50 protein-coding genes and 2 pseudogenes (1 of these 52 only partly in view) are annotated in these 56,523 nt (G+C 63.8%); 25 read left to right on the top strand and 27 right to left on the bottom strand.

The genetic code is table 11. From position 1 onward, the window contains the following. Together PMM47T1_RS19865 and PMM47T1_RS19860 are read right to left on the bottom strand one after the other, a co-directional pair. Positions 1–894, bottom strand: partial view of an MFS transporter gene (locus PMM47T1_RS19865; RefSeq protein ID WP_008372251.1) — the 5' portion only. 474 nt of this gene lie to the left of the window's left edge; the window shows 894 of its 1,368 coding nt (coding positions 1–894); its start codon is at positions 892–894; its stop codon lies beyond the left edge, outside the window. 381 nt (positions 895–1,275) lie between these two features. After that, positions 1,276–1,788 carry a GAF domain-containing protein gene (locus PMM47T1_RS19860; protein ID WP_008372250.1) on the bottom strand — a complete coding sequence of 171 codons (513 nt, stop codon included), beginning with the start codon at positions 1,786–1,788 and terminating at the stop codon, positions 1,276–1,278. A gap of 406 nt (positions 1,789–2,194) precedes the next feature. Between PMM47T1_RS19860 and PMM47T1_RS19855 the strand changes: the two genes are divergently transcribed. Continuing rightward, on the top strand, positions 2,195–4,603 hold the full coding sequence (locus PMM47T1_RS19855; RefSeq protein ID WP_008372247.1) for a glucose/quinate/shikimate family membrane-bound PQQ-dependent dehydrogenase: 2,409 nt from the start codon (positions 2,195–2,197) through the stop codon (positions 4,601–4,603). Between the two features lie 158 nt (positions 4,604–4,761). On the opposite strand, the gene PMM47T1_RS19850 is transcribed toward PMM47T1_RS19855, so the two are convergent. Next, positions 4,762–5,394 carry a TetR/AcrR family transcriptional regulator gene (locus PMM47T1_RS19850; protein ID WP_008372244.1) on the bottom strand — a complete coding sequence of 211 codons (633 nt, stop codon included), beginning with the start codon at positions 5,392–5,394 and terminating at the stop codon, positions 4,762–4,764. Positions 5,395–5,507: 113 nt separating this feature from the next. On the opposite strand from PMM47T1_RS19850, the gene PMM47T1_RS19845 reads away from it, so the two are divergent. Then, positions 5,508–6,731 (top strand): MFS transporter, encoded by a 1,224-nt coding sequence (locus PMM47T1_RS19845; protein WP_008372242.1) that lies wholly within the window; start codon positions 5,508–5,510, stop codon positions 6,729–6,731. Between the two features lie 126 nt (positions 6,732–6,857). Here the strand turns inward: PMM47T1_RS19845 and PMM47T1_RS19840 are convergent, their stop codons facing one another. Together PMM47T1_RS19840 and PMM47T1_RS19835 are read right to left on the bottom strand one after the other, a co-directional pair. Continuing rightward, positions 6,858–7,526, bottom strand: coding sequence for a YitT family protein (locus PMM47T1_RS19840; protein ID WP_157213054.1), 669 nt, complete (start codon positions 7,524–7,526; stop codon positions 6,858–6,860). 277 nt (positions 7,527–7,803) lie between these two features. Beyond that, a complete protein-coding gene (locus tag PMM47T1_RS19835; protein WP_008372237.1) occupies positions 7,804–8,277 on the bottom strand; it encodes a MarR family winged helix-turn-helix transcriptional regulator in 474 nt (157 codons plus the stop codon). 283 nt (positions 8,278–8,560) lie between these two features. Here PMM47T1_RS19835 and PMM47T1_RS19830 point away from each other — a divergent pair, with 283 nt between their 5' ends. After that, on the top strand, positions 8,561–9,514 hold the full coding sequence (locus tag PMM47T1_RS19830; protein WP_008372234.1) for a PDR/VanB family oxidoreductase: 954 nt from the start codon (positions 8,561–8,563) through the stop codon (positions 9,512–9,514). Positions 9,515–9,552: 38 nt separating this feature from the next. Beyond that, positions 9,553–10,632 carry an aromatic ring-hydroxylating dioxygenase subunit alpha gene (locus PMM47T1_RS19825; protein ID WP_008372232.1) on the top strand — a complete coding sequence of 360 codons (1,080 nt, stop codon included), beginning with the start codon at positions 9,553–9,555 and terminating at the stop codon, positions 10,630–10,632. A 677-nt stretch (positions 10,633–11,309) separates the two neighbouring features. Here PMM47T1_RS19825 and PMM47T1_RS19820 read toward each other — a convergent pair. The 4 genes from PMM47T1_RS19820 to PMM47T1_RS19805 all read right to left on the bottom strand — a co-directional run bounded on the left by PMM47T1_RS19820 (position 11,310) and on the right by PMM47T1_RS19805 (position 15,729). Further along, the gene (locus PMM47T1_RS19820) at positions 11,310–12,263 is read right to left on the bottom strand and encodes a LysR family transcriptional regulator (RefSeq protein ID WP_008372229.1); all 954 of its coding nucleotides are present in this window, start codon (positions 12,261–12,263) and stop codon (positions 11,310–11,312) included. Positions 12,264–12,414: 151 nt separating this feature from the next. Then, entirely contained in the window at positions 12,415–14,769 is a 2,355-nt protein-coding gene (locus PMM47T1_RS19815) for an FdhF/YdeP family oxidoreductase (protein ID WP_043301280.1), read from the bottom strand. A gap of 108 nt (positions 14,770–14,877) precedes the next feature. Continuing rightward, positions 14,878–15,309: a hypothetical protein gene (locus tag PMM47T1_RS19810; protein WP_008372225.1), complete on the bottom strand. Its 432-nt coding sequence runs from the start codon at positions 15,307–15,309 to the stop codon at positions 14,878–14,880. A gap of 165 nt (positions 15,310–15,474) precedes the next feature. Beyond that, entirely contained in the window at positions 15,475–15,729 is a 255-nt protein-coding gene (locus PMM47T1_RS19805) for a hypothetical protein (RefSeq protein WP_008372223.1), read from the bottom strand. A 189-nt stretch (positions 15,730–15,918) separates the two neighbouring features. On the opposite strand from PMM47T1_RS19805, the gene PMM47T1_RS19800 reads away from it, so the two are divergent. The 12 genes from PMM47T1_RS19800 to PMM47T1_RS19745 are packed head-to-tail and all read left to right on the top strand — an operon-like array spanning position 15,919 to position 27,284. Next, positions 15,919–16,575, top strand: coding sequence for a cytochrome c3 family protein (locus tag PMM47T1_RS19800; protein ID WP_043301298.1), 657 nt, complete (start codon positions 15,919–15,921; stop codon positions 16,573–16,575). Then, a complete protein-coding gene (locus PMM47T1_RS19795; RefSeq protein ID WP_008372220.1) occupies positions 16,572–19,424 on the top strand; it encodes a TAT-variant-translocated molybdopterin oxidoreductase in 2,853 nt (950 codons plus the stop codon). Before PMM47T1_RS19800 ends, PMM47T1_RS19795 begins: the two co-directional genes overlap by 4 nt. Next, a complete protein-coding gene (nrfD, locus tag PMM47T1_RS19790; RefSeq protein ID WP_008372218.1) occupies positions 19,421–20,764 on the top strand; it encodes an NrfD/PsrC family molybdoenzyme membrane anchor subunit in 1,344 nt (447 codons plus the stop codon). Before PMM47T1_RS19795 ends, nrfD begins: the two co-directional genes overlap by 4 nt. Then, positions 20,757–21,269 carry a DUF3341 domain-containing protein gene (locus PMM47T1_RS19785; protein ID WP_008372216.1) on the top strand — a complete coding sequence of 171 codons (513 nt, stop codon included), beginning with the start codon at positions 20,757–20,759 and terminating at the stop codon, positions 21,267–21,269. Before nrfD ends, PMM47T1_RS19785 begins: the two co-directional genes overlap by 8 nt. Then, on the top strand, positions 21,266–21,793 hold the full coding sequence (locus PMM47T1_RS19780; RefSeq protein WP_008372214.1) for a c-type cytochrome: 528 nt from the start codon (positions 21,266–21,268) through the stop codon (positions 21,791–21,793). The genes PMM47T1_RS19785 and PMM47T1_RS19780 overlap by 4 nt, the downstream gene beginning before the upstream one ends. Further along, on the top strand, positions 21,790–22,749 hold the full coding sequence (locus tag PMM47T1_RS19775) for a hypothetical protein (RefSeq protein WP_008372213.1): 960 nt from the start codon (positions 21,790–21,792) through the stop codon (positions 22,747–22,749). The genes PMM47T1_RS19780 and PMM47T1_RS19775 overlap by 4 nt, the downstream gene beginning before the upstream one ends. Beyond that, entirely contained in the window at positions 22,742–23,098 is a 357-nt protein-coding gene (locus PMM47T1_RS19770) for a hypothetical protein (protein WP_008372211.1), read from the top strand. Before PMM47T1_RS19775 ends, PMM47T1_RS19770 begins: the two co-directional genes overlap by 8 nt. Then, positions 23,088–23,876, top strand: a complete 789-nt coding sequence (locus tag PMM47T1_RS19765; RefSeq protein WP_008372208.1) for an SCO family protein — start codon at positions 23,088–23,090, stop codon at positions 23,874–23,876. Before PMM47T1_RS19770 ends, PMM47T1_RS19765 begins: the two co-directional genes overlap by 11 nt. After that, the gene (coxB, locus tag PMM47T1_RS19760; protein ID WP_008372206.1) at positions 23,873–24,817 is read left to right on the top strand and encodes a cytochrome c oxidase subunit II; all 945 of its coding nucleotides are present in this window, start codon (positions 23,873–23,875) and stop codon (positions 24,815–24,817) included. The genes PMM47T1_RS19765 and coxB overlap by 4 nt, the downstream gene beginning before the upstream one ends. After that, complete coding sequence (locus PMM47T1_RS19755) at positions 24,814–26,409, top strand: cytochrome c oxidase subunit I (protein ID WP_008372204.1); 1,596 nt, start codon at positions 24,814–24,816, stop codon at positions 26,407–26,409. The genes coxB and PMM47T1_RS19755 overlap by 4 nt, the downstream gene beginning before the upstream one ends. After that, positions 26,396–27,037, top strand: coding sequence for a cytochrome c oxidase subunit 3 (locus tag PMM47T1_RS19750; protein WP_157213053.1), 642 nt, complete (start codon positions 26,396–26,398; stop codon positions 27,035–27,037). The genes PMM47T1_RS19755 and PMM47T1_RS19750 overlap by 14 nt, the downstream gene beginning before the upstream one ends. Position 27,038: 1 nt before the next feature. After that, on the top strand, positions 27,039–27,284 hold the full coding sequence (locus PMM47T1_RS19745) for a hypothetical protein (protein ID WP_043301279.1): 246 nt from the start codon (positions 27,039–27,041) through the stop codon (positions 27,282–27,284). Positions 27,285–27,335: 51 nt separating this feature from the next. On the opposite strand, the gene PMM47T1_RS19740 is transcribed toward PMM47T1_RS19745, so the two are convergent. The 3 genes from PMM47T1_RS19740 to PMM47T1_RS19730 form a co-directional block, all read right to left on the bottom strand. Further along, positions 27,336–27,569, bottom strand: coding sequence for a hypothetical protein (locus PMM47T1_RS19740; protein WP_043301295.1), 234 nt, complete (start codon positions 27,567–27,569; stop codon positions 27,336–27,338). A gap of 23 nt (positions 27,570–27,592) precedes the next feature. Further along, positions 27,593–28,450: an SDR family oxidoreductase gene (locus PMM47T1_RS19735; protein ID WP_008372195.1), complete on the bottom strand. Its 858-nt coding sequence runs from the start codon at positions 28,448–28,450 to the stop codon at positions 27,593–27,595. Positions 28,451–28,811: 361 nt separating this feature from the next. Further along, positions 28,812–30,035, bottom strand: coding sequence for a zinc-dependent alcohol dehydrogenase (locus tag PMM47T1_RS19730; RefSeq protein ID WP_008372193.1), 1,224 nt, complete (start codon positions 30,033–30,035; stop codon positions 28,812–28,814). A 179-nt stretch (positions 30,036–30,214) separates the two neighbouring features. On the opposite strand from PMM47T1_RS19730, the pseudogene PMM47T1_RS30405 reads away from it, so the two are divergent. Next, positions 30,215–30,366, top strand: a pseudogene (locus tag PMM47T1_RS30405) (IS5/IS1182 family transposase); the annotation flags it as partial. A gap of 39 nt (positions 30,367–30,405) precedes the next feature. Here PMM47T1_RS30405 and PMM47T1_RS19725 read toward each other — a convergent pair. Beyond that, positions 30,406–31,359: a YncE family protein gene (locus tag PMM47T1_RS19725; protein ID WP_008372190.1), complete on the bottom strand. Its 954-nt coding sequence runs from the start codon at positions 31,357–31,359 to the stop codon at positions 30,406–30,408. A 220-nt stretch (positions 31,360–31,579) separates the two neighbouring features. Here PMM47T1_RS19725 and PMM47T1_RS19720 point away from each other — a divergent pair, with 220 nt between their 5' ends. Both PMM47T1_RS19720 and PMM47T1_RS19715 read left to right on the top strand, forming a co-directional pair. Next, complete coding sequence (locus tag PMM47T1_RS19720) at positions 31,580–32,251, top strand: hypothetical protein (protein WP_008372188.1); 672 nt, start codon at positions 31,580–31,582, stop codon at positions 32,249–32,251. Continuing rightward, positions 32,244–32,951: an RES family NAD+ phosphorylase gene (locus tag PMM47T1_RS19715; RefSeq protein ID WP_008372186.1), complete on the top strand. Its 708-nt coding sequence runs from the start codon at positions 32,244–32,246 to the stop codon at positions 32,949–32,951. The genes PMM47T1_RS19720 and PMM47T1_RS19715 overlap by 8 nt, the downstream gene beginning before the upstream one ends. Positions 32,952–33,413: 462 nt before the next feature. Here the strand turns inward: PMM47T1_RS19715 and PMM47T1_RS28730 are convergent, their stop codons facing one another. The 13 genes and pseudogenes from PMM47T1_RS28730 to paaF all read right to left on the bottom strand — a co-directional run bounded on the left by PMM47T1_RS28730 (position 33,414) and on the right by paaF (position 46,877). Further along, on the bottom strand, positions 33,414–34,316 hold the full coding sequence (locus PMM47T1_RS28730; protein WP_008372181.1) for a helix-turn-helix domain-containing protein: 903 nt from the start codon (positions 34,314–34,316) through the stop codon (positions 33,414–33,416). A gap of 206 nt (positions 34,317–34,522) precedes the next feature. After that, entirely contained in the window at positions 34,523–36,571 is a 2,049-nt protein-coding gene (gene paaZ / locus PMM47T1_RS19700; protein ID WP_008372178.1) for a phenylacetic acid degradation bifunctional protein PaaZ, read from the bottom strand. A gap of 134 nt (positions 36,572–36,705) precedes the next feature. Further along, positions 36,706–37,782, bottom strand: a complete 1,077-nt coding sequence (gene paaE / locus PMM47T1_RS19695; protein ID WP_008372177.1) for a 1,2-phenylacetyl-CoA epoxidase subunit PaaE — start codon at positions 37,780–37,782, stop codon at positions 36,706–36,708. Between the two features lie 19 nt (positions 37,783–37,801). Continuing rightward, entirely contained in the window at positions 37,802–38,335 is a 534-nt protein-coding gene (paaD, locus tag PMM47T1_RS19690; protein ID WP_008372176.1) for a 1,2-phenylacetyl-CoA epoxidase subunit PaaD, read from the bottom strand. Beyond that, a complete protein-coding gene (gene paaC / locus PMM47T1_RS19685; protein WP_008372175.1) occupies positions 38,322–39,083 on the bottom strand; it encodes a 1,2-phenylacetyl-CoA epoxidase subunit PaaC in 762 nt (253 codons plus the stop codon). The genes paaD and paaC overlap by 14 nt, the downstream gene beginning before the upstream one ends. Before the next feature lie 8 nt (positions 39,084–39,091). Next, complete coding sequence (paaB, locus tag PMM47T1_RS19680) at positions 39,092–39,373, bottom strand: 1,2-phenylacetyl-CoA epoxidase subunit PaaB (protein ID WP_008372174.1); 282 nt, start codon at positions 39,371–39,373, stop codon at positions 39,092–39,094. 14 nt (positions 39,374–39,387) lie between these two features. After that, on the bottom strand, positions 39,388–40,377 hold the full coding sequence (paaA, locus tag PMM47T1_RS19675; RefSeq protein WP_008372173.1) for a 1,2-phenylacetyl-CoA epoxidase subunit PaaA: 990 nt from the start codon (positions 40,375–40,377) through the stop codon (positions 39,388–39,390). Between the two features lie 370 nt (positions 40,378–40,747). Further along, on the bottom strand, positions 40,748–42,058 hold the full coding sequence (gene paaK / locus PMM47T1_RS19670) for a phenylacetate--CoA ligase PaaK (protein WP_008372172.1): 1,311 nt from the start codon (positions 42,056–42,058) through the stop codon (positions 40,748–40,750). Positions 42,059–42,120: 62 nt separating this feature from the next. Then, a pseudogene (pcaF, locus tag PMM47T1_RS19665) lies at positions 42,121–43,325 on the bottom strand (3-oxoadipyl-CoA thiolase). Beyond that, positions 43,318–43,767 carry a hydroxyphenylacetyl-CoA thioesterase PaaI gene (gene paaI, locus PMM47T1_RS19660; protein ID WP_008372171.1) on the bottom strand — a complete coding sequence of 150 codons (450 nt, stop codon included), beginning with the start codon at positions 43,765–43,767 and terminating at the stop codon, positions 43,318–43,320. Before paaI ends, pcaF begins: the two are co-directional and overlap by 8 nt. Then, on the bottom strand, positions 43,760–45,277 hold the full coding sequence (paaH, locus tag PMM47T1_RS19655) for a 3-hydroxyacyl-CoA dehydrogenase PaaH (RefSeq protein ID WP_008372170.1): 1,518 nt from the start codon (positions 45,275–45,277) through the stop codon (positions 43,760–43,762). The genes paaI and paaH overlap by 8 nt, the downstream gene beginning before the upstream one ends. A gap of 3 nt (positions 45,278–45,280) precedes the next feature. Then, entirely contained in the window at positions 45,281–46,072 is a 792-nt protein-coding gene (paaG, locus tag PMM47T1_RS19650) for a 2-(1,2-epoxy-1,2-dihydrophenyl)acetyl-CoA isomerase PaaG (protein ID WP_008372169.1), read from the bottom strand. 34 nt (positions 46,073–46,106) lie between these two features. Beyond that, positions 46,107–46,877, bottom strand: coding sequence for a 2,3-dehydroadipyl-CoA hydratase PaaF (paaF, locus tag PMM47T1_RS19645; protein ID WP_008372168.1), 771 nt, complete (start codon positions 46,875–46,877; stop codon positions 46,107–46,109). A gap of 388 nt (positions 46,878–47,265) precedes the next feature. On the opposite strand from paaF, the gene PMM47T1_RS19635 reads away from it, so the two are divergent. From PMM47T1_RS19635 to PMM47T1_RS19625, 3 genes are read left to right on the top strand one after another with little or no spacing between them, the layout of a single operon-like run. Then, positions 47,266–48,765: an aldehyde dehydrogenase family protein gene (locus PMM47T1_RS19635; RefSeq protein ID WP_008372166.1), complete on the top strand. Its 1,500-nt coding sequence runs from the start codon at positions 47,266–47,268 to the stop codon at positions 48,763–48,765. A gap of 57 nt (positions 48,766–48,822) precedes the next feature. Beyond that, positions 48,823–50,991, top strand: coding sequence for a PQQ-dependent dehydrogenase, methanol/ethanol family (locus PMM47T1_RS19630; RefSeq protein ID WP_008372165.1), 2,169 nt, complete (start codon positions 48,823–48,825; stop codon positions 50,989–50,991). 11 nt (positions 50,992–51,002) lie between these two features. Continuing rightward, complete coding sequence (locus PMM47T1_RS19625) at positions 51,003–52,349, top strand: cytochrome c (protein WP_008372164.1); 1,347 nt, start codon at positions 51,003–51,005, stop codon at positions 52,347–52,349. 92 nt (positions 52,350–52,441) lie between these two features. Here the strand turns inward: PMM47T1_RS19625 and feaR are convergent, their stop codons facing one another. Next, positions 52,442–53,347, bottom strand: coding sequence for a transcriptional regulator FeaR (gene feaR / locus PMM47T1_RS19620; protein ID WP_043301290.1), 906 nt, complete (start codon positions 53,345–53,347; stop codon positions 52,442–52,444). Positions 53,348–53,575: 228 nt separating this feature from the next. Here feaR and PMM47T1_RS19615 point away from each other — a divergent pair, with 228 nt between their 5' ends. The 3 genes from PMM47T1_RS19615 to paaX all read left to right on the top strand — a co-directional run bounded on the left by PMM47T1_RS19615 (position 53,576) and on the right by paaX (position 56,095). Further along, the gene (locus PMM47T1_RS19615) at positions 53,576–54,427 is read left to right on the top strand and encodes a transporter (protein WP_008372162.1); all 852 of its coding nucleotides are present in this window, start codon (positions 53,576–53,578) and stop codon (positions 54,425–54,427) included. Between the two features lie 81 nt (positions 54,428–54,508). Beyond that, positions 54,509–55,099 carry a phenylacetic acid degradation protein PaaY gene (paaY, locus tag PMM47T1_RS19610; protein WP_008372160.1) on the top strand — a complete coding sequence of 197 codons (591 nt, stop codon included), beginning with the start codon at positions 54,509–54,511 and terminating at the stop codon, positions 55,097–55,099. A gap of 72 nt (positions 55,100–55,171) precedes the next feature. Then, on the top strand, positions 55,172–56,095 hold the full coding sequence (gene paaX, locus PMM47T1_RS19605; RefSeq protein WP_008372157.1) for a phenylacetic acid degradation operon negative regulatory protein PaaX: 924 nt from the start codon (positions 55,172–55,174) through the stop codon (positions 56,093–56,095). Positions 56,096–56,523: the final 428 nt, after the last annotated feature.

Genomic DNA, 56,523 nt, shown 5'->3' with positions numbered 1-56,523 from the left:
GGGGATGGAGTTGAAGAAGCCCACCTGGATGTCGCTCAGGTCGCCCATTTTCTTGATGATGCTGGGCAGCCAGAACGTAGCGGCGTAGATGGTTAGCTGTATGCAGAAGTACAGGACGCAGAACATCAGGATCTGACCGTCCTTGAGCAGCTTGCCCAAGGTGGGCTTGATGGTTTGCAGCGCATCGCGGTCCCGCTGCTCCTGATCGATGGCGCCCACCAGTGCATCCTGTTCTTCTCGGCTAAGCCAGCGGGCGTCGTGGGGGTTGGAGTCCAGCCAGAACCACACCACCAAGCCCAGCACCACCGACACCAGCCCTTCGATGGCGAACATCCACTGCCAGCCATGCAAGCCAAACCCTTCGATTTGCAGCAGCACGCCCGACAATGGGCCCGAGATCAGCGAGGCGACGGCCGAACCACTGAGGAAAATGGCAATGGCCTTGCCACGCTCGGCGCCGGGCAGCCAACGGGTGAAGTAATAGATCACGCCCGGAAAGAAGCCCGCCTCGGCCACGCCCAGCAACACGCGCAGGATGTAAAACTGGGTTTCATTCTGGATGAACGCCATTAGCGTGGCCACCAGGCCCCACGTCAGCATGATGCGGGTCAGCCAGATTCGGGCGCCCATTTTCTGCAGCAGCATGTTGGACGGTACTTCAAACAGCGCATAGCCGATGAAGAACAGCCCGGCGCCCAGCCCGTAGGCGGCGGCACCAATGCCCAGGTCATGTTCCAGGTGCGTGCGCACGAAACCAATGTTGACGCGGTCGATGTAGTTGACGATGAACATGATGACGAACAGTGGGAGCACGTGGCTCTTCACTTTGGCCACGGCGCGAGCCAGGGTTGGCTCACCGCCGGCGGCAGCAGACGCGTTGCTTGAATTGTTCACAATTCAAATCTCCCACGGATTGTTTTTATGCGGGTCAGATATTGATGCCGGCGGGGGTGCCGCCGGCCCTGCGTGTTGGATGCTGATTGAGCTGAAGGGAGTATCGCCTTGTTAACAGACATCATACAAGCTGTATTGGGTTGCAGGCAATACGTGTTGAAGGAAGGGGGGGTATGCGTTTTCGGACTAAATCCGATTTATGCTGGCAAAAAATCGCAGTCTCAGAAGGTTTTGTTGTTTTAAGGTGTTTTTCCGTTTGGCTTGGCAGGCGGAGCAGTGCGTTGATGCGTGCGAAGACATAAGCCTGTCATACAAGCTGGACGGGCGTTCCATCCGTCAACGAGCCGGAGAATGAGGGCCGCCGCCCAGCGAGTCCTGTGACTAGCAGGCGGCCTGATGCGGGTCCGGATTGGCGAAGAAGATGCAGCCTATCAGCCGCGCAAACAGCATCAATGTTTCTTCCAAATCCGGGTCTTCAAACAGCACGGCCCGCGAGTCCAGCGCACACAGCGCGCCGAACAGGGTGCCGTCGGGCAGGAAGATCGGTGCGCCGGCATAACTCTCGATGGCGTGTCGTTTCACGATCGGGCGGTCGCAGAAGCGCTGGTTGTCGCTGATGCGCGACAGGAACAGTGCCTGCGGGTCGCGTCTGAATTCGCTGCACAGGGTGGTTTCGATGTCGACGGTGTCGCCCACCTCGATGCCAAACTGGGTGGGGTCGTAGACTGAACAGACAATCCATTCACTGTCGGTAAACTTAGCAATGCCGGCAAAACGCAGGCTGGTCAGCCGGGTGACCAGGCTGAGGATGCTGGTGGTGGCTTCGATCTCCGCGATCGCCGCGCGTTCTGCGGTGGTGAGCAGGCCGCTCGCCGCCAAGGTCGATTCATTCATCACGGATTCCTGTCCCTGGTAGTTTCAGTGCGCCCATGGCCTGCCGGGCAGGCGGGCGATTACTGTTGCACAGCTTGCACTGAACCGCCATCGACCGGTGCGTTTCTGCCATTGGCGCAGCAGGCGCGCTCAGGCGGCGTCCAGACCACGTCGCCCGCACACAAGGGTGATTACGTGATTGCGTACTCGCTTGCTCAATGATAAGGCAGCGTTGGAGGCGCCGCGCACTCTCCGGCACGTCGCTTGCGCTGAACGCTTGCCGGGTGCGACCACCTTGGCCACCAAGTCGGTTTGATGACATCTCAGGTCCTTGCTGGACAGAAGGGTCTGTTCGACTACGATCACATAGTTATAACCGGTGATCACGTCTGCGACCCTTGGCAGCCGACATAAAGAGAACACAACCATGAACACGCCCGCTACACCATCAGGTCTGAGAACGTTTACCGTCATTGTCGCCGCCCTGATCGGGTTGATCCTGCTGGTCGGCGGGGTATGGCTGACAGTGCTGGGTGGCTCCTTCTACTATGTGATCGCGGGGTTGGCGCTGCTGGTGTTCGCGCGGCTGCTGTCTCGGGGCTCCGACGCCGCGCTGTGGCTGTACGGCGCGCTGATGCTGGTGACCACGCTGTGGGGGCTCTGGGAAGCCGGGTCGGACTTCTGGGCACTGGTACCGCGCCTGGATATCCTCGGTGTGCTGGGTATCTGGCTGCTGGTGCCTGCCGTTACCCGGGGGTTCGTTGTCGACCTGAAGGCCAGCCGATCATTCCTCGTGGTAACACTGGCCTTTGCCATTGCCGTACTCATCTATTCAATCTTTAACGACCCGCAGGAAATCAACGGCACCCTCGCCGCAGCCCAGCCGGCCGAGGCCCAGGCCATCGACGGTGTGGCGCCAGGCGACTGGCCGGCGTACGGCCGGACCCAGGCCGGCACCCGGTATTCTCCGCTGAGCCAGATCAATGACAAGAACGTGGCGGATCTGCAAGTGGCGTGGACATTCCGCAGCGGCGAAAGCAAGACCGCGAATGACTCTGGCGAGACCACCAACGAACTCACGCCGATCAAGATCGGCGACAACATGTTCATCTGCACCACCCACCAGATCCTGGTCGCGCTGGACCCTGCGACAGGCAAGGAGAAGTGGCGGTTCGATCCCAAGCTCAAGGCTGACCCTTCGTTCCAGCACCTGACCTGCCGCGGGGTGGCGTATTACGACAGTGCCAACACCGCCGAATTCGCGACCAGCCTTGCCAGCGCTGCGCCGGCGCAAAGTGCCTGCCCGCGCAAAGTGTTCCTGCCCGTGAACGATGGCCGTCTGTTCGCCATCAACGCCGACAATGGCCAGGCTTGCAGCGACTTCGCGAACAAGGGCGAACTGGACCTCAAGCAAATGCAACCCTACGCCTACCCGGGCGGACTCGAACCTACCTCGCCGCCAGTGGTCACGGGAACCACGGTGGTGATCGGCGGCTCCGTGACGGACAACCTGTCGATTCATGAGCCTTCGGGTGCCTTGCGCGGCTACGACGTCAATACGGGGGCGCTGCGCTGGATTTTCGATACGGGCGCGGAAAACCCCAATGCCGTGCCGGGCGACGGCCACACCCTGGTCAATAACTCACCCAACGCCTGGGCGCCTCTGGCCTACGACGCCAAGACCGACGTGGTCTACATCCCCACGGGTAACCCGACGCCGGACATCTGGGGGGGCAACCGCACCCCGGTCATGGAACGCTACTCCAGTTCCATCCTTGCCTTGAACGCCACGACGGGCAAGCTCGTGTGGAGCTACCAGACGACCCACCATGACCTCTGGGACATGGACGTGCCCTCCCAGCCAACCTTGGCCGACGTGAAGGTCGCCTCAGGCGAAGCCGTACCGGCCGTTTACGTGCCGACCAAGGCCGGCAACCTGTTCGTGCTCGACCGTCGCGATGGCAAGCCCATCGTGCCTGTCTCCGAAGTGCCGGTGCCATCGACCGAGGCGGCGCCTGGTGATCGTGCCAGCCCCACCCAGCCACGCTCGGCGCTGAACCTGACGTCGGTGCAGACCCTGACGGACAAGAACATGTGGGGCGCCACCATGTTCGACCAATTGATGTGCCGGGTGATCTTCAAGCGCCTGTCCTACGCGGGCCAGTACACGCCGCCGTCGGAGCAGGGCACCTTGGTGTTCCCGGGCAACCTGGGCGTGTTCGAATGGGGCGGCATTTCGGTCAACCCCGACCGTCAGGTGGCGCTGATGAACCCCATGGCCTTGCCGTTCGTGTCCAAGCTGATTCCGCGCGGGCCCAACAACCCGCTGTGGCCAAAAGAGGGCGCCGGTGGCAGTTCGGGCACCGAGATGGGCATCCAGCCGCAATATGGCGTGCCCTACGGCGTGGAAATCAACGCGTTCCTGTCACCCCTGGGCTTGCCTTGCAAGGCTCCCGCCTGGGGCTATGTCGCCGGCGTGGACATGAAAACCCACCAAGTGGCCTGGCGCAAACGGATCGGCACGGTGCGCGACAGCTTGCCAGGGATTCAATTGCCGCCGTTCAAGATCGGCGTGCCGATGCTGGGCGGCCCTATCTCGACTGCGGGTAATCTGATGTTCATCGCCGGCACCCAGGATAACTACCTGCGCGCCTACAACGTCACCAATGGCGACCTGGTCTGGCAAGCGCGCTTGCCTGCCGGCGGCCAGGCCACACCGATGACGTATGAAGCCAATGGCAAGCAGTATGTGGTGATCATGGCAGGTGGGCACGGGTCGTTTGGGACCAAGATGGGCGATTACCTGATTGCCTACGCGTTGCCTTCCGGTCATTAGGGGGAGAGGCGGGCGGCCTTCGCCGCCCGCCCGTGCTGCCAAGGCCCCGCTGCCGCGGGCTGGGTCACGACCAACGCGGTGTCACTGATGCCGCGCGGCGTGTGTGACGTGGCCTGGCTTGCCATGAAGGGAATGGCACTGGCCGGCGGTCCGGATACTCAGCCCGCGTGTTCAACCCTGCTGTTACGCGACGCATCCCATAACGCCATGACTTGCGTCACCGCCGCGTCGATTGTCTTGAAGGGTATGCCGTCGCGAGCCAACACTGAAATCCCCAGCAGGAAACTGTCAAACGCCGTGGCCAGTGCCTCGGGCACCACCGTTGCGCTCAGCTCCCCCGATGCAATGGCGCGCTCGACACAGGCCAGGATGCCGGCGCGGTTGGACGTTCGCGCCCGAGCCAGCGGCCCACTGATGGCTTTGCTTTCTTCCGAGCAGGCACTTAGCAAACCCAGTGAGACTAGGCAACCCTTGGGATGACCGGGCTCGCACTGCATTTTCGCCGATTGCCGCAAGGTTGTTTCGATCGCTTCCCTGGGCGGCAGGGCCGTGTCGAACAGGTGATCGGTGACTTTGCCATGGGTGGTCAGATAACGCTCCATGACCTCTTCGAACAGCGCCTGCTTAGAGCCGAACGCCGCGTAGAAGCTGGGCGCGGTAATACCGCCACCGATGGTGGCCTTGAGCTGGCTGAGCGATGTGGCGTCAAAGCCGTGCTCCCAGAACAGGTGCAAGGCCTGAGTGATTGCCACGTCACGGTCAAAGGTGCGTGGGCGTCCCATCTGTGCCATGTAAACCCCCTTATGGAATGAGATAAATACTAATCGATACATAAATCGTTGACCAGTGCTTCGCCTGTCCCTATATTTGTACCGATCGATCTATTAGTAGGGAGAGGGAAAAAATGGTTGAAGAACAGCAAGAGGGCGGGGGGCTTCCTCTGGGGGCGTTGCTTGCGCTGGCCATGGCTGGCTTCATTTGCATCGTGACCGAGACGTTACCGGCGGGGTTGTTGCCTGAAATTGCCCATGGCTTGGGGATCTCCGCGTCGCTGGCGGGGCAACTGGTCACCGCGTATGCGGTGGGGTCGTTGCTGGCAGCCATACCCTTGACCATTGCCACGCGAAGCTGGCGGCGCAGGACGGTGTTGCTGATGACGGTTATCGGCTTCCTGGTGTTCAATACCATCACGGCACTGTCCTCCGATTACTGGGTGACGCTGATGGCACGGTTCTTCGCCGGGGTATCGGCGGGCTTGGCCTGGAGCCTGATCGCGGGGTATGCGCGGCGCATGGTTGCCCCCGTGCTGCAGGGGCGTGCATTGGCCGTAGCCATGGTAGGCACACCCGTCGCGCTGTCCCTGGGCGTGCCGCTGGGCACCTGGCTGGGCGGCTGGCTAGGTTGGCGCCTGGCATTCACCGTGATGTCCGGTTTAACCCTGATATTGATCGCCTGGGTACTGATCAAAGTGCCTGACTACCCCGGCCAATCATCCTCACAGCGCATGGCGTTGCGTCAGGTAGTGTCCACGCCAGGTGTGCGCTCGGTATTGGGCGTGGTCTTCACCTGGATGTTGGCCCACAACATTCTTTATACCTACGTGGCGCCCTTTGTTTCCAGCGCCGGGCTCGGCAGCCAGGTTGATGTGGTGCTGCTCGTGTTTGGTATCGCGGCGCTGGTGGGAATCGCGCTCACGGGCCGGCTGATCGATCGTCATATGCGAACCGCAGTGTTGGCCAGCCTTGCGATGTTCGCCGCGGTATCGCTTGTCTTTGGGTTGTTTTCAGGCTCGGCCGAGGTGATGTTTGCCGGTGTCTTCATCTGGGGGCTGACCTTTGGCGGTGCAGCAACCTTGCTGCAAACAGCACTGGCCGACGCTGCAGGGGAGGGCGTCGACGTAGCCCTCTCCATGAACGTTGTGGTCTGGAACAGCGCGATCGCTGTCGGTGGGCTGCTGGGGGGTGTGATATTAGGCCGATGGGGAGTGAGTACGTTTCCAGGGGTAGTGCTGGTGTTGCTGTTGATCAGCCTGGCCATCGCGTTTCGGGCGCGGGTACATGGATTCCCCCAAGGCCACCGGCAGGTTGCGCAGGCACTGTGTCCATTTCGGGTGGAAGGTGAAGCGTGAGAGGCATTGCTGGTGGGCATGGCTCTTAGGGTGGGACGGCATCATTCAACTGGTGCCGGGCCGGCTTGGTCGCAGACCCTTCGATGAGGTGCCCACGTGACGTAAGCTGGCCTGAAGCCAGCCCTCCTAACCTCGGTACCGCCCCGGTTTGTGCCAACTGATCAGAATGAAATTCATCGCCAATGTGCCCACGAACGACCAGGCCAGCTTCTCGAGCGGTAGATAAATGGCTGCCACCAGAAACAGCGCACAGTCGCATGCCAACTGCGAGACGCCGGCGTTGATGGAGAAGCGCCGTTGAACCCACAGCACGACGGCGCCAGTGCCCCCCACCGATGCGTTATGGCGAGCCAGGCAAAGGATGCCCATGCCCAGGAAGGTGCCCCCTAGTATGGAACCTATACCAGCGTGTATGCCGGAGAGGTTGAGCACTGGACTGACCAGGCTGATGCCTAATCCCAAGGCAAGGCTGACGATAACGCTCTTCAGGGTGAATGAGCGGCCCATGCTGACCAGGGCAAACAGCAGAAAGGGAATGTTGATGACGGGCACCAGCACCGAGGGCGTGTACTGGGTGATGAAAGAAACGAGCAGGGCCATCCCCGCGATGCCGCCCGTGATCAGCCCGCTTTTACCCAGAATGGCGATGCCGGTTGCGGCCAGGGCAATCCCGATGAACATGCCGTATGCATCATCCAGTGCACTATGTTGGGGATAGGGTTTCACGGCCTCGGTCAGATCTTCTGAAAAGGGTGGTGGGGCTCTCTCATCTTTTCGCTGTTCGACGTGATGCATTGCTTTTCCTTGTGGGAGGGCCGCCCGTTTGGCGCAGCGCCGGTGGATCGCACCAGCGGCTACGTTGCCACCCGATGGGGAAGCAAAGGCAAGCCTGAGTGTTGAGCGGTTAGCCGCACAAATAAGTTGCTGTATTGTGCGGCAGGCGTTTGGACCAAGCAAAATCCATTCCCGATATTATGCAGCCCGCGTGCATCGGATTTCGCGGGTGGTCGGTATGGAGCGGTTGGGGTTTGTGCCTCAGCCAGTGCCTGGGCATCGGCGACGATTGGGTGAATCAACAGTCTGCGGGCGGGTCATAGTCGTTAACATAGGACACCTTTGTTTGCAGGCGTCCCAGCAGGTCGACCAAGGTATCGACCTCTGCTGGCGATAGATCACTGAGCAGGCGCCGCTCTCGCTCCAGCGCAACCTCAAGCACTCGGTCATGCAGCGCTTTGCCCTCGGCCGTGAGGCTGACGGCGTAGCGGCGTGCATCCTTGCTGTCAACCTGGCCCGAAATTCGCCCCGCCGCCTCCAGGACCTGCAGCGATCGGCTGACCGCGCTTTTATCCAGACCAATGACCTGACAGATGCGATTGGCGGTGATCTTGTCTTCCACCGCCAGTAGGGCAATCAAGCGCCATTCGACGACGCCAATACCGAAATGCTTGCGGTAACTGAGGGAAGCGCCCGTGGCCAGCTTGTTTGCCAAGAAGGTGAGCATGGCTGGAACGTAACGATTGAGATCCAGCGTGTTGGTTTCCACCATGGGGAGATGCCTTGAAGGATGATGAATGGCCTGAAAAACTAGTTGACACCGCAACCAGATAATTGGATTCTACTTCCAGCCACGCACAGTGCGTGGGCTGCTCGCATCATAAGCGACAGCCGCCTCTACAAAAATAACTATCAGGTAGTCCTCAATGAGCCGTATTGCCAATTCCCAGGTTCTGCGCCGTCTTCCAGCAGCCGCCAGCCCGCCATAACGCCAACGCGCTAGCTCAATCTTCGTTCGCTTCTTGCAGCCACTGTTGAGTGTGGAGGGCTGTCTCATGCTTCAGGTTTTAGTCAATCGTAAATCCACCGTCGCGGACGGGATCTGCAGTTTCGAACTGTGCCTTGCCAATGGTGAGCTGTTGCCTGCTTTCACTGCGGGCGCCCATGTCGATGTGCATTTGCCCAGCGGTGTCGTTCGCCAGTATTCGCTATGCAATGCACCGCAGGAGCGTCACCGCTATCTGATCGGTGTGCTCAAGGATCCTTCGTCGCGCGGCGGTTCGCAAGCGATGCATGAGTGGGTGCAGCAGGGCCATACCTTGCACATCAGCGAGCCGCGCAACCTCTTCCCACTGGTGGGCGATGGGGCCAGGCATCTGCTGATTGCCGGCGGAATCGGTATCACGCCCCTGCTGGCCATGGCCCATGAGCTAGCGCGCCAGGGTGCGGATTTCGAGCTGCATTACTGCTTCCGTTCCCCGGATCACGCGGCGTTTCTCGATGAGCTCGCCCGCGCGGCGTTTGCCGGCCGGGTCGTGCTGCACGACGACAGCAGCACGGAGCCATCGACACTGGATGCTCGCGCGTTACTGCAAACCCCCGATCCGGGGGGGCACATTTATGTGTGCGGTCCGGGTGGCTTCATGGATTACATCCTCGGTTGCGCCGCAGCAGCGGGTTGGCCGCAGGCCCAGGTGCATCGTGAGTTCTTTACTGCGGCGCCGGTTGACCCTGGCGCCGATCAAGCCTTCGATGTCCAGCTCGCGCGGTCAGGCAAGGTCTTCCGGATTCCGGCTGATCGCTCGGTGTTCGAGGTGCTGGACGAAGCCGGCATCCACATCGAGACCTCCTGTGAGCAAGGCGTGTGCGGCGCCTGTATCACCCGGGTGTTGCAGGGCACCCCCGATCATCGCGATCAGTTCATGACCGACGCCGAGCATGCCAGCAACGATCAATTCACACCGTGCTGTTCGCGGGCCAAGACGCCTTGCCTGGTGCTGGACCTTTGAACTGAACCCTGACACCTATTAATTCACGGGAGAACACCATGAACGCCCCTGGCAGCCAAGCCCTTGGTGACGAAGTACCGGCGATACCGTCTTTGCCCAGCTTTCCCCTCGATCAGTGGTACGTGGCCGCATTGGGCTGGCAGCTCACCGACAAACCCGTCGCGCGCACCTTGTTGAACACGCCCGTGGTGCTGTTTCGCACGTCAGATGGCCAGGCGGCCGCGCTCGAAGACCGTTGCTGTCACCGTGCATTGCCGTTGTCCAATGGCACCCTGGAAGCGCGGGGCCTTCGCTGCGGTTATCACGGATTGCTCTTCAATGGCGAAGGCAAGTGCATCGAAATTCCCGGGCAGGACAAGATTCCCGGCAAGGCCCAGGTCCCAGCCTTTCATGTGCAGGAGCGTGATCAGATCGTGTGGATATGGTTCGGTAGCAGCCAACACCCCGAACCGACCTGCGAGCCACCCGCTTACGACGTGCACAGCAGTGGCCAATACCTGTACGACGGTGACGTGTACCACTACGATGCGCCGTACCAGCTTATCCATGACAACCTGATGGACCTCAGCCATCTGGGCTACGTGCATCTACGCACCATCGGCGGTAACGCAAGCGTCCACATGAACGCCAAAATGAAGGTCGAAAGTGACGACATGTCGGTGACGGTCACCCGGCATATGCCGGACTCGGTTCCGCCCCCCACCTACGTCGCCGCCTACCCCTTCAAGGATCGCGTCGACCGCTGGCAGCAGATCGAGTTTCACGTCAGTCACCTGCGCATTTGGACGGGCGCGGTAGACGCCAACACTGACGATCTGGATGATCCGCAACGGGGCGGCTTCCACATGCGCGGCTTTCATGGCGTCACTCCGGAAACCGATACCACCAGCCACTACTTCTGGACCATGGCCACCAATCCAAAAACCGACCACGAAGCCATCAAGGCCAAGGTCATTGAGCAGACCGCGCTCACCTTTGACGAAGACAAGGTGGTGATCGAGGCCCAATACCAGAACATGTGCCGCTTCGGCACGCGCCCGATGATCGATATTCATGTGGATGTAGGCGCCAATCGAGCGCGCAAGATGATCGAGCGGTTGCGTCACGCCAGCCGTTGAGTGCATAGCGAGGGGGCCAGGGCTGCCATTGGCTGTGTTGTCTGGTCAATAGACTGGACGGCCTCACAGTAGGGGGCATGGCCTTCACTGCGGCTTTGCGACCCGGCTCGATTTTGTGAGCGCTGATTATCGGTGGTCGCCCACCTGGACGCTGCGCTATTTTTACGCCGAGTTAAGCAATAGGTACACGCATGACTTTGGCGGGTTGCTTCCTACGCCTGCCCCGGGGGCGGGGACGCCAAGCCTGGCATCCGCCTTATCAATGGCCGCGATGGCGGCGAGTCAGGCGCACGTCCAAGGTACGCCAGCCGGAGCTGTTGCCAGAGCCGTTCTCATTTCCCCCTCGCTTTCAAATCAGTTCGCCTTGAGAAAATCGCTAGATGATCTGTTTCTTTGCTATTTTATAAGGTATCAGCGCCACCCTTGCTTAAAAACTTCAGGAACACACCGTCAATGGTCGATAATGCCCTTATTCCTTCAGACAACGGGGTACTGGTGGATGTGTTGGCGGATAGCGGTAAAGTCGGCGAGGGATGCTTCAATTTCGGGAATCAGGTTGAAAGCTTGCACGATCATGGGGTTTGCTCCTTGGACGAGTTCTGGCGCTGTCCAAAGCATGCCAAAGCACATCGCAAACCCGTAATCGAGTGTTCGTATACCCATTCATTTTTTGAAGGCTACTCAGTACCCTGGTGACAATGCATCGGCCGCGTGGAAGTGCTGGTCGATACACTGGGCAGGGATGTTCTTGTTGCCGAAAAACTCATAGACGATTTCTTCAGACAGCGCAGCCGCTTCCGGGTCAGGTAATCGGCACTGCGGCTGATCATTACCATATTGAAGCCAGGAATGGTTTCGTGGATGTGCAACACCTTCAGGCTGCTGCGTAGGCTGCCTAGCGCCAAGTGGCGCAAGGACCAGTAGCTGACTGCGTCATTTGAGGTGGCAAGCTCTAGGTACATGACAAGCGAGTTGCACGCTGACAGGTTCCTGGGGGGCGCCAGGCCGTTGTCCCTGAAGAAGTTGACCAACGGCGATTCGGCAAGTGGGTCCGGCATGATCCAGGGCAGTTCGCGCAATTGGGGCAATGAACTGCATTCGCGCAAGGGGTGATCATGCCTTACCGCCAGCGCACCGGGCTGGTAATACAGATCCACGCAGTTGAAACCGTCCAGGTTGCGGTTTCCGTGGGACGTCAGCACGAGGTCTAATCGGCCCTCGCGTAACGCCTCGATCAGCTTGTTCGGCCGCATTTCCTCGATTTCGAGGCTGACGTTGGGGTAACGCCGGCGAAAGCGTGTCAGGCAATCGACAAATCGGGCGCTGGGCGTCACCGGTGACACACCGATGGCCACGCGCCCGTCCATGCTGCCCTTGAGCGTTTCGATTTCGTCCTTGGCTCGCCGTACCTCCTCCACGATCAGCCTTGCCCTGGACACCAAGTGCTCACCGTACTCGGTCAACGTGATACCGCGGTTAGAGCGCACCAGCAGGTGTACGCCAAGCTCGGTTTCGAGCTCCTTGATACCGCGCGACAGCGACGGCTGGGAAATATGCAGGACGCGGGATGCCTCCTGGATACTGCCGTTCTCGAAAATGGCCAGCAATGAACGAAGCTGGTGGATCTTCATTGTGCTGCAACCTCTTTTTCACGATTATTGTGCCACCGACCCTACCACTTTTAACAAGCGGTCGCTGAAGGCAGCCAGCACGATGTGAAAGCTGATGGTGGTGGCGAACTGAACACGGACGGCCAATAGCGCCGTGGCCCCATTGGCCAGGTCAAACAACCTGGTCACTCCGGGCAAGTTCGTGGGCCCGGTCGGCAGCCGAAGGCAGGGCGGCGTGCAGGGTGATGGGCACTGACTTGGCCGCCGGCACTTTGCTGCGTTCGGCGTGATGCCACAGCGGCACCAATGCATTGCATTCCGGGTAGTAGGCGGCCGCGCAGCCCGCTGGGATGTCGTACGCGATGATCTGGAACGGGCCTACCTGGCGCCTGACCTCAGGCTCGATGGCCGTGCGCAGCGTTACCCAGTCACCGGGCGCCAGGCCCAGGCGGATGACGTCACTGTGGTTGAGGAAGATCACGCTGCGGGTGCCTTTCACCCCACGAAAGCGATCGTCGTAGCCGTACACCGTGGTGTTGAACTGGTCGTTGCTGCGAATCGTCATCAGTTGCAGCACGTCGCGCCGGGTAGGGTCTATCTCAACGTCACTGTCCTCGTTCAGGCTGCGCGGGGCAATGAACTGCGCCTTGCCCGAGTCGGTCTTCCACTGGCGCTGGCTGGCGGGCAGTGGGCGGTGGAAACCACCCGGTTCCCACATGCGGCTTTCCATGTCGTGGAAAATCTGCGGGTAGACCTCGCCGATTGCCGCGCGAATCAAGGCATAGTCCCGGCGCCACGCGGCCCATGGGATGCGCACGCGGTCGCCAAGGGTGGCTTCGGCCAGCCCGGCGATAATCGCTACCTCGGATCGCAGGTGCTCGCCAGCCGGTTCGCTGGTGCCTTTCCAGCCGTGGACGCAGCCGGTGCTGTCTTCGGTGCTGTAAACCTGTTCGACCTCGTCCTGACGGTCCATTTCGATGCGCCCCAGGCAGGGCAGCAGCCATGCCCGCTTGCCGGGTACCAGGTGGGTGCGGTTGAGTTTGGTGGCCACCTCTACGTGCAGCTCAAGGTTGGACCATGCCGGCTCCATACGATGAGTGTCGGGCACCGCGCGCAGAAAGTTACCGCCGAGGCCAATAAACCCCTTGATGCTACCCTCGATCACCCCCGCGCAGGCATCGACGGTGCTGGTGCCCTTGAGTGGCGGCACCTTGAAACCGAACAGCTGCTCAATCTTGTCGCCTGGCACTTTGGCCGGGTCTTCGGTGATGCCCACGGTGCGCTGGCCTTGCACGTTGGAGTGGCCCCGCACCGGGCAGATGCCGGCGCCTGGTTTGCCGATGTTGCCGCGCATCAGGAGCAGGTTGACCAGCATCTGCACGTTCTCCACGCCATGCCGATGCTGGGTCATGCCCATGCCGTAGACCACCATCACTCGCTGGCTGCGTGCGTACACCGTGGCTGCCGCTTCCAGCGCGCTGCGGCTCAAGCCAGAGCACCGTTCAAGTTCGGCCCAGGGGTGGCGTTGCACCTCGGCGACAAACGCTTCGAAGCCCTGGGTGTGTTCGGCGATGAAGTCGTGGTCGAGCACCGCAGGCTGTCCGTCGGCACGCGCCAGCTGGTCCATCGCCAGCAGGTGCTTGGCCATGCCGATGACTGCAGCGGTGTCACCGCCGATCGCCACTTGATGGTATTGCGTGCTGATCACCGTGGACTGCGGGCCGAGCATTTCGCCAGGTGATTGCGGGTTGACGAAGCGCTCCAGGCCACGTTCGCGAATCGGATTGAAGGTGATGACCGGTACCCCGCGCTTGCGTGCCGCTTGCAGCGGATGGAGCATTCTGGGGCTGTTGCTGCCCACGTTCTGGCCGAAGAAGAACAGGCAGTCGGTAAGCTCGAAATCGGCCAGCGTGACCGTCCCCACGGGTACGCCAATGCTCTCCTGCAGGCCAACCGAAGTACTTTCGTGGCACATGTTGGAACTGTCCGGCAGGTTGTTGGTGCCGTAGGCACGCGCCAGTAGTTGGTACATGAACGAGGCTTCCAGTGAGGCGCGGCCGGAGGCGTAGAACACCACCTCGTTGGGGCTCAGCTGGCGTAGTTGCGCACCGATGTCGTGATAGGCCTGTGCCCAACGGGTGGGTAGGTAGCGGTCGGACGCGGGGTCGTATCGCAGGGGATGGGTGAGGCGCCCATGCTGTTCCAGAGCGTAGTCGCTCCAGTCGCGCAGCTCGGTCAAGGTGTGCTGTTCGAAGAAATCGGGCCCGGTCCGGTAGGTGGTTAACTCCCAGGCGGTGGCCTTCGCGCCGTTTTCGCAGAACTCCAGAGCATGTGGGTTGCCCGGTTTGGCCCAGGCACAGCTCACGCAGGCAAAGCCGTTGGGCTTGTTTTGCCGCAGCAGTGCCAGTGGGGCACGCTGCAGCGCCTGCTCGCGCCACAGGATGGTCATCACTGACTGCGCCGAGCCCCATCCGCCCGACGCATGGGTATAGGGCCGGTAACGGGCTTGCGGGTGAAGAAGGTGCATGGTGGGCCTCGGCGCGGTGACCAATAGACAGGGTGTCTATACCGTACGAAGGCCAGCCGGCGATAAAGGTTCAAACCGGGTGTCGATCGGGCAGGGCTTCGATGACGCTCAGGCGCGATGGATACTTGCCCGGCGATACAGCACACAACATAAAAGGCCCAGGGTCACGCCGCCAACGATGATCAACAAGGCGGGCGCTTTGCGCGGCGCTTGCTGCACGTCGTCCTCAACCTCGTTTGCCTGTTGTTCTCCCAGGGGCTGGTTTTCCAGCGCCTCTATTGGCAACTGCGCACCGTCCGCCAACGTCAGGGTAAGGTTTTCAATAGTGCCGGCGATTCGATCGGCAAACAGCGGGGCGCCCGTGCCATCGAGGTGATCGTAGAGAAACGTCTGCCCTTCCAGCCAACCCACTGCGGTCAGCAATTCGGGAGCCAGGAAGTATTTGCCGTCGAGGAAAAAGCCTGGGAATCGAGGGGGCTGCTGTCCGCTGTTAATGCCGTAACGTTCGCCCGGTTTCATTCCTGTTGCCGAATTAATCATTTCGGTCGCCTCCGTGTACGTGGAAACAGTAGAGGCATGAGGAAGAAATAACGTTCAGTCGAGGTGATCAGGGGGTCTACACGCGTAAGACTTCTGCGTAGGGAGCGGTTCAAAGGTTCGCCCAATTCCCGCGGCGTGACCAATGGCAATCTACCGCACACAGGATCATCGACCACGATCAATTTCAATCCGCTGGCCGATGGCTTCCGCTAGCGCCGCAAGGGTCTGTTCCATCGCGCTCAGTTGCGCCGTGAGCTGGGCGTGGGATTGCAGCAGCGATTCATGCGAATCCGGGGTCTGATGGCCGCGCAAAGCCGGTGAATGGCCCTCCAGGTAACGTTCGAAGGTTTCAACCCGCTGGCGCAGTAAGTGCAGTGCGACAAAAAGATCTGCAATCAGGGTATCTTCAACGCTGTCCATCACCCCTCCAGCTTTTTCAACGCAGGTTCACTCATGACAGGCCATTTGCAACATCGTTGCATCGGCCTGACCCGAACGAGGCGGGCATTCCAAGGTTGTCATCAGGAAAAGGACAGCTTTTAGTATTTGGCCACTGAACTCTTTGGCACCTCCACAGGCCGAATAATCAACAACAAACGGACCCTGGCCATGGCGCAGATCTTCAGCCGCTCAGCTGATACCTGGTTGCGGTTGACGCTGGCTGGCGTCTTCCTGGCCTTGTCCGGTAGCCTGATGGTGGTGTTGATGTTCGACCGTTCCGATTATCGGACCCAGCGTGGCTGGGTGGTGGATCAGCCTGTGCCCTTTAGCCATGCCCACCATGCGGGCGACCTGGGCATCGACTGCCGTTATTGCCATGCCAGCGTGGAGACCTCCTCCGAGGCCGGGCTGCCGCCTACCCATACCTGCATGAGCTGCCATTCGCAGCTGTTCACCGATGCCGACGTGCTGGCGCCCTTGCGCCGCAGCCTGGCCAATAACACCCCGCTGCACTGGCAACGGGTGGTGAAACTACCCGATTATGTGTATTTCCACCATGCCGTGCACGTACAGGCCGGGGTGGCCTGTGTCAGCTGCCATGGGAGGGTGGACCGCATGCCACTGATTGCCAAGGCCGAACCCTTGAACATGGGCCAGTGCCTGGACTGTCATCGTGACCCGGCACCCAACCTGCGGCCCCGCGACCAAGTCACCAGCATGAGCTGGACCCCACCCGCTGACCGGCGCCAGCTGGGCGAACAGTTGATGCAGGCCTACCATATTGATACCCGCGGCCTTACCGACTGCGCGGTATGCCACCGATGAACCGCGAACCGGACTTGGGCGCGCTGCGCCAGCAGCTTGCCGACGCGCGCCTGAGTGGCGAGCACTGGTGGCGCGGCCTTGAGGCATTGGCCGACAGCGCGCAGGCCCAGGCCTGGGTGGCGGCGGAGTTTCCCGGCCTGGCGCCCACCCTGGACCGACGCCGCTTTCTGCAACTGATGGCCGCTTCCCTAGCCCTGGCTGGGCTGGCGGCCTGCGGCCAGACGCCGGACGAATCCGTGCCCAGGGTGGTGCAAGCCGAGAGCCAGGTGCCCGGCAAAACCCTGGTGTACGCCACGGCGGTGCCCTTTGCCGGGGTAGCGCAACCGGTGCTCGGCGTCACCACGGCGGGGCGGCCGATCAAGCTGGAGGGCAACCCTGACCATCCGGCCTCGGGTGGCACCTGCGACGCGTTCACCCAAGCGGCGATTTTGCAGCTGTACGACCCAGACCGTTCCCAGTCGCCGCGCTACAAGGGCCGCGAAACCGCTTGGGGGCAAGTACAAGGGGCCTTGCTGGCCTGCGCCGGGCAGCTAGACCGCACGGCGGGCGATGGCCTGCACGTGGTGTTGGGTGCCAACGGCTCACCCACGCTGCAACGCCAATTGCAGCAACTGATGCAGCGTTGGCCCAAGGCCCGGCTCTATCTGGCCGAACCCTTCGCAGCCACAGCAGTGCAGGACGCCTGCCGCCAGGTGTTTGGCCAGCCCTTGCAGCCGCGCTGGCAGCGCGCCAATGCCGAGGCCGTGGTCAGTTTCGATGATGACTGGCTGGGCGCCGGGCCTTGGCAAACCGTCAACCAGCGCGGCTGGGCGGCGCGGCGCCGGGCCGCAGGGCAGGGCCAAGGGCGCGCTCAGGTGCTGGTGGCCGACAGCGTGCCGACCCTGACTTCGGCCGCTGCCAGCGAACGCCTGCGCCTGGCGCCGTCGCGTCGGCCAATGTTGCTGCGCGCCCTGGCCGCCGAGTTAGGCGCGGGTGAGCCAGGGCTGGCTGCCCTGAGCGACACCGAGCAGGCCTGGGTCAGGCACGCCGGCAACGCCCTCAAGGCGCGGGCGCCGCGTTGCCTGGTCAGCCTCGACAGCCAGGCACCGGTGGACCAGCAGGCGCTGGTGTTGCGCCTTAATGAGCATCTGTGCAACCAAGGCGTGACGGTGGACTACATAGCGCCGCAGTACCAGGGTGCGGCATTGCACGACCTGCTTGAACCCTTGGCGGCCAATCAGGTACAGGTGCTGGTGATGCTCGACTGCAACCCCGTGAACACCGCTCCCGCCCACTGGCATCTGAGTGACGCGGTGCAGCATGTGCCCCTGCGTATCCACGCCGGGCTGTATCACGACGAAAGCGCCCGTGACTGCCATTGGCACCTGCCCCTCAGCCACGCCCTGGACGGCTGGGCCGATGCCCGCGCCGCCGATGGCAGCAGCGTGATCGTGCAGCCCTTGATGGCCCCGCTGTACCCCACGCGCACCCTGGCCCAGGTGGTGGAGTTGCTGCAAGGGCGGGATGCGGACGCCCACGCCATCGTCCGGCAAACCTGGGCGGCGCTGGACGACAACGCCTGGCAGCAGGCCTTGTCCCGAGGCTGGGCCGACCCAGCACCGGTTGCGGTGAGCGTCACGGCCAACAGTGCACCACTTCTGACCGAAAGCGCTCCGGTCAACGGCCTGGAAGTCCGGGTGCTGCCCGACCCGTGTGTGTGGGATGGCCGTCTGGCCAACCTCGGCTGGCTGCAGGAGCTGCCCAAACCCATCAGCAAATTGACCTGGGGCAACGTCATCGGCGTGTCACCGGCCTTGGCCGAGCGCCTGGGCCTGGCCAACGGCGATCGTGTACGGGTGCCGCTACCGGGCCAAATCATCGAAGGCCCGGCGTGGGTCGAGCCGGGGCAGGCCGACTCCGTGGTGGCGTTGTATGCCGGCTACGGCCGGCAGCGCGCCGGACGGGTGGGGAATGGCCTCGGTTACCCGGCGCAAGCGCTGGGCGCAGTGAACCAGGTAGCGACGCTGGAGCGTCTGGATGGATCGTTGGCACTGGCCAGCACCCAGTTGCATCACCAACTGCCCCCTGGCCATGAATCGCCGATTCGCAGCGTAGCGCCGGGCCAATCCTTGGGGGCGCCCGAGTTGCTGTTCCACGACGCCACGGCCGTGGGTCCCCAGTGGGGCATGGTGATTGACCTGGACCTGTGCACCGGCTGCAATGCCTGCGTGGTGGCCTGCCAGGCCGAGAACAACATTGCCGTGGTCGGCCCCGAACAGGTGGCCCAGGGCCGGGCCATGCACTGGCTGCGCATCGACCATTACTACCAGGGCTCGCTGGACGCCCCGCGCTCGCATTTCCAGCCCTTGCCCTGCATGCACTGCGAGCAGGCGCCCTGCGAAGTGGGCTGCCCGGTGAATGCCACGCAGCACGGTCAGGACGGTGTAAACCAGATGGTCTATAACCGCTGCATCGGCACTCGTACCTGCGCCTCGTACTGCCCCTACAAGGTGCGCCGCTTCAACTGGCTGGACTACAGTGCCGACGCCGCCCCCACGATCCAGGCCCAGCGCAACCCCCAGGTCACGGTGCGCAGCCGTGGCGTGATGGAGAAATGCACCTACTGCGTGCAACGCATCAGCGCCGCGCGCATCGACAGCAAGATCGCCGGCACTGATGCTATCGAGGTGACCACCGCCTGCCAGCAGAGCTGCCCCTGCCAGGCCATCAGTTTTGGTGACATCCGCCGTGCCGACAGTGAAGTGGCGCGCGCTCGCCAATCGGGCCGTCATTACCGCTTGCTGGAGGAGCTGGATACCCGCCCGCGTACCACTTACCTGGCGCGCATCGACGAGGAACGCCAGCCATGACCGGGCATTTTCTGCCCCAGGACTTGAGCGACCAGGAGGTGTCGCGGCGCGTGTTCGGGCCGCTGCAGCACTTTGTGCGCCTGAATGCCTGGCGCGGCCTGTTCGGCATTGGCCTGGTATTGCTGGCGCTGTACCTGACGACGGTGGCGGCGTTGTTCAGCCAGGGCGTGGGCATCTGGGGCAACAACCAGCCGGTGCACTGGGGCCTGGGTATTCTCAACTACATCTGGTGGCTGGGGATCGGCCATGCCGGCACCTTCATTTCGGCGTTGCTGCTGTTGATCGAACGGCCCTGGCGCCACACCCTCAACCGGCTGGCCGAGCTGATGACGCTGATGGCGGTGGTGTGCGCCGGCCTGTACCCCATCCTGCACCTTGGCCGCCCCTGGCTGTTCTACTGGACCTTGCCATACCCGAATGAAATGGGGCTGTGGCCACAGTTCAAAAGCCCCACGGCCTGGGACCTGTTCGCCATTCTCACCTATCTATTGGTATCGGTGCTGTTCCTGTTCATCGGTGCGGTGCCTGATTTCGCCACTGCCCGAGACCGCGCCCACTCACGCATGGGCCAGGTTGCCTACGGCCTGCTGGCCCTGGGCTGGCGCGGCTCCCAGGGGCACTGGGCGTTGTGGCGGCGGGCCACGCGCACCCTGGCGATTCTGGCGGTGCCGCTGGTGTTCGCGGTGTCCAGTGGTTATTCGTTCCTGCTGACCATGGGCAGCCAGGCCGGCTGGCACTCCACGGTGTTCCCGCCGTATTTCGTGGCTGGCGCGGTGTTCTCGGGGTTCGCCATGGTGACGCTGATCGCCATCGGCCTGCGCTGGCTGCTGTGCATCGAGGTGCTGATCACGCCCCGGCACCTGGACATGCTCGGACGCCTGGTGCTGGCCACCGGTTGGCTGACCGCCTACGGCTACCTCACCGACCTGTTCATGCCGTTCTACTCGGGCCAGCCCCATGAGGTGGAAGTGCTGATGGCACGCCTGGCTGGGCCGGCGGCCTGGAGCTATTGGCTGGCGATCGTCTGCAACGTGGTGGTGTTGCAGGCGCTGTGGGTGCGGCGGGTGCGGCAAAGCCCCTGGGGCCTGGGCAGCGTCGCCTTGCTGGTGCTGATCGGCATGTGGGCCGAGCGCTACATGCTGCTGATACCGCCCCAGACGCGCGACGGGTTGGTGTCGGCCTGGGGCGGTTACGCGCCAACCCGTTGGGACTGGATGCTGTTCGTCGGCAGTTTTGGTGTGTTTCTGGTGCCGTTCAGCCTGTTCCTGCGCACCGTGCCCATGGTCTCGGCGTTCGAGGTCAAGCAGGCCTTGCATCAGGAGCGCGACGGCTATGTCTGAACCTTGGGGCCTGCTGGCTGAATTTGACCAGCCGGGCCAGCTGGTGGTGGCGGTGAGTGAGGCCCGGGCGCTGGGTTACCGACGCTTTGAAGCCTTTGCGCCCTTTGCCGTGGAGGCCTTGGCGCCGCCGGCTCCGCGAGTCGGTTGGCTGGGCGCCGGCGGGGCACTGGCAGGTGCGGCCACCGGGGTAGTGCTGCAAGTGGCTACGGCCCTGGCCTGGCCTACCAATGTAGGCGGGCGGCCGCTGGTGCACTGGCCGTCGCTGCTGATTGTGACCTTTTTGCTCAGCGTGCTGGGCGCGGCGGTCGCCAGCGTGATTGGCCTGCTGTGGCAGGCGCGTTTGCCGCGCCTGCATCATCCGCTGTTCGAGGCGCCTGTGTTTGTGCGCGCCAGTGATGATCGCTTCCTGCTGTGTATCCTGGCCGACGACCCGCTGTTCCAGCGCCAGCGCACGGGCGACTGGCTGGCTATCCGCGCGCTGTCGGTGACCGAGGTGCTGTCATGAAGTCTTGGCCGCTGCTGGTGCTGATGGCACTGTTGGTCAGCGCCTGTGATGACATGTCGCGGCAGGCCAAGACCCGCGAATACCGTCCCGGGCCGCTGATTGGCAACGTGCAGCGCGACCCGCCGGTGGGCAGCGTGGACCGCGGCCAACTTGCGCAGCAGGCACGATTGGCGCAGCGTCCGCCACTGGACGCCGCCTTGCTGGAACGCGGCCAGCAGCGCTTCGAGATCTACTGTGCCCCGTGTCATGGCCTGAGCGGGCAGGGTGATGGCATCGTGGTAAGCCGTGGCTTTCCGACGCCGCCAGCGTTCACCCAGGCGCGCTTGATCGCAGCCCCCGATGCTTACTTGTTGCAGGTGATCGCCCAGGGCCACGGACAGATGTTCGGCTATGCCGCCCGGGTCGCCCCCGCTGATCGTTGGGCCATTGTCGCTCACATCCGCGCGCTGCAACTGGGCCAGCACCTGTCGCTGTCGAGCCTGCCTGCTCGCGAGCGGCAGGCCGTGCAGGGGCAGTTGCGATGAAGCGCTGGCGCGCAGTGAGCGGAATGCTGGCGGCGCTGTTGTTGCTGGTGGCGGGGCTGTGGCACCCCCAGGCGGCGTTGGGCGCAACCTTGGCCGGCGCCCTGGTGTGGGTCAATCTGGCACTGGGTTGCTTGCTGCTGGCTTACGTCTGCCCGCTGATCAGCGGCGCCTGGCAGCCCATGCTGGCGCCAGGCATCGCAATGGGCAGCGGTTGGGTGCCGTGGATCGTGCCTTTGTTGTTGCCTATGGTGCTCGGCGTGCACTGGCTGTACCCCTGGGCGCAGATGCCGGGCAGCGGTTTTCGCGGCCTGTGGCTGTCGCCCTGGTTTTTCGTGTTGCGCACGTTGCTGTACGGGGTGGCGTGGTGGGGGCTGCTGCGGCTGGCCCGGCGTCCCGCGCCGGGCGTGATCGCGCTGGTGTTGCTGGCCAGTCTGGCAGCGATTGATTGGTTGATGTCCCTGCAAACCGGCCTGGACTCGAGCATTTTCGGTCTGCTGGTGGTGGGCCGTCAGTTGCTCGGCGCCCTGGCCCTGGCCGGTCTGGTGCGCGCGCCCGGAACGCCTGCGGCGGTGCTGCGTGGCCTGCTGGTGGCGGCGCTGGCATTGTGGCTGTACCTGCATTTCATGCAGTACCTGATCACCGACTGGACTCGCCTGCCCGCCGAAACCCTGTGGTACCGCCTGCGCGGCACGGGCGTTTGGGCACCGGTCACAGCGCTGCTGTTTGGCCTGCACTTGGCTTGCCTGGTAGTCCTGGCCTCGCCCTTGGGCTTGCGCCCGCCCGTGCTCAACGGCGCTTGTTGGTTGATTCTGTTGCTGGGCGCCGTGGAGGCGCTGTGGTTGGTGCTGCCCGGCCTCGGCGGCCTGGATGCCTTGGGCCTCGGGTTATTGGGCGTCTGGGCGTATGCGGCCGTGGCCGGCACCTGGCTGGTGCGCAGGAGGGCTGACCATGAGTAAGCGCTACCAAGCCAACCCGGTCCGGGAAGCACGGGTATGGCTGGCCGCGCTGGTATTGTTGCTGGCCGTGCTGCTCTGCGGTGGCGCCGTTGCCCTGCTGCTCGGCTATCTGCGCGATGAGGCGGCCCGCCAGCAACCCGTGCTCGGTAGCCTGGAACGTGAACGCCTGTTGCCCCCAGAGCCGCGCTTGCAGGCCACGCCCTTTGCTGACGGCGAAGCCTTCCGCGCCAGGGCCCTGCAGCAACGGGACAGCTACGGGTGGGTCGACCGCGACCAGGGTATCGTACGCGTGCCCCTGGCCGAGGCCCAGCGGCTGTTGATTGAGCGGGGGTGGCCCGATGCGCATTAAGGGGGGGCTGCTGGTGATCTGCATGGCCGTGCTGCCCTGGGCTCGCGCCGATGCGCCGTTTGACCCCTTTGCCGCCGCCGGCATCGATACGTCACGCATCGGTCAGGCGCTGCCTGCCGACCTGACGTTCACCGACCAGCGTGGCCAGACGGTGCGCCTGGGCGATGTGCTCGGCCAGCGCCCCACGTTGCTGATCCCGTTGTACTTTCGCTGCCCCAACGTGTGCGGCGCGGCGCTGTCGACCCTGTTCAGCCAGTTGCAACCCCTGCGCTACCAGTTGGGCCGTGACTACCGGCTGATTGCGGTCAGCTTTGACCCGCGCGAACACCTTCAAGCCGCCCGCGAGGAACAGGCCAAGCTGCAACCGCGCTGGCCGGCCATGGCCAACAGCCCAGAGTTGTACTTGCTGACCGGCAGCGCGGCCAACAGCACAGCGTTGATGCAGGCGCTGGGCTTTGGCTACCGGTACGACCCGGCGATCGGGCAGTACGCCCACAGTTCGGCCGTGGCCGTGGTCACCCCGCACGGTCGCCTGTCGCGTTGGCTGTACGGCCTGGGGTACCAGGCCGATGACCTGCGCCTGGCCCTGACCGAAGCCGGGCAGGGCAGGCTCGGCAGCCTGGGCGATCAGTTGCTGTTGCTGTGCTACCACTACGATCCGCACACGGGCCTGTACAGCAGCCGCATCATTGTGGCTCTGCAAGTGGCGGGCTGCCTCACCGTGCTGATCCTCGCCGGTTTTATCGGCGGCCGTCTGCGCCAGGAGCGGCGGTCATGAGCTTTATGCGCCTGTGGCCGGCCCAGGCGTCTGACTACGCGGTGCGGGTGGACCATCTGGTGATCGGCTTCACGGCCATGATGGCGCTGTTCGTGCTGCCCGTGCTGGTGGCCCTGGCGGTGTTTATCTGGCGCTATCGGCGCGGCCGGCCGGCGGACCGTGACCACCGGCCCAGCAGTGACCTGCGCATCGAACTGACCTGGATCGTGCTGCCGTTCCTGGCTTCGCTGGTGATCTTCGGGCTGTCGGCGCGGCTGTTCTTCCAGGCCCGCACGCCACCCGATGATGCCCTGGAAATACAGGTCACGGCCCGCCAGTGGATGTGGAAGTTCCAGCACGACGGCGGGCAGCGCGAGATCAATACCCTGCACGTGCCGGCGCACAGGCCGGTGAAGCTGACGATGATTTCCGAGGATGTCATCCACGGCCTGTTTTTCCCCGCCTTGCGCATCAAGCAGGACGTGCTGCCGGGGCGCTACACCATGCTCTGGTTCGAGGCCGCGCACAGCGGCACCTATGAGGTGTATTGTTCGCAGTTCTGCGGCACTGATCACGCCGCCATGCTGGCGCGCCTGGTGGTGCTGGACCCCGGCGACTACCAGGCCTGGCTACAGAACGCCGGTGGCCTGGACGACCTGGCCGCCCAGGGCAAGGTGCTGTTCCGTCAATATGGCTGCAGCGGTTGTCATGACGGCGACAGCGGCCTGGCACCGCCGCTGACCGGGCTGTACGGCCGGCGGGTAGCCTTGAACGACGGCAGTCAGGTGTTGGCCGACGCCGCGTACCTGCGCGACAGCATGCTATTGCCGCAAAAACAGATCGTGGCCGGCTACGGCCCGATCATGCCTACCTACACCGGGCTGCTCGACGAAGAAACCATCCAGCGCCTGCTGGCCTATATCCGCTCCCTCACCCCCACGTCTGCTCCGGAGGCCCGATGATCAATTACCTCAATGAGCGGCAGGGGCTGTGGAGCTGGCTGTCCACCCGTGACCACAAGCGCATCGCCGTGTTGTACATGATTGCCGTGACCTTCTTTTTCTTCGTTGGCGGCCTTGCGGCGAGCCTGATCCGCATCGAGCTGATTACCCCCAATGGCGAGCTGCTGACCGCCGACGGTTATAACCGCGCCTTCACCCTGCACGGGGTGATCATGGTGTGGTTCTTCCTGATTCCGTCGATCCCCAGCGTGTTCGGCAATTTCCTGGTGCCGATCATGATTGGCGCCCGCGACATGGCCTTCCCGCGCCTGAACCTGTTCAGTTGGTACCTGCTGGTGGGCGGCGGCCTGTTCACCCTGCTGGCGTTGTTGCTGGGCGGGGTGGACACCGGCTGGACCTTCTACACGCCGCTGTCGACGATGTTCAGCAACGGCCACGTGGTGGCGGTGATCTGCGGGGTGTTCATCACTGGCTTCTCGTCGATTTTCACCGGCATCAATATCATCGCCACCGTGCACACCCTGCGGGCGCCGGGCATGACCTGGATGCGCCTGCCGCTGTTCATCTGGGCCATGTACGCCACCTCCATCATCCTGGTGCTGGCCACGCCGGTGCTGGCGGTGACCCTGCTGCTGGTGGCGGCCGAGCACCTGTTTCATATCGGCGTGTTCGACCCGGCCCTGGGCGGTGATCCGCTGCTGTTCCAGCACCTGTTCTGGTTTTACAGCCACCCTGCGGTGTACATCATGATCCTGCCGGCCATGGGGGTGATGAGCGAGCTGGTCACGGCGGCGGCACACAAACGTATCTTCGGCTATACCTTCGTGGCTTGGTCCAGCGTGGCCATCGCCCTGATCGGCTTCCTGGTGTGGGGGCACCACATGTTCGTGGCGGGGCAGTCCATGTACGCCAGCCTGTTCTTCTCGCTGCTCAGCTTCCTGGTGTCGATACCGTCGGCGATCAAGGCCTATAACTGGACTGCCACCCTGTACAAAAGCGATCTGGTGATCAACGCGCCATTCTTGTTTGCCCTGACCTTCATCGGGCTGTTCCTGGTCGGGGGTACCACGGGGCTGTTTCTGGCGTTGCTGGCCGCCGATCTGCACGCCCACGATACCTACTTCGTGGTGGCACACTTCCACTACATCATGGTCGGTGCGGCGGTGGCGGGCTACTTCGGCGCGTTGCATTTCTGGTGGCCGAAAATGACCGGCCGGCTCTACTCCGCGCTGTGGGGCAAGATCACCGCGGTGCTGGTGTTCTGCGGCTTCAACCTGACGTTCTTTCCGCAGTTCCTGCTGGGCTACCTGGGCATGCCCCGGCGCTCCCATCTCTATTCGCCGGACTTCCAGTTCCTCAACGTGCTGTCCTCGGCCGGTGCCTCGATACTGGCCTTGGCCTACCTGTTGCCGTTTTTCTACCTGCTGGGCTCGCTGCGCTACGGTGCTCGCGCCCCCATGAACCCCTGGGAAGCGGCGGGGCTTGAGTGGCGCATTCCTTCGCCGCCGCCCGAGCACAACTTCGCCGGCCCCGTGACCGTGGACTTCGAGGCCTACGACTATGCACCGGGAGCCGACCGTGGACCGCTGTGAGGCCCGCCCCAGCGGCGCCTTCGTGGCCATGGCCCAGCAGCGCGAGGCCGTGCGGCTGGGCATGTGGCTGTTCCTGGCCAGCGAAGCCATGATGTTCGGCAGTCTGATGCTGATCGCCTGGTATTACCGTCTTCAGCACCCGGCAGGTGTGGGTGAGGCGGTGGCCGGCCTGCATCGTTGGCTGGCGGCGTGGAACACCCTGGTGCTGATCACCAGCGGCCTGTGCATGACCCTGGCGCTGGAGGCCTGCCGCGCCGGACGCATGCAGCCCTTGCTGCGCGGGTTGAACATGACGGTGCTGCTGGGGCTGGGCTTCCTCGCCGGCAAGGTGCTGGAATACACCCTTGAGTACCGCGAAGGCGTGCTGCCTGGTTTCGGCCTGCCCAGCCCGGTCTCAGAGCCGTCGGCGCGGCTGTTCATGAACCTGTACTTTTGCAGCACGCTGCTGCACAGCCTGCACCTGCTGATCGGTGTCGGCCTGGTGCTGTACCTGCGCATCGCTTTGGGTCGGGGCTGGTTGTGCCTGCCGGCGAATGCCCTGCGCCTGGAAATGACTGGGCTCTACTGGCACCTGGTGGACGGTATCTGGGTGCTGCTGTTTCCCGTTCTGTACCTGGTGGGGGGCTGACATGCCACGGCCTTGGGCGGTGTATTGGATACTGCTATTGCTGTTGCTGGTCGAGGTGCGGGTGGCGGGCCACAGCGCCAGCCTGGTCATGGCGGCTGCCGGTGCCCAGTTCGGCTTGCTGTTGGTGTGTTGGCTGGAGGTGGGCAAGGCACGGGGTTGGGTACGAGTGTTCGGGGTGGTGTACCTGGGTTGGCTGTTGGTAATGGCGGCGTTCATGCTCACCGAACAGGCCACACGCCTGTCTTGATGGAACCGGTGTGGGGAGGGGCTGCAGATGAGCCAGGGCGGGTCCCGTCGGTCACTGCCGTTCAGTGTTGCCACGCTGGGCCCGGCGCATGCCCAGGTTTTTCCGGAAACCGCGCAGATTCATCAGTGCCAGGGCCGCTTCAAGGATGATCAGGGCCCAGGCATGGTCATGCCAGCCCCATATAACCCACAAAGCGTTGCTCAGGATAAAACACCAGAAGCCGATGATCCGCCGCCGGGCCTGAGTGGACCCGGTGAACCAGGCGGCGAGCAAGGTGACGGCCATTGCCGGCCATTGCACCCAGTCGATCACAGGATCGGCTTGCCGCCGGTCACACCGTAGCGAGTGCCGGAAATGTAGCTACCTTCGTCCGAGGCCAACAGCACGTAGATCGGGGCGACCTCCACCGGCTGACCGGGTCGGCCCAGGGGCGTCTGTTCACCGAAATGGGTCACTTCCTCATCGGGCATGGTCGACACGATCAGCGGGGTCCAAATGGGCCCCGGCGCCACACTGTTGACCCGGATATTGCGCTCGCCCAGCACTTGCGCCAGCCCGGCGCTGAAGTTGGCGATTGCGCCCTTGGTGGCGGCATAGGCCAACAGGGTCGGCTTGGGCGTGTCGGAGTTCACCGAGCTGGTGTTGATGATCGAACTGCCTGCCGCCATAAAGGGCAGGGCGGCCTGGCACAGGCGGAACATGGCGGTGATGTTGATATCGAAGGTGCGCACCCACTCTTCGTCCTTGATGTCTTCGAAGCGCTCGTGGGTCATCTGGAACGCGGCATTGTTGACCAGTACGTCGATGCGGCCGAACTCTTTGACCGTGTCATCGACCAGTTGCTGGCACACCGACTTCTGCGCCAGGTCACCCGGTAGCAGCAGGCACTGGCGGCCTGCGGCCTCAACCCAGCGGGCGGTTTCGCGGGCGTCTTCATGCTCGTCCAGATAGGCCACGGCCACGTCTGCCCCTTCACGGGCAAAGGCGATGGCTACAGCGCGACCGATGCCGCTGTCGGCACCGGTGATCAGCGCGACCTTGCCAGCCAGCCGGCCGCTGCCTTGGTAGCTCTGTTCGCCGCAGTCGGGGGCCGGGTCCATCTTGCGTTGCGAGCCTGGGACGCTTTGCGGTTGGCTGGGGAAGGGTGGTCGTGGGTATTCGCGCATGATCGCTTCTCCTCTGGATTGATGACTCATGTGATTCAGAGGCATTCGCGCGCCAAAGGTTGAGTCGGGCTACCGGCTGGCTCGACGAATGGCGCGGGCCAATTGCACTGAACTTTCCCGTGCGTCCTTTACTCGCTTTTGTAAACACAGCTCGGGAGGGCGCCTCATGCAACCGATTAAACTGCTTGGGCTGATGTGTTGGCGCCGACGCGCAAGAACAAGGTCCCAACGGGTTCCGTACGTCAACGAGCCGGGGAAGACGGCGGCTCATCAATCCGATGATGAGCCCGAAGGTGATCCAGAGGATGAAACGCCGTAGCAGTCCGTTTCTCTTGATCGGCCTTCCTTCTGCGCGCCGGTCTCAGACAGCGAGCGTAGCGTCCGGCACGTCAGAAACGGGGTAGGGGATGGTGCCCTGGCCCGGGGTCAGGATGACCTTTCGACAATCTTGTTCTTTCTTGTCAAACAGCTTGTAGCCTTCGGCCGCCTGCTCCAGCGATAAACGATGGGTGATGATGGCTTCCGGAGCCAGTGCTCCTGTCTCGATATGCCCCAATAGTTCAGGCAGGTAGCGCTGCACGTGGGTCTGGCCCATGCGGAAGGTGAGGCCCTTGTCGAAGGCGTCACCGAACATGAAACCGTGGATGAACCCGGCATACACGCCGGGCACGCTGACCACGCCGCCGCGACGCACCGCGGCGATGCACTGGCGCAGGGCCTTGCCGCTGCTGCCTTCGAGCTTGAGCGTGGCTAGCACGGTTTCGGTGGTGCTGCCCTTGGCTTCGAAGCCCACGGCGTCGACCACCCCGTCCACGCCTCGCGACCCAGGCGTCTGGCGAATGATGGTGTCCGCCGGGTCGTCGTCCTCGTCGAAATTGATCGGGATGACCCCGTAAGTCTGCTGGGCATACGCAAGGCGGTAGGGGTGGTGGTCGACCATGAAGATGCGTTCTGCGCCGAGCATGCGGGCCACCGCTGCGCACAATAGGCCAACCGGTCCGCCGCCATAGATGGCAATGCTGGAGCCGGCGCCAATCTCGGTATTTTTCACGGCCTGGAACGCCGTGGGAAGAATATCGGAGAGGAACAGCACCTTCTCGTCCGCCAGGGTACCAGGTACTTTGAAGGGGCCGGTATTGGCCTTGGGTACGCGCACGTATTCGGCCTGGCCGCCGGGGATGCCGCCATATAAGTGACTGAAACCGAAGAGTGCCGCGCCAGGCGGGATGCTCTTCTTGTTGATAATGGAGCCACGTCCGGTGTTGGTGGTTTCGCAGGCGGCAAACAGATCATGCTGGCAGAAGAAGCAACTGCCGCAGGCAATCACGAACGGTACGACCACCCGGTCGCCACGCTGGAGGGCGGTGACCCCACTGCCCACTTCCTCGACAATGCCCATGAACTCATGGCCGAAGATATCGCCATGTTCGGTCTGGGGTATCTTGCCGCGGTACAAGTGCAAATCCGATCCGCAGATAGCGGTGGCGGTAACCCGCAGGATGATGTCGTCCGAGTCGATCAACACCGGATCCGGAACGGTATCGACTTTGACGTCGTGGGCGCCGTGGTAAGTGAGTGCTCTCATGATGCGATCGTCCTTTTGTTGGGATAGATAGATGAGGGAACGATGCGGCTGTAAGTTCCAACGCCGTTACCGACGGTTTGACAGGAAGGGTGCTTGGACCGAACTGCTTGCCTTGAGTCGCTTCTTGCATCATCCGTTCATCCCGGACCGCAGCGGGAGGTGGTCAGGGTGGTGATCTCCCTTTTCGGGTAATCAAGCGTCAGTTGGCTACGTGAAAAGGCGCTTTCGTGGGCTGATGAACAACGCAGCTTAGCGGATAGCGCTGTTCGCCCTGTCGAATCTGTGGATGGCTCGAAAACAGCTGAAGGGTATGGGTGAGTTGCACTCTTAACACTGAGGAGCGGGCGCAAGCGCCCCCTCGTCCGCGATCCTAGCGCTGGAAGTAAGCGAGAATTTCGCACCCATTTCCCACCGGCACATGCCCCATAGTGCTCCGCTTGCCAATGTCCACCACACTCACAGTGGCGTCGTTTTCATTGGCCACAAGCAAATAATCCTGCGCAGGACTAAAACAGCCGTCCAATGGCTTGTCACCTAACTCAGCATTGAACAGCCATTGCAGGTTTTCATCGAAAAAGCTCACCACCGGTTCAAAGTCACCCATGACCGCCAGTAATCGGCCATCGGGACTGAAACGCACCACCTGCCCGGGGCGCTTGTGCCCGGGAAGTTCGAGGGTGCGCAGCAGGCGGTGCTGCTCGGTGTCCACGACGTACAGCACCGGCCGATCCTGCGCGGTGGCCACCACCCAGGGATGCAGGGGGGATGCGTCGATGCCATTCAAGGGGCCTGGCATTGCCAGGGTTTCGGGAGCCTGGCCGGGCCCGCGCAGGTCAACGGCATAGAGTTGGCCATCCTCTTCGCTTTCCGCCCATAGCTGGTCTGCGTGTCGCAGCGGCGTGAGGCGGTGCACATTCTTCGAGGGGACGTGGATATGGCCCACGATCTTGTCCTGGGCAGGGTCTATGGCGAGGATCGTCGCGCTGTTTTCACAGCACAAGTACACCAGGCCATCACGGCCCAGGCGCCCCGTGTGGGGTGACACATAGGGTAGGGTTTCAATGAGTCCGCTCAGGCGGCGGCTATCAAGGTCGATTACCGCTACCTGGTGGTTCGGGTGGGGGTTGTCGCCGTGTATGCCGTCACCGTAGATCGGCACGTAGGCCTTACGTAGGTGCTCAAGCACAAGCAATTCATGGGGCCGTGATGGCAGCTCGGTGATGGCAGCGAGCACTGAAAGATTCTCGGGGTCCAGGAACAGGACCTGCTGGCCCTGTTTGTCGACAGCGATTATCTCTTGTCCCGCGCTGTGTTTGAGGTTCATCAGATTCATCCTGTGCTGACGGTAAGCAAGCGTTGAATGTATTGATGGAGAGCCTCGCGAGGGCTTTAGTTCAAGTCGATTGCCCAAGCCCCTTCGACCGGGGCGTGTGGTTCGCCAACTCTATCTATGCATCCGGATGAATGGAGGTTAAGGTCAGAGCTAGGGTTATCAAAGATATGCTAGGATTTGATAGCGTAGATAACTGGTTAGGAGATTTTCCATGAGCGTTACAGAGCAATCGGGCGTCTCCACCTTGGTAGGTACACCTAAGGAGGCTCGGGCTAGCTTGAGCCGCTCGCATGCGGATCGAGTGCTGGTCGTGTCTTTCGATCACATCAAACCCAACGTCTTCGAAGCATTGGCTGAGAATTTCGCAAATGTGGCGTCCTCGATGTACGAGGTTTTCCAGGAGCGCCAAGACTTGAATTCCCTGGAACGATTGGCCGAAGTCTTTGTTACGCGTAAGCCGCCTTCGCCCCGTTTGCTCAAGGAGGCGGCGATGCTGGTCCAAGCTCGCAAGGCGGTCTTAGAGAGTGGCGACTGGCTAACCGCCGCCGACATTGCACAAGTGGCGCAGTTAAGTACCCGAAACCCCAGCGCCCAGCCCAACAAGTGGAAAAAGCAAGGTCAGATCTTCGCTATCAATCATGGTGGGGTCGACTATTTCCCCGGTTACGGTCTGGACCCGGATACAAGCTACCGACCGTTGAAGGCGCTGGCCAAAGTCATTGAGATTTTCGAGGGGCACAAGGACAGCTGGGGTATGGCTTACTGGTTCCGTTCAGACAACAGTTTTTTGGGCGGCAAAAAGCCCCAAGACCTATTGGCATCGGTACCTGACCGAGTGATAGACGCGGCACTGGACGAGACTCAAGGCATCGCCCATGGCTAAGCGCAGTGCTAAGGGCAGTGAACGTGGGGCTCCGCCGTCGGATGATTCGGCGGCATCCGTGACTCCGGCGCCTGAGGCTACGTTGCACGTCACGTTCACTGAAATGGCTAAAGGCGTGATGCTCCATCGCGTGCACCACGACAAATACCAGCCCGATCAATTCAACCCAGGCGTGCGGGGCAACGCACGTTTCAGCCCAATCCAGAATGAACAGGGGCAGGCGATTCCAACGTTATATGGTGGTACGACAATAGAGTGCGCCTTGATGGAGACCGTCTTTCACGATGTTCCCCATACGCCAGGCTTCAAGAGTTTCGATAAAATAAAGCTAGCTGGACAGGTGCACTCCGCTGTCCAGATCGATCAACCGCTGCAATTGGTCGATCTGTCCAGCGTTCCCCTGCGCAAATTGGGCATCACCCGTAAGCAGTTGATCGACACCGAGAAGGATCAGTACCCGGCGACGCGCAAATGGGCCGAAGCGATCCATCGCCAAAGCCCGGATGTGCAAGGCTTGTATTGGGTATCCAGGCAAGACGATTCTGCACGAGCTGTAGTTCTTTTTGGTGACCGTATTCCCGGAGGTTCGCTTCGTCCACAAGGTGTTTCGCGCAGCCTGGTAGACGATCCGATTGTCTACGACGCGGTGCTCGATCTAGCAGATCGGATTGGTGTCGCCGTCATTGCAGGGAAAAACTGAACGAATGGTCGAACAGTGTCCTGTGATTCGTTTCTCTGAGATCGAAGCGGCCGTGCCTACGGCCCCTGGTCTTTATGAGATCGTCACTGATCAGGGCGAGCTTCTGAAGGTGGGCATCAGCGTTAATCTTCGTAAAAGGCTTATACAGCACCGACAGTCGAAGCAGTCTGACCACTATAGGGTGATGCTCGGCAGCGACGAGGGAGGTATCAACGCAGCATTGGTGGACAGGGACGCATTTCATACGCCCCAGCCAGCGCACGTATCGTGCAGCAGGGGAGCCAGATGTTGCTTAATGAGCGCAATCAGCAAATGTGCGCATCTGTCCAAAATTTTGTTGGCATCGAGCACGATGCTCTGAAGTGGGCCGACATTTACTATCGGTTTGGCGCCTAGGTTTCCAAAACGAGATCACCGCTGAAATAAGCTGACATTCGTCATGAATTCATGCGTGCGGCTCTTTCAAGCGTCCCTTTTCCCAACCCGACAGGTCGATGGCTTTTCCCCAAACAACTTCTGATACTGTGCGCAGAAATAACTCGTGTGCTCAAACCCCCATTGCGCAGCGATATCGCTGATGCGCGCCTGGGGATGGCGGGTCAGGGCGCGGCGTGCTTCGTTGAGTCGGATGGAGCGCAGGTACTGGATCGGGCTGACGTCAGCCACGCTTTGGAAACTGTATTGCAAGGTGCGTCGGGAGATCTTCAGGCGTTTGCACAGGTCCACCAGGTTGCCGGCGTGTTGCGGGGCGTCCATGACCAGTTCGTGGCAACGCTGCACGATGTATTGGCGGGTAGTAAAGCTGATCGGGCGCGCGGGCACCTCGTCCAGTTCGGACAACAGGCGCGCCGTAAGGTCCAGCAGGCGAGGTTTGATCGCGTCGTGCGCCGGCGCCATCAGTAATTCCACCAGTTCCCGGCACGCGCCCTCATGGGCCGCCGAGGCCAGCGCCACGCCTTGCACGGCGTGGTTGGCGCGGCAGCGGGCGAGGGTGCTGTCGCTGAGCAGGTCGGTCAGTTCGGCGTAGGGGATGGACAGGCCCAGCACGTCCATGCCGGCGCCGGTGACGGTGCGAAATTCATGCTGGTTGGGCAGCAGGTTGACGCCGTCCAGCACCCAGGGCTGCTGGCTGCACCGCTGCGGCCACACCAGCGGCACGATCAGGTTGAGGTGGTCGCGCGGCAATTGCATGTGCTGGATGGCAGCCTGGCTCAGGCGCTCGCGAAACAGCCGCACGCTGCCCACGTCGCGCACCCACAGGGCGGCGTCGAGGGGGCCGTTGCTCAACTGGTCGTAGCGCTGGTCCCAGCCACTGAGGTGGCTGGCATGTTCGGCCATGTCGGCGGACTGAAAAAACTGCTGCATCAGACAACCTGCTTGAAGGGGTTGGACTGAAATTGCAATTGCCATGCCGGTTGCCGGCAGGCGTTGTAACCTGTTGAAAGCCCTGAACTAGAGCGGTTTCAATAGGCTTGGAAAACCCCTCGTCCGTGAGAATGTTGCAAGATGTTTCCGTATGCACCATCACGGCCCCCGCAGCGGCCGTGACGGTAACAATTGGGGCGCTGGCCTTACGCTTCGCGCTTCACCACTAGGGTCAGAATGTCGTAGCTGGCCACCACTTCATCGTGCTGGTTGGTCACTTCCACGTCCCACGCCACCACGCCTTGCGGGATGCCTTGGGGGCTCTGCTTGCCCTGGTCGATCTTGCGCTTGCAGGTCAGCCGCGCCCGGATGGTGTCGCCGATGGCCACCGGGTTGATGAAGCGCAGGGTGTCCAGGCCATAGTTGGCCAGCACCGGGCCTTCGCCAGGGGAGACGAACAACCCGGCCGCTGCCGACAGCACGAAATAGCCATGGGCGATGCGCTGACCGAACTGCGAGCGGCGGGCAGCGATCTCATCGAAGTGCATGTAGAAGTGGTCACCCGACAGGCAGCCGAAGTTCACCAGGTCGGCCTCGGTGACGGTGCGGCGGTGGGTGAGTAGCGACTCGCCGATCTGCAGGTCCTGGAAGTGACGACGGAACGGGTGCACCTCGGTTTCGATGACGTCGGCGCCGCGCACGTATTCGCCGGTGATGGCCGCCAGCATGGTCGGCGAGCCTTGGATGGCCGCGCGTTGCAGGTAGTGCTTCACGGCGCGCAGGCCGCCCAGTTCCTCACCGCCACCGGCACGGCCGGGGCCGCCGTGCTTGAGTTGCGGCAGCGGTGAGCCGTGGCCGGTGGATTCGGCGGCGGCGTGGCGGTCCAGCACCAGCAGGCGGCCGTGCCAGGCGGCGGCGGCCGGGATGGCCTTGGCAGCAATCTGCGGGCTCCTGGTGACCAGGCTGGCGACCAGGCTGCCTTTGCCGCGGGCGGCCAGCAGCAGGGCTTCATCCAGGTCGTCGTAGGCCATCAGCGTGCTCACCGGGCCGAAGGCTTCGATGTCGTGGGCGCCGCCTTCGGCGTGGGCGTCGCGGGCGTGCAGCAGGGTGGGGGCGAAGAACGCGCCCTCGGCCACGCCCTCGCCACGCGGGTTGAACCCGTCGGCAGCGCCGAACAGGGTGTCGCAGCTGTGCTGCAGCAGTGCCAGGCGCTCGCCCACGTCACGTTGCTGGGCGTGGGAGGCCAGGGCGCCCATGCGCACGCCTTCCACGGACGGATCGCCGACCACCACTTTGGCCAGGCGCTCGCGGATGCGCGTGGCCACCGCGTCCAGGTGCTGACGCGGGACGATGGCGCGGCGGATGGCGGTGCATTTCTGCCCGGCCTTGGTGGTCATTTCGCGCACCACTTCCTTCACGTACAGCTCGAACTCTTCGTCATCCGGGGTCACGTCCGGGGCCAGGATGGCGCAGTTCAGTGAGTCGGCCTCGGCGGTGAAGGGCACCGAATGGCGGATCAGGTTGGGCGTGACGCGCAGCCTGGCGGCGGTGTCGGCCGAGCCGGTGAAGGTCACCAGGTCCTGGCCTTGCAGGCGATCGAGCAAGTCGCCGGTGCTGCCGATCACCAGTTGCAGGCTGCCGGCGGGCAACAGGCCGGATTCATCCATCAGGCGCACCACGGCTTCGGTCAGGTAGCTGGTGGCCGTGGCCGGCTTGACCACGCAGGGCATGCCCGCCAGGAAGCACGGCGCGAATTTTTCCAGCATGCCCCAGATGGGGAAGTTGAAGGCGTTGATGTGCACCGCCAGGCCGCCGCGTGGCACCAGGATATGGCTGCCGGCAAACTGGCCGAGCTTGCCCAGGGGGAAGGCGGGACCTTCATGCACCACATTGCCCGACGGCAATTCACGGCTGCCGATGCCGGCGTAGCTGAACAGCGTGGCGTTGCCGCCTTCGATGTCGATCCAGCTGTCGGCGCGGGTGGCGCCGCTGTGGTGGGACAGGGCGTACAGCTGCTCCTTGCGCTCGGCCAGGTACAGGGCCAGGGCCTTGAGGCGCTGGGCACGTTGCTGGAAGTCGAGGGCGGCAAGGCTCTGGTTGCCGATGCGGCGGCCGTGGTCCACGGCTTCGGCAAAGTCCGGGGCTTCTTCATGGGTCCGGGCCAGGGGCTGGCCATTGAGGGCGCTGCGCAGGGTTTGCGCGCCGTGCTGGCCGACCCAGCGGCCGGCGATGAAGGATTGCAGGGTGGGGGTCATGGGAAAGGCTCCGCAGGCATTGAAATTGTTGTTGGGGTTCAGGGCCTTTGTTGGAGCTGGCTTGCCAGCGAGCTTTTGAGGCCGCTGAAAAGCTCGCTGGCAAGCCAGCTCCAACAGGTCGATTGGAGGGGGTGTCAGATCTGATCGAAATCCAGCACTACTTTCTGGCTGACCGGGAAGGTCTGGCACGACAGCACATAGCCGGCCGCCACCTCGTAATCCTCCAGTGCATGGTTGGCGTCCATCTCTACCTCGCCTTCGATCACCTTGCATTTGCAGGTCGAGCACACCCCGGCCTTGCACGAATAGGGCAGCTCGGCGCCGATGGCATTGCCGGCGTCCAGCACGCTGACGGTGTTGCGCGGCAGGTCGAAGGCCAGGGCGCGGCCGTCGCTGATCACGGTGATCTGGCTGACCGCCGAATCCACCTGGCGCGCCGCTTCGCGGGCCTGGCGCTTGTGGCCGTCGTCGGCGGCGCCAAACAGTTCGAAGTGGATGCGCCGGGCGTCCATGCCGTGGGCCTTGAGCTGGTCGCGCACGGTCTCGGTCATGGCCTGGGGGCCGCAGATGAAGGCGGCGTCCAGGGTTTTCACGTCTACCCAGCGGCTGAACAGGCGCTGGCACTTGTCGGCGTCGATGCGGCCGTTGTACAGGTCCACGTCCTGCTGCTCGCGGCTGAACACGAACACCAGGTTCAGGCGTTGCAGGTAGCGGTTCTTCAGGTCTTCCAGCTGCTCGCGGAACAGCGCGCCGGAGCTTGAGCGGTTGCCGTACAGCAAGGTCACGTGGCTGTGCGGCTCGTGTTCCAGGGTGGTCTTGATGATCGACAGGATCGGCGTGATACCGCTACCGGCCGCCACCGCCAGGTAGCTGCCATGACGCGCCGGGTCCAGCGCCACGCTGAACTCGCCGGCCGGCGGCATCACCTCCAACTGGTGGCCAGGCTGCAACTGTTCGTTGGCGTAGGCGGAAAAGCGCCCGCCGGCGACTTTTTTGATCGCCACCCGCAGCTCGTTGTCGTTGACCGCGCTGCAAATGGAGTAGGAGCGCCGCACTTCTTCGCCGTCCAGCTGGGTGCGCATCACCAGGTGCTGCCCCTGGGTGTAGCGAAATTGGTCCTGCAGGTGCGCCGGTACGTCGAAGACGATCGACACGGCGTCGCGGGTTTCGGCGCGGACCTGCTTGATGGACAGGCTGTGGAACTGGCTCATTATTATTCTCCGTTTCCCATCAGATGCACTTGAAATAATCGAACGGCTCGCGGCACTCGACGCAGCGGTACAGGGCCTTGCAGGCCGTGGAGCCGAACTGGCTGAGCAGCTCGGTGTGCGCGCTGCCGCACTGCGGGCACAGCACCTGGGGGGCCTGGCCCAGCAGCGTGCGTTTGCTGGTGCTGCCCTCGGGCGGGGCGATGCCGTATTCGCGCAGTTGCTCGCGGCCGTAGGGGGTGATCCAGTCGGTGGTCCAGGCGGGGGTCAGTTGCCGTTGCAGCCGTGGCGCATCGAAACCGGCCTGTTCAAGGGCCTCGCGGATGTCGCTTTCGATCACCTCGGTGGCCGGGCAGCCGGAGTAGGTAGGGGTGACTACCACCTGCAGGTGTCCGGCGTCCCAGCCCAGGTCGCGGACGATGCCCAGCGCTACCACGCTGACCACCGGCACTTCCGGGTCCATGACCTGGTCCAGCACGTGCCAGGCCTGGGCCAGGTCGCCGGCCTGCTGCGGCCGCGCGCCCCGGTCGCTGACGATCAGCTCACCAGGTCGCATCGGGGTAGGCTCGTGGCAGGTACTGCATGTCGGCCAACAGCAGGCCCAGGTGCTCGCTGTGCAGGCCCTGGCGGCCGTCGAGGTAGAACGGGCTGGCGGGCTCGGGCAGCGGCAGGGTGGCGCGGGAAAACACATCGGCGACCTTGGCGCGCCAGGCGGCCGCGACTTCCAGCGGGTCGGCGATCAACCCGGCAGCGGCCAGGCGCTGCTCGGCGTCGCTGGCGTTCACCAGTTCCACAGTGAAACGCCAAACCTTGGGCAATGCCGCGAGCATGCGCGCGTGGCTTTCCTCGGTGCCGTCACCGAGGCGCTCCACCCATTCGGCGGAGCGGCGCAGGTGGTAGGTGACTTCCTTCAGGCCCTTGGCGGCGATGCCGGCGATGCGCGCGTCGCTGGACGTGCTCAGGCCGTGCAGCACCTGAAAGTGCCAGGCGTCGTAGAAAAACTGCTTGAGGATGGTCACCGCGTAATCGCCGTTGGGCTGTTCCACCAGCAGCAGATTGCGCAGTTCGCGCTCGTTGCGCAGGAAGGCCAGGGCGTCGGCGTCGCGGCCGTCGTCCAGGCGCTCGGCGGCATACTCCAGCCAGTGGCGCGCCTGGCCGATCAGGTCCAGGCCGACGTTGGCCAGGGCCAGTTCTTCTTCCAGCGCTGGCGCATGGCCGATCCACTGGCTCAGGCGCTGGCCCTGGATCAGGGCGTTGTCACCCAGGTGCAGCAGGTAGTGGCTCAGGTCGTGTTCGATGGTCATGGTCGGCCTCACATGTGCCCGACTTCAGGCGGCAATTCGTAGAAGCTGGCGTGGCGGTAGACCTTGTCGTCGGCCGGGTCGAACAGCGGGTCCTTGTCATCGGGCGAGGAAGCGGTGATCAGCGCCGAAGGCACCACCCACAGGCTGACGCCCTCGCTGCGGCGGGTGTAAAGCTCGCGGGCATTCTCGATGGCCATGGCCGCATCGGCGGCGTGCACGCTGCCCACGTGCTTGTGGTTGAGGCCGTGCTTGCTGCGCACGAAGACTTCGAACAGGGTCCAGTCGGACATGGGGTTTCTCCAGCTCAGGCGGCGTTCTTGTTGTGGTGTTTGCGGGCATGGGCCACGGCGGCTTCGCGCACCCAGGCGCCATCCTCGATGGCCTGCTTGCGGGTGGCCACGCGCTCGGCGTTGCAGGGGCCGTTGCCCTTGAGCACTTCGTAGAACTCATCCCACTGGATGGCGCCGAAATCGTAGTGGCCGGTCTCGGCGTTCCACTTCAGGTCCGGGTCGGGGCAGGTGCAGCCCAGCAGTTCGAGTTGCGGAATGGTCTGGTCGACGAAGCGCTGGCGCAGTTCGTCGTTGCCCTGGCGTTTGATTTTCCAGGCCATGGACTGGGCGCTGTTGGGCGAGTGCTCATCGCTGGGGCCGAACATCATCAGCGCCGGCCACCACAGGCGGTTGATGGCGTCCTGCACCATGTCCTTCTGGGCTTGGGTGCCGTGACGCATCATGGTCAACAGCATTTCGTAGCCCTGGCGCTGATGGAAGCTCTCTTCCTTGCAGATGCGCACCATGGCCCGGGCATAGGGGCCGTAGGATGTGCGTTGCAGCACCACCTGGTTGACGATGGCCGCGCCGTCTACCAGCCAGCCCACCGCGCCCATGTCGGCCCAGCTCAGGGTGGGGTAATTGAAGATGCTCGAATACTTGGCCTTGCCGGCGTGCATCTTGGCAATTTCCGTATCGCGATCGGCGCCCAGGGTTTCCATGGCGCTGTACAGGTACAGGCCGTGGCCGGCTTCGTCCTGGATCTTGGCCAGCAGCTGCAGCTTGCGCTTGAGGGTAGGGGCGCGGGTCAGCCAGTTGCCTTCGGGCAGCATGCCGACGATTTCCGAGTGGGCATGCTGGGAGATCTGGCGAATCAGGGTTTGCCGGTAGGCGTCGGGCATCCAGTTCTTGGCTTCGATCTTGATCTCGGCGTCGATCTTTTCTTGGAAGGCGCGCTCCTGGGCGTCCATCTCGTCGAGGGTCTTGAGGCGCTTGACGCCGGTTTCCACTAGCTGTGCATACATGAGGGGTCTCCGCCATGAGGGGGGGCATGGCTATTTTATAAGTGATACGGAATTAAATATCAAACACAAAATATGCGTATCAAATAAATTTCCGTATCGCTTTCTGCGGGTGCACCGATGTAGCCGCTGCCGCCAGGCTGCGCTGGCCCTTTGCCTCGCTGAATATCTTCAGTGTGGGTAAGTGCCAGCGCAGCCTGCGGCAGCGGCTACAGGGGGTATCAGATGCGCTCCTACGCCGCGATACAGACGACGCCGGCCTGTAGCAGCTGCCGCATGCTGCGTCCCAGGCGGCGCGGTGTGCCAGGCAGTGCGCGGCGTCCGTGACGCGGCCTGGCGGCCGCTGCTACAGGTTGCTCAACACCATGGAGTGTCAGCTGCGCTTGTCGAAGACGTGCGCCGCCTTGCCTTCCGAACGTTTGAGGGAGTGCAGCGGTTGCAGCAGCACCCGGGTGGTGATGCCGATGTAGGTCTTGATCTGCTTGCTCAGCTCGCCGCACACGGCTTGCTGCTGGGCCGCGTCCAGGTGTTGGTGTTCCGGCCGCAATTCGACATGGACGTCCACTGAATCCAGGTTGCCGTTGCGATACAGGTGCATTTCATAGCACTCGCAAAGCTGTTTGATTTTCAGCACCTGTTCCTCCACCTGGGTGGGGAACACGTTGACCCCGCGGATGATCAGCATGTCGTCACTGCGCCCGGTGATCTTGTCCATGCGCCGCATCGGCCGGCCGCTGCCGGGCAGCAGGCGGGTGAGGTCGCGGGTGCGGTAGCGGATCATCGGCAGCGCCTCCTTGCTCAGGGAGGTGAACACCAGTTCGCCGAACTGGCCGTCCGGCAGCACCTGGCCGGTGACCGGGTCGATGATTTCCGGGTAGAAGTGGTCTTCCCAGATGGTCGGGTGGCCGCGGCTGTCGGCGCATTCCATGGCCACACCCGGGCCCATGATTTCCGACAGGCCGTAGATGTCCTGGGCAGTGATGCCCAGCCGGCGCTCGATGGCGCCGCGCAGTTCGTCGGTCCAGGGTTCGGCGCCGAAGATGCCCAGGCGCAGGGCAAGTTTTTGCGGGTCGATGCCCTGGCGCTCGATCTCGTCGGCGATGTTGAGCATGTACGACGGCGTGACCATGATGATGTCGGGGTTGAAGTCGCGGATAAGCTGCACCTGCTTCTCGGTCTGCCCACCCGACATGGGGATTACCGTGCAGCCCAGGCGTTCGGCGCCGTAGTGGGCGCCCAGGCCGCCGGTGAACAGGCCGTAGCCGTAGGAGATGTGCACCTTGTCGCCGCGCTTGCCGCCGGCGGCGCGGATCGAGCGGGCGACGATATTGGCCCAGGTGTCGATGTCGTTCTGGGTGTAGCCCACCACGGTGGGCTTGCCGGTGGTGCCGCTGGAGGCGTGCAGGCGCACCACGTCCTGCTGGGGCACGGCGAACATGCCATAGGGGTAGTTGTCACGCAGATCGTTCTTGCCGGTGAAAGGGAACTTGCCCAGGTCTTCCAGCGATTTCAGGTCGTCCGGGTGCAGGCCCAGGGCGTCGAAGCGCTGCCGGTACAGCGGTACGTTCTGGTAGGCGTGGTTGAGGCTCCAGCGCAGGCGTTGCAGTTGGTGGTCGCGCAGTTGGTCAACACTGGCGGTTTCAAACGGGTCCAGCAAGGCTTCAGGGTTGAGGTGCATGTTCATGGCTTCACTCGAATTGTTCTTGTGTGAGTGTCCGGCGGGCGTCGTGGCGCCTGCCCATAGGCTTACAGGCGTTCGATGATCAAGGCAATGCCCTGGCGCACGCCGATGCACATGGTGCACAGGGCGTAGCGGCCGTTTATCTGTTCCAGCTGGTGCAGGGCGGTGGTCACCAGGCGCGCGCCGCTCATGCCCAGCGGGTGGCCCAGGGCGATGGCGCCGCCGTTTGGGTTCACCCGTGGGTCGTCGTCGGCCAGGCCCAGCTCGCGCAGCACGGCCAGGCCCTGGGCGGCGAAGGCTCGTTCAGTTCGATCACGTCCATGTCGGCCAGCGCCAGGTGGGCGCGTTCCAGCACCTTGCGCGTGGCCGGCACCGGGCCGATGCCCATGATGCGTGGCTCGACGCCGGCGGTGGCCATGGCCACCACCCGGCCGCGCGCCTTCAGGCGGTAGCGGTCGGCCATTTCCGGGCTGGCCAGCAGCAGCGCGCAGGCGCCGTCGTTGACCCCCGAGGCGTTGCCGGCGGTGACGCTGCCGTTGGCGCGGAACGGCGTGCCCAGTTTCTGCATCTGTTCAAGGGTAGTATCGCCGCGCGGGTGCTCGTCGTGCTCTACGACCTTGGCCGGGCCCTTGCGCTGGGGGATGCTGACCGCGACGATTTCCTGCGCCAGGCGGCCGTTGGCCTGGGCGGCTGCAGCGCGCTGCTGGCTGCGCAGGGCGAAGGCGTCCTGGTCGGCGCGGGAGATGTTGAACTGGGCGGCGACGTTTTCGGCGGTCTCGGGCATCGAGTCGATGCCGTACTGGGCCTGCATCAGCGGGTTGACGAAGCGCCAGCCAATGGTGGTGTCGTACAGCTCGGCCTGGCGCGAAAACGCCGTTTCGGCCTTGCCCATCACCAGCGGCGCGCGCGACATGGACTCCACGCCGCCGACCAGCATCAGCCCGGTCTCGCCGCTGCGGATGGCCCGCGCCGCGCTGCCCACCGCGTCCAGTCCCGAGCCGCACAGGCGATTGAGGGTGGTGCCCGGCACGCTCACCGGCACACCCGCCAGCAGCGCCGCCATGCGCGCCACATTGCGGTTGTCTTCGCCGGCCTGGTTGGCGCAGCCGTAAATCACGTCGTCGACCTGGCTCCAGTCCACCTGCGGGTGGCGCTCCAGCAGCGCGCGCAGGGGGATGGCGCCCAGGTCGTCGGCGCGCACGCCGCTCAGGGCGCCGCCATAACGGCCGATGGGGGTGCGTACTGCGTCGATGATAAGGGCGTCAGTCATGAGGGTTCTCCGGCGTCAGCACGCTGCCGCGCACTTGGTAGGACTTGCCCCGGAACAGGGCGATCAGTTGGCCGTTCTGGTTTTCGATGCGCACGTCGTAGGTGCCGGTGCGGCCGCGGCGGCTTTGCTCCTGGCAGGTGGCGGTGAGCACGTCGCCCACCGGCACCGCGCCGATGTACTCGATGCTGCAGCCCTGGGCCACGGTGGCCAGGTCGTAGCTGTTGCAGGCCATGGCGAAGGCCGAGTCGGCCAGGGCGAAGATGAACCCGCCGTGGCAGGTGCGATGGCCCTGCAGCATGTCCGGGCGCACGCTCATGCTCAGTTGCGCGTAACCGGCGTCGGCGTCCAGCAGGTGCAGGCCCAGGGCCTGGCTGGCGGCGTCGCGGGCCAGCAGGGCCTGGGCGCATTGCTGCGCCAGGTCGCGGGCGGTGGCGTCAGTCATGCAGGTGTCTCCCTTCGGCCAGGCAGCGGCGCAGCAGCAATGAGGGCCGGTAGCGTTCTTCGCCATAGGCCGCTTGCAGGTGTTGCAGCACGGTCAGCACGCTGTCCAGGCCCAAGGTGTCGGCCCAGGCCAGCGGGCCACGGGGGTAATTGACCCCGGCGCGCATGGCCAGGTCGATGTCGGCCACCGAGGCCACCCCTTGCAGGGCGGCGTCGGCGCCTTCGTTGGCCAGCATCGCCACGGTGCGCAGCACGCACAGGCCGGGGGTGTCGCTGAGGGCGCTGACGGCCAGGCCGGCGCGGGTCAGCAGGGCCACGGCCTGGTCGACGGCAGCCGGTGCGGTGTCGCTGGCCCAGGCGATGCCGACACGGCGCGCGCTGGCAAAATCCAGCGTCAGGTCCAGCAGCACCAGGTTCTGCAGGCCCTGGTCGCGGGCGCGCTGGCTGGCCATGCGCCCGTCGGACAAGGCCAATACCGCTTCGCCGCAGCGCAGCAGGCCATTGCCGGGACGGCGGGTGACGGCCACCCCCTGGCTTTCCAGGCGGGCCAGCAGGCCGTCGAACAATGCCGGCAGGCCTTCGGCCACGCAGTGCTCGACGATGGCGTTGCTGCTCAGGCTGCGGGGCAGGGGGCGTTGGGCACCCTCGCGGTAGTCATAGAAACCCTGGCCGCTCTTGCGCCCCAGGCGGCCGGCGTCCACCAGCTCCTTCTGGATCAGCGAGGGCTGGAAGCGCATGTCCTGGTAATAGGCGTCGAACACCGAGCAGGTCACCGCGTAATTGACGTCGTGGCCAATCAGGTCGGTCAGCTCGAAGGCGCCCATGGCAAAGCCACCGGCCTCACGCAGCAGGGCATCGAGGGTGGCGCTGTCGGCGGCGCCTTCCTGCAACAGGCGCAGGCTTTCGGCATAGAACGGCCGGGCCACGCGGTTGACGATAAAGCCCGGTGTTGAGCGGGTGTGCACCGGCTGCTTGCCCCAGGCGCGGGCGGTGTCGTACAGCGTGTGCGCCGCTGCGCTGGCCGTGGCCAGGCCGCTGACCACTTCCACCAGGGCCATCACCGGTGCCGGGTTGAAGAAGTGCAGGCCGGCAAAGCGCTCGGGGTGTGCAAGCTCGGCGGCTAGGGTGGTGATGGACAGCGACGAGGTGTTGCTGGCCAGCAGGCAGTCGGGGGCGCACAGGCTTTCCAGCTCGGCGAACAACTGACGCTTGACTGCCAGTTGCTCGACGATGGCCTCGATCACCAGGCGCGCATCGGCCAGCTGGGGCAGGGCATCGCAGGCCTGCAGGTTGGCGAGGCAGGCCAGGCGTGCGCTGTCGGCGAGCTTGCCGGCCTTGACCCGCTGGCCCAGGCGCTGGTCGATGCCGGCGATGGCCTGGGCGGCGGCGCCGGGGCGGTTGTCGTAGAGCTTGACCGGGTGCCCGGCCTGGGCGGCCACCTGGGCGATGCCGGCGCCCATGGCACCGGCGCCGATCACCGCCACCTGGGCGGACAGAGGCAATGCAGGCATGGCTCAGTTCCCCTTGAACACGGCAGGGCGTTTGTCCATGAAGGCGGCCACGCCTTCGCGGTAGTCGTGGCTGCGCCCGGCCAGGCGCTGCAGGTCGCGCTCCATCTCCAGTTGCTGGTCCAGGCTGTTGTCGAAGCTGGCGTTGAGGCTGCGCTTGATCAGCGCCAGGCCGTAGGTGGGCTGGGTGGCCAGGTGGCGGGCCAGTTTCAGCGCTTCGTCGCGCAGCTCGGCGTCGTCCACGCAGCGGTAGATCAGGCCCCACTGCTCGGCCTGTTCGGCGCTCAGGCGCTCGCCCAGCAGGGTCAGCGCCTTGGCCCGGGCCATGCCCACCAGCCGTGGCAAGGCCCAGGTGCCGCCCGAATCGGGGATCAGGCCGATCTTGCAGAAGGCCTGGATAAAGCTGGCCGAACGCGCCGCCAGCACCAGGTCGCAGGCCAGCGGGATATTGGCCCCGGCGCCGGCGGCCACGCCGTTCACCGCGCAGATCACCGGCATCGGCAGTTCGCGCAGGGCGCGGATCAGCGGGTTGTAGAACTGCTCGATCGACTGGCCCAGGTCCGGGGCTTCGGCGCCGGGGGCGACGTTGCGGTCGGCCAGGTCTTGGCCGGCGCAGAAGCCGCGGCCTTCGCCGGTCAGCAACAGCACGCGGACGCTGGCGTCCTGGCGCACGCGCTTGAGGGCTTCGCGCACCTCGCCGTGCATCTGTGCGTTGAAACTGTTGAGTTGCTGGGGACGGTTGAGGCTGAGCAGGGCTACGCCGTCATCGATGCTGAACAGAAGGGTGTCGAAGGTCATGGGTGGGGTGCCCCTGGAAGGTGAACGGGTCGGGTTACTGGCCACGGAATTGCGCGCGGCGTTTGTCTTGGAAGGCGCGGATGCCTTCGTCGCGGTCCTGGGTGCCGGCCAGCAGCGTGAAGGCGTGGCGCTCGAAGCGCAGGCCGCTGGCAAGGTCGGTGTCCTGGGCCTTGAGCAGCGCCTCCTTGGCCAGGCGCACGGCCAGCGGCGCCTTTTCGGCAATGCGCCGGGCGATGGCCAGGGCGCGTTCCACGGTGAATTCCGGCTCGGTGATTTCGCTGATCAGCCCGGCCTGCAGGGCCTGGCGCGCGCCGATGGGCTCGCCGGTGAGCACCATCTGCATGGCCAGCGACTTGCCCACCGCCCGCAACAAGCGCTGGGTGCCGCCGGCGCCGGGCATGATCCCCAGGTTGATTTCCGGCTGGCCGAACAGTGCGTCGCGGCCGGCGATCAGGATGTCGGCGTGCATGGCCAACTCGCAGCCGCCGCCCAGGGCGTAGCCGTTTACCGCGGCGATCAGCGGTTTGCTGAACGCGGTGATGCGCTGCCACGAGGCCACGCGCGGGTCATTGAGGATGCCGACCAGGTCGCGCTCGGCCATCTCCTGGATGTCGGCCCCGGCGGCGAAGGCCTTGCGGCTGCCGGTCAACACCACGGCGCGGGTGTGCGGACACTGCTCGGCGTCGCTCAGCGCGTCGGTCAGCTCGGCCAGCAAGGGGGTGTTGAGGGCGTTGAGCGCCTCGGGGCGGTGGAGGGTGATCAGGCGGACCGAGTCCAGCCGTTCGACAGTCAGCAGCACGGGCATGTCGGGTGCCTCACGGGTGTGCCCGGCGTACGTGGCCGGGCTGATTATTGGAGCGGCTGGGGTGGCCGATGGGATGAGTATAATCACAATGTGATACGGAAAAACAATACAGAAAATAATTTATGTGTCTTTAATGGTGATGCCACTGTCTGCTTTGTGGGAGCGGGTTCTACCCGCGAAGCAGGCGCCGCGCGGCATCAGATGCACGGGCGGCGTCCTTTTCGCGGGCAGAGCCCGCTCCCACACCCTCTGCATCCCGATCATCAGGCAGCGGTTGGTCATTGACATCGACATCTGGCAGGCAGCGCAACACACCTGGCACGCAGGCAAAAAACTGCACCCGCCGCTTTGATTAACCTTCGGCCAAAGCCCTCTGCAAGGAACCCCCATGAGCAACCACAACGTCAGCCCACTGCCCAGTGTCGAAGCCTTCCTCAAGCGCCAGCACGGCCTGTACATCGACGGCGGCTGGGTGGCCGCACGCGGCCAGGGCAACCTGCCGGTATTCAACCCGGCCAGCGGCCAGCAGATCGCGGCCACCGCCGATGCCGATGAAAGCGATGTAGACCGGGCGGTCCAATCTGCCCACAAAGCCTTCACCTCCGGCGTCTGGTCACGCCGCCTGCCGGCCGAGCGCGAGCGCATCCTGCTGCGCTTCGCCGACCTGCTGGAGCAACACGCCGAAGAGCTGGCACAGCTGGAAACCCTGGAGCAGGGCAAGTCCATCGCCATCGCCCGCGCCTTTGAAGTGGGCAGCACCCTGAACTGGATGCGCTACACCGCAGGCCTGGCCACCAAGCTGTCCGGGCGCACCCTGGACCTGTCGATCCCGGTGCCGGAGGGCGCGCGCTACACCGCCTTCACCCGCAAGGAGCCAGTCGGCGTGGTGGCCGGGATCGTGCCGTGGAACTTCCCGCTGATGATCGGCATGTGGAAGGTGATGCCGGCCCTGGCGGCCGGCTGCTCCATCGTCATCAAGCCGTCGGAAATCACCCCGCTGACCCTGATGCGCATGGCCGAACTGGCCACCGAAGCCGGGGTGCCCCCGGGCGTGTTCAACCTGGTCACTGGCAGCGGCGGCGTCTGCGGCCGAGTACTGACCAGCCACCCACTGATCAGCAAAATCAGTTTCACCGGCTCCACCGCGACCGGAAAGGGTATCGCGAGAAGCGCTGTTGATCGCCTGACGCGTATCACATTGGAGCTGGGCGGCAAGAACCCCGCCATCGTGCTCAAGGACGCCGATATCCAGCAGGTGGTGGAAGGCCTGATGATGGGCAGCTTCCTCAACCAGGGCCAGGTGTGCGCGGCCAGTTCGCGCATCTACGTAGAGGCGCCGATCTTCGATCAGCTGGCGGCGGCCTTTGAAGGGGCGGTCAAGGGGCTGACCGTGGGGCCGGGCATGAACCCCGGGTTCCAGATCAACCCGCTGGCTTCCCAGCCGCATCAGGCCAAGGTGCTGGCCTACCTTGAGGATGCGCGGCGTCAGGATGCCGAACTGATCACCGGCGCCAAGGGGCCGGACGCCAATGGCTTCTACGTGTCGCCGACGCTGGTGATCAACCCCGACAACCGGCTCAAGCTGACCCGCGAAGAAGTGTTCGGCCCGGTACTGTGCCTGAGCCGCGTGGATGATGTGGAGCAGGCGCTGGCGCTGGCCAACGACTCGGATTATGGCCTGACCGCCAGCCTGTGGACCCGCGACCTGAATGCGGCGATGAACCTGACCCCGCGTATCGAAGCGGGCACGGTATGGGTCAACAGCCATACGCTAATCGATGCCAACATGCCGTTTGGTGGCTTCAAACAGTCCGGCACCGGGCGTGATTTTGGTGCCGATTGGCTGGATGCGTTCACTGAAACCAAGTCGGTGTGCATACGCCACTGATCTGTTGCCTGTGGGGGCTTGTCAGCCCCCACAGGGCTTAGCCAAGGAAATAACAACATGACTCTCAAAGTCGGTCATCGCCTGCTAACTCTGATGTTGCTCGCCAGCACTGCCCACGCCGACACCGGCCAGGCCATCATCGACGCCGACCAGCACCCCGAGAACTGGTTGAGCTACGGCCGTACCTATTCCGAACAACGTTTCAGCCCGCTGGACCAGATCAACACCACCAACGCCAAAGACCTGAAGATCGCCTGGTACTACGACCTGGACACCAACCGTGGCCAGGAGGGCACGCCGCTGGTAGTGGATGGCGTGATGTACGCCACCACCAACTGGAGCAAGGTCAAGGCTTTCGACGCCGCCACCGGCAAGCTGCTGTGGGGCTATGACCCCAAGGTGCCGGGTGATGTGGCCGCCCGCGGCTGCTGCGACACGGTCAACCGTGGCGCCGCCTACTGGAACGGCAAGATCATCTTCGGCACCTTCGACGCCCGCCTGATCGCCCTGGACGCCAAGACCGGCAAGCTGGCCTGGAGCGTCGACACCATCCCCCGCGATGCGCACCTGGGCAATGTCAAAAGCTACACCATCGATGCCGCGCCCCGGGTGGCCAAGGGCGTGGTGGTGATCGGCAACGGCGGCGCGGAAATGGGCGCCCGTGGTTTTGTCTCTGGCTTCGACGCCGAGACGGGGGCGTTCAAATGGCGCTTCTACACGGTGCCGGCGCCGGACAACAAGCCCGACGCCGCCATCTCCGACAAGCCCCTGAGCGAGTTGGCCTACAAGACCTGGGGCCCCAACGGTACCTGGAAGCAGTCCGGCGGCGGGGGCACGGTGTGGGACTCCATGACCTATGACCCGGTCACCGACCTGCTGTACATCGGCGTCGGCAACGGCTCGCCGTGGAACTACAAGCTGCGTTCCGAAGGGGTGGGCGACAACCTGTTTCTGGGCAGCATCGTCGCCGTGCGCCCGGAGACCGGCGAGTACGTGTGGCACTTCCAGGAAACCCCGCAGGACCAGTGGGACTTCACCTCCACCCAGCACATCATCACCGCCGACATTCCGGTGGCGGGCAAGCAGCGCCACGTGATCCTGCATGCACCCAAGAACGGTTTTTTCTACGTGCTGGACGCGGCCACCGGTGAATTCCTGTCCGGCAAACCCTACGTGCCGGTCAACTGGGCCACCGGCCTGGACCCCAAGACCGGCCGCCCCCACACCGTGCCTGATGCGCTGTATTCCCTGACCGGCAAACCATGGCTGGGCCTGCCGGGCGATCTGGGTGGCCACAACTGGCAGCCCATGGCCTACAGCCCGCAGACCGGCCTGGTCTATATCCCGGCCCAGCAGATTCCATTCGGCTACGTGGCCAGCGACAACCCGCAACTGCACCCGGTGGGCCTCAACCTGGGCCTGGACATGGCCAAGATCGGCCTGCCGGATGACCCCAAGGTCAAGACCGAAGTGGCCAAGGCCCTGCAGGGTTGGCTGGCGGCCTGGGACCCGGTCACCCAGAAGGAAGTGTTCCGCGTCGACCACAAGGGCCCGTGGAACGGCGGCGTGCTGGCCACCGGCGGCGGCCTGGTGTTCCAAGGGCTGGCCACTGGCGATTTTCATGCCTATGACGCGCGTACTGGCAAGGACCTGTTCCGCGCCTCGCTGCAGAGCGCGGTCATGGCCCCGCCGATCAGCTATGCGGTCAACGGCAAACAGTACATCGCCGTGGAAGTGGGCTGGGGCGGCATCTATCCGCTGTTGATGGGCGGCATTGCCCGCACCTCTGGCTGGACGGTGAACAAATCGCGGGTGGTGGTGTTCGCCCTGGACGGCGACAAAACCCTGCCGCCGCTCAATGACAAAGGCTTTTTGCCGGTCAAGCCGCCCGCGCAGTTCGACAGCGCCAAGGCCGACAGTGGCTACGGCGACTACATGACTTTCTGCGCCGCCTGCCATGGCGACAACGGCGAGTCGGGCGGCGTGCTGCCGGACCTGCGCTGGTCGGGCGCCATCCGTGCCCGCGATGCCTTCTACCGTGTGGTTGGGCAGGGTGCGCTGACCGCCTATGGCATGGACCGATTCGACGCCTCCATGAATGGCGAACAGATCGAAGCCGTGCGCCAGTTCCTGCTCAAACGCGCCAACGCCACCTATGAGCGTGAAGTGCAGGCCCGGCAGAACCCCAGCGGCACGCCGGACAACATCGGGCCGGTGTTCAAATGAGCGGGGTAGCCATGAAGACCTTCACACTGTTGCTGGGCGCAAGCCTTGCGGCCACGGCGCTGGCCGATGAGGCGCCCATCGTCAGTCGCGGGCAGTACCTGGCGCGCCTCGGAGATTGCGCCGCGTGCCACACGGCGGTGCAGGGGCCGTTGTTTGCCGGCGGGCTGGCGATCGAGTCGCCGCTGGGGCGGCTGTACTCCACCAACATCACCCCCGACCGGCAAAACGGCATCGGCGAGTACTCGCTGGATGATTTCCGCCGCGCCGTCACCGAGGGCGTGCGCAAGAACGGCACCAGCCTGTACCCGGCCATGCCGTATCCGTCCTATGCGCGCATGAGCGAGGCGGACATCGCCGCGCTGTATGAGTATTTCATGCACGAGGTGCCCGCCGTTGCGGCCGCCAACCACGCGGTGGATATCCCTTGGCCGTTGTCCATGCGCTGGCCGTTGCGGGTGTGGCGGGCGATGTACGCGCCTACGCCGGTGCCCTTTGATGGCGGCCGTTATGCCGACGCCCAGGTCGCCCGCGGTGCCTACATCGTGCAAGGGCCTGGGCACTGCGGCTCGTGCCATACCGACCGTGGCCTGGCCTTGCAGGAAAAGGCGTTGGATGACCGTGACGGTGCGGCCTACCTGGCGGGCGGATCGATCATCGATGGCTGGTCCACGCCCAACCTGCGTGGTAACGCCCGCGGCGGGCTGGGTGCCTGGAGCGAAGAAGACCTGGTACGTTTTCTCAAGACCGGACGCACCGACCACACCGCCGCCTTCGGCGGCATGGTCGACGTGATTGCCTGGAGCACCCAGTACCTGACCGACGACGACCTGCAGGCCGTGGCCAAGTACCTCAAGACCCTGCCTGCCGACGGCCCGCAACCTGCACGTCAGGCACCGGTCGGGGTGTTGGCGGGCAGTCCCGGCGAGCAGGGCTACCTGGACCATTGCGCGCTGTGCCATGGCGCAGGCGGGCAGGGCGTGGCACGGATGTTCCCGGCGTTGGCGGGCAACAACCTGGTGATCAATGACCAGCCGCAGTCGCTGCTCAAGATCATCCTGGAAGGCGCCAGCCTGCCGCCCAGCCATTGGGCGCCGTCCACGGTGCACATGCCGGGGTATGCCAGCGTGTTGTCGGACCAGCAGGTGGCGGCCATCGGCAACTACGTGCGCCAGGCATGGGGCAATGAGGCCAAGGCGCAGCTCACTGCCCAGGCAGTGGCGCAGGCGCGTGCGCCGCAGGTGGAGGCATTGGGCAAGGATCGGGCAGACATCGGTTGGCAGACCGTGCGGCCGCAGCCGTATGGCAGCCAGTGGTCGTTTTCCATTCAGCCACATGGCCCTGAGGAGGCCGGCAGGTAAACGGTGTCGCCTGCTTCCCGAGCTTCGCCCGGTCCCACAGGTGTCTCAGTGTTGTGGGACCGGGCGAAGCGCGGGAAGCAGACAACACCGTATCAATGATACCGCTTGCGGTACTCACTCGGCGCCACGCCAAAGCGCGCCTTGAACGCCGTGGTGAAGTAGCTGCTGTTCACAAACCCCCACTGGTACGCCACCACCGCCATCTTGTCCCGTGCGCTGCCGTCACGCAGGCTCTGCGCACACAGGTCCAGGCGCTGGTTGCGGATGTACTGGGCCACGCTGTGGCCATGGCGGCCAAACACCCGGTACAGCCCGCGCATGGAAATGCCGCAGTGCTGCGCCACTTGCTCGGGCGTCAGCTCGGTGTCGCACAGGTGCCGGTCGATCCATTCCACGCAGCGCCGGTAGGCCTTTTCCTGCCCATCCGGCGGCTCGTCATTGCGCAGCAGCGCCGGGCGCAACAGGCCGATGATCGCATCCAGCACCGCTTCGCTTTCGCCATAGGACAGGTCATCGCGCACCCGCGTGCTCATCAGCAGTTGCGTGGCCAGGCCCGCCACCGCCACCTGCGCCGAGACCTTCTGCCCGGCACCAACGCCGCCGTGCTTGAACATCCCCTCAACCCGCTCGTAAGGCACAATCAACGACAGTTGCCGTGCGCGCCCTTCATAGGTGAAGTCGCTGGGGCAGTGGTTGTCGATGAACATGATGTCCCCGGCCCGCAGGGTTTCACGCACATCACCCTGGCGCATGTGGGTGGCGCCTTCGAGTTGGAACACTGCGAAGAAATGATGCGCCGAGCTCTGGTCCACCTCGCCACGCTGGCGCACCAGCCGCGCCTGGGCCGCCTGCACCACGCTCATCTTCAGCGCCCCCTGGCGATGCTCGACGATATCGCCCTGGAACGCCGCGCCCGTGGCCTGGCCGCCGAACCGGTCGCAGATGCGGTTGATGGAGTTCAGCCAGCCTTCGAACGAGGCGGCAGGGGATGGGTTCATGATCATGCCTCACACCGTTGTTGTCGTTATCTGTGTGCGGCGCAGCAGCGCCTGATGAAAGTAAACATTGATACCGCGCGTTAATCCAGTTCTGTATCGCTTTTCAGATGAAAGAACGGCAGGGAGTCGAAAACGCCTGGCACGCAGAGGGTAAGTCCAGTGCCTGGTTTTGTTTAGATTGGGTATCACATCGATCCAGCCCATAACAACGACAATCAGGGTAATGTGATGACCACACAACGCTCCATCCCCCTCGCCATGCTGATGCTGCTGGCCGGCACCGCCCAGGCCGACATCAAGCCCGACTCCGGCGACTACGCCGCCTTGCCGCCAGGCACTGACCTGGCGCTGTTGTACCAGCAGAACCCGCGCATCGACAAGTCTTACCTGGGCGGCCACAAGGTGGCCGACAACCTGGACCTGGACCTGACGGTGGAGGTGCTGCGCCTGGTGCACTTCAGCGAGTTCTTCAACACCGGCCTGATCTGGGACCCGCAGATCATCGTGCCCTACGGCCATCAGGACATCGGCGCCAGCGGCCAGAAAAACACCGGCATCGGCGATGTCACCTTCGGCGCCACCGTGTGGACCCTGGCCGATATGGAACGCAACCGCCATCTGGGCTGGTCGCTGTTCATCACCGCGCCCACCGGGGCCGACAAGAACCAGGGCTTTGCCCTGAGCAACAGCCGCTGGGCGGCCGACCTGCAAGTGGGCTACGTGCATGGCTTCGACAGCCACTGGACCTGGGATGTGGTCGGTGAAACCGAGTTCTACGGCGAGCAGCGCGACACCGGCGCCCATCGCGACCCGCTGGTGCAGTTGCACAACCACCTGCGCTACAACTTCACCCCGCAAACCTCGGTGGCGCTGTCGTACCGGCACAATTGGGGCTCGCGCGAAACCCTGGACGGCGAAGTGCTGGACAGCAGCCACAACAACGGCACCGTGGGCTTGAGCGCCACCACCATGCTGGGCAAGCAGTGGCAATTGATGGGTCAATACTGGCGTGACGTGACGGTGCGCTCGGGGCCGATGACCGAGCATTCGATCCAGTTCCGTCTGGCTTACATTTATTGAGGTCGCGTCTGGTTGATTTATGTGATACATAAAAACAATAATAAATGCGTTTTGTGTATTTATAGGTTCAGTGAGGATTCCATGGCCTGCTACAGCCTTGATGGCTTGACCCCCGTCGTCGACCCCAGCGCCTACGTGCACCCCACGGCGGTGTTGATTGGCGACGTGATCATCGGCCCCCATTGCTACGTGGGGCCGCTGGCCAGCCTGCGCGGGGATTTCGGGCGGATTGTGCTGGAGGAGGGCGCCAACCTGCAGGACACCTGCGTGATGCACGGCTTTCCCGACAGCGACACGGTGGTGGCGCGCAACGGCCACATCGGCCATGGCGCGGTGCTGCACGGCTGCCACATCGGCGCCGACGCGCTGGTGGGCATGAATGCGGTGGTCATGGATAACGCGCGCATCGGTGCGCGCAGCTTTGTTTCCGCGACCGCCTTCGTCAAGGCCGGCTTCGAGTGCCCGGAGCAATCGCTGGTGGTGGGCACCCCGGCCAGCGTCAAGCGTACCCTCAGCGACCAGGAAGTGGCATGGAAGCAGGCCGGCACCCGCGAATACCAGCAACTGACCCGCCGCTGCCTGGCCGGCTTGCGCGAATGCACGCCGCTGGCCCAGGTGGAAGATGATCGCCCGCGTCTGCACGTCAGCCAGCACCAGCCCAAAAACGTATAGAAGTGATACTGAGAGTGGCCCCCAGGGGGCCGCTGTCGGTATATTTATTCTTTTGTCTTGCACGGGCTGCCCATGTCGTCGCTTACGCCACTCAATCAACTGATCGCGCGGTTCCAGCAACAAGTCCCGATTCGCGCCAGCTCGCTGATCGTCACCCTGTACGGCGATGCCATCGAACCCCATGGCGGCACGGTATGGCTGGGTAGCCTGATCCGGCTGCTGGAGCCGATGGGCATCAACGAACGGCTGATCCGCACCTCGATTTTCCGCCTGACCAAGGAAAACTGGCTGACCGCCGAAAAGGTCGGCCGACGCAGCTACTACAGTCTGACCGGCACCGGCCGGCGTCGTTTCGACAAGGCCTTCAAGCGCGTGTACAGCGCCACGCAGCCGGCTTGGGACGGCGCCTGGTGCCTGGTGATGCTGACCCAGTTGCCTGCCGCCTTGCGCAAGGAAGTACGCGAAGAACTGGAATGGCAGGGCTTTGGCGCCGTGGCGCCGACCGTGCTGGCCAGCCCGCGCATCGAGCGCACCGACCTCAACACCACCCTGGCCGACCTGGGCGCGCTGGAAGACACCATCGTGTTCGAGACCACGGCGCAGGACGTGATGGCCTCCAAGGCCCTGCGCCTGCAGGTCAAGGAAAGCTGGAACATCGAGGAACTGGCGGCGCATTACAGTGAGTTCATCCAGTTGTTCCGGCCTTTGTGGCAGGCGCTGCGCGAGCAGGACAGCCTGGACCCCGAAGAGTGCTTCCTGGCGCGTACCCTGTTGATACACGAGTACCGCAAGTTGCTGCTGCGTGACCCGCAATTGCCGGACGAGTTGCTGCCGGGGGATTGGGAAGGGCGTGCAGCGCGGCAGTTGGCGCGCAATATCTACCGGTTGATCTACGCCCAGGCCGAGGCGTGGTTGAACACGGTGATGGAGACCGCGGATGGGCCGTTGCCGGAGGCGGGGGAAAGCTTCTACCGGCGCTTCGGCGGGTTGCGCTGAAAGCACCGCCACCTGTAGCAGCTGCCGAAGGCGGCGTCCCGGTCGCCGCGTAGTGGCTGACTCACCGCGGCGCCTTTGACGCAGCCTTCGGCAGCTGCTACAGGACGGTGTCGCCTGCATCGCGGCCAAGGCCGGCTCCTACCACGGCCGGCGTAGGAGCCGACTTTAGTCGCGATGCAGACGACGCGGTTCCCTGTAGCAGCGGCCGCCAGGCCGCGTCACAGGCGCTGCGGAGTATCTGATACACCGCGCGCGCCAGACGCAGCCTTCGGCAGCTACACCCCTCTGTGGGAGCGGGTTCTACCCGCGAAAAGGACACCGCGTAATACCTGGCACCCTGTGGCGCCCTTTTCGCGGGTAGAACCCGCTCCCACAAAGACAGTTGCTGCTACGGGACGGTGTCGCCTGCATCGCGGCCAAGGCCGGCT

It is taken from the genome of Pseudomonas sp. M47T1 (assembly GCF_000263855.1).
Taxonomy (GTDB): domain Bacteria; phylum Pseudomonadota; class Gammaproteobacteria; order Pseudomonadales; family Pseudomonadaceae; genus Aquipseudomonas.
The sequence above is the reverse complement of the archived record's forward strand: the minus strand, read 5'-3'. Positions and strand labels throughout refer to the sequence as shown.

Coding starts and splice junctions, on each gene's coding strand:
- PMM47T1_RS19770 (WP_008372211.1), top strand. CDS start 22,742: ATGAGTAAGCGCTACCAAGCCAACCCGGTCCGGGAAGCACGGGTATGG.
- paaH (WP_008372170.1), bottom strand. CDS start 45,277: ATGCCTGCATTGCCTCTGTCCGCCCAGGTGGCGGTGATCGGCGCCGGT.
- PMM47T1_RS19860 (WP_008372250.1), bottom strand. CDS start 1,788: ATGAATGAATCGACCTTGGCGGCGAGCGGCCTGCTCACCACCGCAGAA.
- paaC (WP_008372175.1), bottom strand. CDS start 39,083: ATGACCATCGAACACGACCTGAGCCACTACCTGCTGCACCTGGGTGAC.
- feaR (WP_043301290.1), bottom strand. CDS start 53,347: ATGAACCCATCCCCTGCCGCCTCGTTCGAAGGCTGGCTGAACTCCATC.
- paaG (WP_008372169.1), bottom strand. CDS start 46,072: ATGACCTTCGACACCCTTCTGTTCAGCATCGATGACGGCGTAGCCCTG.
- paaF (WP_008372168.1), bottom strand. CDS start 46,877: ATGCCCGTGCTGCTGACTGTCGAACGGCTGGACTCGGTCCGCCTGATC.
- PMM47T1_RS19635 (WP_008372166.1), top strand. CDS start 47,266: ATGAGCAACCACAACGTCAGCCCACTGCCCAGTGTCGAAGCCTTCCTC.
- paaZ (WP_008372178.1), bottom strand. CDS start 36,571: ATGACCCCCACCCTGCAATCCTTCATCGCCGGCCGCTGGGTCGGCCAG.
- paaB (WP_008372174.1), bottom strand. CDS start 39,373: ATGTCCGACTGGACCCTGTTCGAAGTCTTCGTGCGCAGCAAGCACGGC.
- paaX (WP_008372157.1), top strand. CDS start 55,172: ATGTCGTCGCTTACGCCACTCAATCAACTGATCGCGCGGTTCCAGCAA.
- PMM47T1_RS19825 (WP_008372232.1), top strand. CDS start 9,553: ATGAACGCCCCTGGCAGCCAAGCCCTTGGTGACGAAGTACCGGCGATA.
- paaI (WP_008372171.1), bottom strand. CDS start 43,767: ATGACTGACGCCACCGCCCGCGACCTGGCGCAGCAATGCGCCCAGGCC.
- PMM47T1_RS19615 (WP_008372162.1), top strand. CDS start 53,576: ATGACCACACAACGCTCCATCCCCCTCGCCATGCTGATGCTGCTGGCC.
- PMM47T1_RS19630 (WP_008372165.1), top strand. CDS start 48,823: ATGACTCTCAAAGTCGGTCATCGCCTGCTAACTCTGATGTTGCTCGCC.
- PMM47T1_RS19730 (WP_008372193.1), bottom strand. CDS start 30,035: ATGAGAGCACTCACTTACCACGGCGCCCACGACGTCAAAGTCGATACC.
- paaA (WP_008372173.1), bottom strand. CDS start 40,377: ATGTATGCACAGCTAGTGGAAACCGGCGTCAAGCGCCTCAAGACCCTC.
- PMM47T1_RS19765 (WP_008372208.1), top strand. CDS start 23,088: ATGCGCATTAAGGGGGGGCTGCTGGTGATCTGCATGGCCGTGCTGCCC.
- PMM47T1_RS19835 (WP_008372237.1), bottom strand. CDS start 8,277: ATGGTGGAAACCAACACGCTGGATCTCAATCGTTACGTTCCAGCCATG.
- PMM47T1_RS19625 (WP_008372164.1), top strand. CDS start 51,003: ATGAAGACCTTCACACTGTTGCTGGGCGCAAGCCTTGCGGCCACGGCG.
- PMM47T1_RS19775 (WP_008372213.1), top strand. CDS start 21,790: ATGAAGCGCTGGCGCGCAGTGAGCGGAATGCTGGCGGCGCTGTTGTTG.
- PMM47T1_RS28730 (WP_008372181.1), bottom strand. CDS start 34,316: ATGCAGCAGTTTTTTCAGTCCGCCGACATGGCCGAACATGCCAGCCAC.
- PMM47T1_RS19795 (WP_008372220.1), top strand. CDS start 16,572: ATGAACCGCGAACCGGACTTGGGCGCGCTGCGCCAGCAGCTTGCCGAC.
- PMM47T1_RS19745 (WP_043301279.1), top strand. CDS start 27,039: ATGCCACGGCCTTGGGCGGTGTATTGGATACTGCTATTGCTGTTGCTG.
- PMM47T1_RS19815 (WP_043301280.1), bottom strand. CDS start 14,769: ATGCACCTTCTTCACCCGCAAGCCCGTTACCGGCCCTATACCCATGCG.
- PMM47T1_RS19720 (WP_008372188.1), top strand. CDS start 31,580: ATGAGCGTTACAGAGCAATCGGGCGTCTCCACCTTGGTAGGTACACCT.
- PMM47T1_RS19785 (WP_008372216.1), top strand. CDS start 20,757: ATGTCTGAACCTTGGGGCCTGCTGGCTGAATTTGACCAGCCGGGCCAG.
- paaE (WP_008372177.1), bottom strand. CDS start 37,782: ATGAGCCAGTTCCACAGCCTGTCCATCAAGCAGGTCCGCGCCGAAACC.
- PMM47T1_RS19755 (WP_008372204.1), top strand. CDS start 24,814: ATGATCAATTACCTCAATGAGCGGCAGGGGCTGTGGAGCTGGCTGTCC.
- coxB (WP_008372206.1), top strand. CDS start 23,873: ATGAGCTTTATGCGCCTGTGGCCGGCCCAGGCGTCTGACTACGCGGTG.
- PMM47T1_RS19780 (WP_008372214.1), top strand. CDS start 21,266: ATGAAGTCTTGGCCGCTGCTGGTGCTGATGGCACTGTTGGTCAGCGCC.
- PMM47T1_RS19740 (WP_043301295.1), bottom strand. CDS start 27,569: ATGGCCGTCACCTTGCTCGCCGCCTGGTTCACCGGGTCCACTCAGGCC.
- PMM47T1_RS19845 (WP_008372242.1), top strand. CDS start 5,508: ATGGTTGAAGAACAGCAAGAGGGCGGGGGGCTTCCTCTGGGGGCGTTG.
- PMM47T1_RS19850 (WP_008372244.1), bottom strand. CDS start 5,394: ATGGCACAGATGGGACGCCCACGCACCTTTGACCGTGACGTGGCAATC.
- paaY (WP_008372160.1), top strand. CDS start 54,509: ATGGCCTGCTACAGCCTTGATGGCTTGACCCCCGTCGTCGACCCCAGC.
- PMM47T1_RS19830 (WP_008372234.1), top strand. CDS start 8,561: ATGCTTCAGGTTTTAGTCAATCGTAAATCCACCGTCGCGGACGGGATC.
- paaK (WP_008372172.1), bottom strand. CDS start 42,058: ATGAACATGCACCTCAACCCTGAAGCCTTGCTGGACCCGTTTGAAACC.
- PMM47T1_RS19810 (WP_008372225.1), bottom strand. CDS start 15,309: ATGATTAATTCGGCAACAGGAATGAAACCGGGCGAACGTTACGGCATT.
- paaD (WP_008372176.1), bottom strand. CDS start 38,335: ATGCGACCTGGTGAGCTGATCGTCAGCGACCGGGGCGCGCGGCCGCAG.
- PMM47T1_RS19820 (WP_008372229.1), bottom strand. CDS start 12,263: ATGAAGATCCACCAGCTTCGTTCATTGCTGGCCATTTTCGAGAACGGC.
- PMM47T1_RS19735 (WP_008372195.1), bottom strand. CDS start 28,450: ATGCGCGAATACCCACGACCACCCTTCCCCAGCCAACCGCAAAGCGTC.
- PMM47T1_RS19840 (WP_157213054.1), bottom strand. CDS start 7,526: ATGCATCACGTCGAACAGCGAAAAGATGAGAGAGCCCCACCACCCTTT.
- PMM47T1_RS19855 (WP_008372247.1), top strand. CDS start 2,195: ATGAACACGCCCGCTACACCATCAGGTCTGAGAACGTTTACCGTCATT.
- PMM47T1_RS19800 (WP_043301298.1), top strand. CDS start 15,919: ATGGCGCAGATCTTCAGCCGCTCAGCTGATACCTGGTTGCGGTTGACG.
- PMM47T1_RS19725 (WP_008372190.1), bottom strand. CDS start 31,359: ATGAACCTCAAACACAGCGCGGGACAAGAGATAATCGCTGTCGACAAA.
- nrfD (WP_008372218.1), top strand. CDS start 19,421: ATGACCGGGCATTTTCTGCCCCAGGACTTGAGCGACCAGGAGGTGTCG.
- PMM47T1_RS19805 (WP_008372223.1), bottom strand. CDS start 15,729: ATGGACAGCGTTGAAGATACCCTGATTGCAGATCTTTTTGTCGCACTG.
- PMM47T1_RS19715 (WP_008372186.1), top strand. CDS start 32,244: ATGGCTAAGCGCAGTGCTAAGGGCAGTGAACGTGGGGCTCCGCCGTCG.